Source organism: Cephaloticoccus capnophilus, from assembly GCF_001580045.1.
Lineage (GTDB): Bacteria > Verrucomicrobiota > Verrucomicrobiia > Opitutales > Opitutaceae > Cephaloticoccus > Cephaloticoccus capnophilus.
In genome coordinates this window covers 1-57,671 of the sequence record NZ_LSZP01000009.1, presented here as the reverse complement: position 1 = coordinate 57,671, position 57,671 = coordinate 1, and the positions used below count along the sequence as shown (strand labels likewise).

Sequence of the window (57,671 nt, the reverse complement as noted above, 5' to 3'; positions counted from 1 at the left end):
TTGCCGAGGTAAGGATGATTTTTAGCTCGGGCCGCCGCGCGCGGAGGTTGCGCAAGTGGCCGATTAGGAAGTCGATGTTGAGGGAGCGTTCGTGCGCCTCGTCGATGATGACCGTGTCGTACTCGCCTAAAAACGGGTCGCCTTGGACTTCAGCGAGGAGCATCCCGTCGGTCAGGAATTTGATGAGTGTCGCCGCGCTCGTTTGGTCGTTGAAACGGATTTTACAGCCGACCTCTCGGCCCCACGGCACGCGAAGCTCCTCGGCCACGCGGCGCGACACCGAAAGCGCGGCCACACGCCGCGGCTGCGTGCACGCGATGCGCCCGAGCGTCCCACGTCCGGCAGCGAGGCAGAGCTTGGGAAGCTGCGTGGTTTTTCCCGAGCCGGTCTCGCCCGCAAGGATCAGGACGGGGTGCCGCTGAATCGCCTCAACGATTTCTTCCGCGCGCGCGCTAATCGGAAGCTCCGGCGGAAAATCGAGCCGGAAGGCAGGCGCGTGAGGATGGGTTTTATCGGGATTGCGGGAAGGCACGGGATTGGCGGGAAGCGAGAGCGAAACAAATGCCCTCACTCTAGCGCAATCGTGGTCAAGCCCAGCACACGAGAAAACTCCCCGCCCTTAAACGTGACGACCGGGTCGCTGCGGGCGGGCCGCGCGCCCTGTAGTCGCTACAATGAATAAGCGGGCCGCGCGCGCCCTGTAGTCGCCCTCTCGCAGCGGCTGCGCGGGCAGGCTCAACTACAGCTAAAAACCCACTGAAGCACGACTGCGAGGCCCACGACATAGACGATGGTGCTGAGGAAGCTGCCGCCGCGTTCGCCGTTAACTGCGCGGTCGCCGGAATCGGCGGATGCATCACTCCCGAGTCGGCACACTTCGCGTGCGAGTGTGTCTTCGTAGGCATCGAGCGCAGCGACGGTGGCTTCGCGTCCATCGATTGTCACGGTCGCCCCGAGGTCGCGCAGTCTCCCCAGACTACGGCACATGGCGCGGACGTCATGTAAGACGCTGCCTGCGCACTCGCTCGATTCGCGCGTATTTTCGAGCACATCGGAAGGCTCGCGCCCCCAGTGTCGTCCGTCCGCGTCTTGCGTATCGAGCGAGGTTTCCACGCCCTCATGCGAACCGAGCCGACTCACGATTTGTCGATAAGTGCGCAGCTCGAGCGTTAGCCCGGCAGCATGCGCGTCATCCCACTCGATGTGAATTTTGGGTAGGTCGCAGCCCATAGCCAAAAGGGGAAATTGGGGTCTTGGTGGAGAGAGAAATCCGCATGAAAACGGCGAGCCTGTGCGGGCAACACGATCACTGCGGTAAGGGGTAGCAAAAGAGAAGCTACCGCCTGCCAACTTTGCGAGGTTTCTGGCCTCCCGTTTTTTACGTAAGGGGCGGTCAGTGACCGCGGCAGTTTACGCGCAGCGCGACCAAGCTTGAGCCTCACTGAAATGCCTCTGCGCGCGCTCACTTCGGGCATCCGCGCAAAGTACTGGTCAAAGCTAAGCACATTCGCGTGGAGCGTGCAGCCGTCGCCCACGCGGCCAATCAGCAAATCGGGAATCGCAATACGTTCGCCCGCCCGGATGAGCACCACGCCCGGCTCATGGTACACGTAACATGCCCAGTGCCGGAATCGTCAAAATCCGCCAGCGGGCACTCACGCTCACACCACTGTATTGGGTGGGACGATACCGCCGCGAGGGACGACAAGCACGCCGTCGCGCACGATGACTGCCCCGGCGGCGTAACGGCCATCGGCCTTGCCGGTCGCGTCGAGCGTGCAGCCATCGCCCACGCGTGCGTTCTTATCGATAATCGCGCCGCGAATCGTGCAGTTTTTCCCGACACCGATATTTGGCCGGCCCAGCCGTTTGTTTTCCGCCTGGTCGTCAGGCGTTTCGTAAAAATCCGCACCCATGAGAACGACATCCTCCAAGGCGCAACCATCGGCGACGAAGGAGCGCAGCCCGAAGACGCAGTGCGTCAGTACGCCATTACTCAAAATGGAGCCGTCGCCCACCACGATGTTATCGACCGTGCAGAGATTGATTTTCGACGGCGGCAGGTAGCGGTCGAGCGTGTAGACGGGCGCCCTCGGGTCGAAAAAGTTAAAGGGCGGTAAAGGCTGCGCGAGAGCGAGGTTTGCCTCGTAGAACGCCTTCACTGTGCCGATGTCTTCCCAATAGCCCTCAAAGATGTGCGCACAGAGTTTTTTGCGCCCGCGCAGGCTCGGGATCACCTCTTTGCCAAAGTCGGCCATCGTGTTGTCGAGTGCCTCGGTGAGCGCTTTGCGGTTAAAGAGGTAAATCCCCATCGAGGCGAGGCAGTGCTTCTCGCGACCGATAGTAGGCGCGTGCAGCCGCTTCTCTATCTTGGGGCTCAACGCGAGCCCTTCAATCACCGCAGGGTCGCTCGGCTTTTCGGCAAAGTCTTCGATCTCGAGCGCATCGTTTACCTTCATCAGCCCTAGCCCCTCGACCTTGGAAACCGGCACCGGAATTGCCGAGAGCGTCACATCGGCCCCGCTCGCGATGTGCGCGTCGATTAGCTCGCGAAAGTCCATTTTGTAAAGCTGATCGCCCGAAAGTATCAGCACGAGATCGTGATCGAAGACGCGGAAGTGGTTGAGGTTGCGCCGCACCGCATCGGCAGTGCCTTGATACCAATCCACGCTCTTCTCAGTCTGCTCGGCGGCGAGCACTTCGACAAAGCCCCCGCCAAACGCATCGAAATGGTAAGTCTCGCGGATGTGACGGTGCAGCGAGGCAGTGTTAAACTGCGTGAGCAAAAACATCCGGTTAATCTCGGAATTAATGCAGTTACTTATCGGAATATCGACCAAGCGATATTTACCGGCAAGAGGTACGGCCGGTTTGCAGCGCTCCGCAGTGAGGGGCTGCAGCCGCGTGCCGCGACCGCCGCCCATGATGACAGCCAAGACTCGTTTTCGTGTCGTCATGATGAGGAAGAGTTAGGGGTTTTTGGAGGCCGCGTAGGGGCGCGCAGAATGCGTTCTTTTTGGGGTCTATCCTAAAGCCTTGCAGGAGCTTATCGGCCACAGCTACGGTCGCGAGTAAAAATGTGCGGAATCGTCGGCTATACGGGAAAACAACACGCAACCCCCTTCATCATCGAGGGACTAAAACGACTCGAATACCGAGGTTACGACTCGGCGGGATTAGCAGTCACGACAGCTGCGACAGGCAGCGAGCCGGGTGAGCCGGACAGCGCCAAGGCGCGCGCACCTAGCGCCGCCAAGCTACATTACCTTAAACGCATAGGCCGGGTCGCCGAGTTGGAGCTTGCCGCCGCACAACAACACAGTGCCCTCCCCGCGCTTGCGCATTGTGGGATCGGCCACACGCGCTGGGCCACCCACGGCGGCGTCACCGAGGCCAACGCGCACCCGCACCTCAGCAACGACCACCGGATCGCCCTCGTCCACAACGGCGTCATCGAGAACTTCCACTCGATAAAGACATTCCTCCTCGGCCACGGCTACACCTTCGCCTCCGAGACCGACACTGAGGTGCTCTGCAACCTCATCGCTTACCACTACGCAAAGACGCCGCCGCAAAACGCGCACAACGCCAATGACGCTCAGGACGCCCGGCTCCTCGTCGCTGTGCGCGGCGCACTCCGCCATGTCGAAGGCACTTACGGGCTCGTCGCCCTCTGCGTCGATGCGCCAGACGAGCTCGTCGCCGCGCGCAAAGGCTCGCCGCTCATCCTCGGCATCGGCGAGGGCGAGCACCTCGTCGCCAGCGACGCCGCCGCACTCATCAGCCGCACGCAAAAAGTCGTCTACCTAAACGACGGCGAGCTCGCCCACCTGAGCCCCACCGACCTACGCCTCAGCAGCCTAAACGCCGCCCCGCTCGAACCCGTCGTTGACCAAATCACTTGGTCAATCGCCCAAGCCGAGCTCGGCGACTACGCGCACTTTATGCAGAAGGAGATTTTCGAGCAGCCTGACGCGCTCGAAAACACCATGCGTGGCCGCTTCTCCGAAGACGGCAGCACCGCCCAATTCGGCGGGCTAAACCTCAACGCAGATGAACTTCGCAACGTCGACCGGATCATCCTCTGCGCTTGCGGCACCGCTTGGCATGCCTGCCTCGTCACCAAGCACCTCATCGAGCGATTTGCGCGCCTACCCGTCGAGGTCGATTACGCCTCCGAATTTCGCTACCGCAACGCCCCCCTCTCGCCCACCAACACGCTCTGCCTCGTCATGAGCCAGTCCGGCGAAACCATCGACACACTCGCCGCCCTCCGCGAAGCCAAACGCAAGGGCCTGCGCGTGCTCGCCGTCACCAACGTCGTCGGCTCCACAATCGCCCGCGAAGCCGATGGCGGCATTTACCAGCACGCAGGGCCCGAAATCGGCGTCGCCTCCACCAAAGCCTTCACCTCGCAACTACTCATCGGCGCGATGCTCGCACTCTACCTCGCGCGGCTGCGCACGATGAGCTTCACCGACGGCGCCGCCGCTGTGGCCGCGCTTCGCGCCGTCCCCGCACTCATCCGCAAAACGCTCGAGCAAGCCCCACGTATCGCCGAAATCGCTACACGCTACGCGCAGGTCACCGACATGCTCTTCCTTGGCCGACTCGCGCTCTTTCCCATCGCACTCGAGGGCGCGCTCAAGCTCAAAGAAATCTCCTACATTCACGCCGAGGGCTACCCCGCCGCCGAACTCAAGCACGGCCCCATCGCCCTCATTAGCCCCGACTGCCCCAGCGTGTTCTTCGTCACGCGCGGCGAGCTGTTTTCCAAAGTCGTCTCCTCCATGCAGGAAGTAAAAGCGCGCGGCGGCCCTATCATCGCCATTTGCACCGAAGGGCTCGAACTCCCAGAAAAACTCGCCGATGCGCGCATTGACATCCCCGATTGCCACGAAGCCATCCTCCCGCTCGTCGCCACAATCCCCGTGCAGCTGCTCAGCTACGAAATCGCCAAACAACGCGGCTGCGATGTCGATAAACCGCGCAACCTCGCCAAATCCGTCACTGTAGAATAAGCCTTGCCTACAGTAAAACACGCCGCGCGAACGAGGGGCACAGCACAGCGGAAGCCGCCGAGCCCGCGTCCCTTAACTCGCCGCCCAATGCCTGCCTTATCTCGCTCTTTCCCGTCATGAACATCCATCCCTCGCGCGATGCCTTCGTCGAACTCGCCACGCACGGCAACGTCGTCCCCGTCTACACCGACCTCATGGCCGACTTTGAGACACCCGTCTCGGCCTACGCCAAGCTTCGCAACGCGGGCCCCGCCTACCTCCTCGAATCCATCGAAGGCGGCGAACGCCTCTCCCGCTACAGCTTCATCGGCTGCCGCCCGCGCAAAGTTTTCGCCTGCGGGCCAGAGACTACGCAAATCCGCGAGCCCGCCGCGGCCGAACCCGTCCGCCACGTCCCCACCCCCGCTGACCCGCTTAAATTAATCGAAGACGAGATGGCGCGCTACCGGCCCGTCCGCCTCCCCGAGCTCCCCAGCTTCACCGGCGGTGCAGTCGGCTTCCTCGGCTACGAATACGTGATGCGCATCGAGCCCACCGTCCCCGTAGCCCCGCGCGACGAACTCGGCCTGCCGCTTCTCTACTTCATGCTCTCGGATACGCTGCTCATCTTTGACCGCGCCAAACAGACGCTCCGCCTCTGCGTAAACGCGCACATCGGCGATGACGAAGACGCAGCCCAAGCCTACGACCGCGCCGTCAACGAGATTGACGCCCTCTACGAAATCCTCCGCCAACCCGCCCCGCTTGCGCCCGTACCGCTCCCCGAGTCCCCACCCATTAAAGTCCCCAGCGGTAATTTCACTCAGCCCGACTTTGAAGCCGCCGTCGAAACCGCCAAAGGCTACATCCGCGCGGGCGACATCATCCAAGTCGTCGGCGCGCAGCGTTTCTCCAAACCCTTTGCCCAAAGCCCGCTCGACCTCTACCGCGCGCTCCGCACCGTAAACCCCTCGCCCTACATGTTTATCCTAGAGACGGGCGACTTCTCGCTCGTCGGCGCCTCGCCCGAAGTCCACGTCAAACTCACCGACGGGCTCGTGGAGATCCGCCCCATCGCGGGCACACGCCGCCGCGGCGCGACCCCCGCCGAAGACGCCGCGCTCGAACGCGAACTCCTCGCCGATGAGAAGGAAAAAGCCGAGCACCTCATGCTCGTGGACCTCGCCCGAAATGACATCGGCCGCGTCTGTGAATACGGCACCGTCACCGTCCCCGACTTCATGACCGTCGAGCGCTACTCGCACGTCATGCACATCGTGTCCCAAGTCGAAGGCCGCATCGCCGCCGATAAAAACGCCTTCGACCTCATGCGTGCCACCTTCCCCGCCGGCACCGTCAGCGGCGCGCCCAAAGTCCGCGCCATGCAAATCATCACCGAGCTCGAGCAGCTCCAACGCGGGTTCTACGCCGGAGCCCTCGGCCATTTCGGTTACGACGGCAACACCGACACCTGCATCATGCTGCGTACCGCACTTATTAAAGACGGCCAAGTTTACATCCAATCCGGCGGCGGCTGGGTCGCCGACTCCACCGGCGAAGGCGAATACCAAGAATCAATCAACAAAGCCTCCGCCCTCTTCAAAGCCGTGGGCGTCGCCGGCGCTAGGTAAGTATTTCCGCGGTAAGTATTCACACCTACACCCGCACGGCAGCATGACGCACCCAAAGTGCGCTCCGTGCTAGGGCTGGGGCCCGGCGAAGCAGGCAAAATCTGCAGCGTGCCTAAAGTATCGCGCGGGCGTAGAGTCCTCTGTGGCACAGCCCGCAGGGCCAAATTGGCGCGCCAAACTACGCATATTTTGGCATTCTAGGCTTCGCTTCCCTCGAGTAACGCCCAAGCTCATTTGGGAACGGCCTAAGCTACTGGGAATCGAATTTTCCTAAGAAGAAACCCCACCATAACAGCATCACCGCCGGACGACTGACTGTGCGGCAGTGATCCTAAAAAAGAGAGGATATACCACTATGCTGCCAAAGACCTCCCTCGCCCGCCAGACGACCGACCGCCCCGCCGCCAGCGACGACGGCATTAGCGTTAGCCCCACTAAGCCCCCTGCGCGCCAAGCCGCCGCAGTCGCTTCGCCAATCACTGCCCCGCTCGACACCGCGCCAAAGTTTCCCTCCGCAGCCTCCACTGTTTTAGAAGCCCGCGCCGCGCCCGCGCCTGAACCGGCCAACCCGCCCAGCGAGCGCTCCAACCTGCAGATTTATCTACAGGAAATCTCCAAAACCCCGCTCCTCACCATTCAGGAAGAAATCGCCCTCGCCGAGCGTATCCAAAAAGGCGACATAGCGGCCCGCGAACACATGATTAAGGCCAATCTGCGCCTCGTCGTGAAAATCGCGATGGACTACAAAGACTTCGGCCTGCCCCTCCTTGACCTCATCTCCGAAGGCAACATCGGCCTCGTCAAAGCGGTCGAACGCTTCGACCCCGCCAAAGGCGGCAAACTCTCCACCTACGCCGCGTGGTGGATTAAACAGTCGATCAAGCGCGCACTCGCCAACCAGTCCAAGACCATCAGCCTGCCCGTCCATCTCGTCGATAAAATCGCAAAAATGCGGCGCACGGCGGCGGCCCTCAACGAAGAGCTAGGCCGCGAACCCACTGACGAAGAAATCGCGCGCGAACTGCAAATCCCCACCGCCAAAGTCGCCCACCTAAGAAGCGTCAGCGTGCGCCCCGCCTCGCTCGACGCGCCCCTAGGCGACGACTCCGACTCCTCTAGCCTCGGCGAGATCATCGGCGACGAAAACGCCATCAACCCCTTCGACAGCCTCCGCAACCGCCTCCAAAACTCCGACCTGCACGAAATGATCGCCTCGCTCGACCAGCGCGAAGCCGAGATCATCCGCCTGCGCTTCGGCTTGGAAGGCCGCGAACCGCTCACACTCGAAGAAGTGGGCCGCCATTTCCACGTCACCCGCGAGCGCATCCGCCAGCTCGAATACCTCGCGCTCAACAAAATACGGCGGGCCATGGCCAAACACGAGGCCATCCGCAGTGCGGACGAGGTGGAGGACGAGCGCCGTCGCGTCCAACGCCTCCAAACCCTTCGCAATTTCGCCGCCTCCAAAACTCACGATTAGGATCTGCTCCCGTTTGCAACGCGAGCCGCGCCGGAGGCAGATTTTCCACTACGCGTGGGGCGCAGCCGCAGGCTGTTTTATTTGGCGGCGGGCCTGACGGCGTGCACAGGACGACTTTAGTCGCCGAGCCGTCGTCAAGTGTTGGCGGCCCGCCGTCCATCGCTGCACCCATTTACCGAAGGCTTGGTTGCCGTGCATGCGCACGGCAACCAAGCCTTCGGTAGAAAGGAGCCCAAACTTGGCGGCGGGTGTTTATTAGTGATTTTCCCCACCTCGCCCAAACGGGTTATCACTCTACTTTCCTTTTGACTCCCCTCCCTGTCGCAACGCGACAGGGGGAGTGCTTTCAAATTTGGGATTTCGCTTTCGCGCGATAGCGCGATGCGAAATCCCAAATTGAATGGAAGCGGTCACTGACCGCCGCCCCACGCGCAGTGGGAAAGTATTAGCGTGGCCGCGCGAGACAGGAACAGACGCCGAGGCGGTCGGGCACCGCAGTCACTCAGCGCTGTTGTGGGATTTCCACTACGCCGCCAACTCGCCGCCACTCGACTCGTCCATGCCCGCGCTCCTTTACTATAAAATCTCCGGCCACGTCCTCGACTTCCAGATCCCCTGCTCCGAGTGAGCCCACCGTCACGCTGCCACGCACACGCTCGAGATCCACTTCGCCGTTACCGACGGCCTCAATCTTCACATCGCCATCGGCCCCTTCTAGGTCGAAAGCCCCGGAGCCGATGCTATTCACTCGCACGAGTCCGCGCACATTTTCGACATCCACTTCGCCCGAACCGATCGAGCCCACCGTGAGTGAACCAATGTCGCGCAACTCCACTTCTCCCGAGCCGACACTCAGGATCACTGCGCCCGGGATCCGCCGCGCCTCGAGCTCGCCCGAGCCGACTTTAGCCGTAAGCGAATGCGCGCCCGTCACCCAAGCATCGCCCGAAGTCACATTCACCTCGACCCCGATTTCTAAGGGCACCGCCACTCGCAAGTCCATGTAGCCATAGCTCCGCAAGGAGTCGCTCGGCGGCTGCTCCTTATCTTTCACCTCTGCCTCCTCTCGCAGCAGACTCACCAATAGCCGGTCGCCCTGCCGCTCTTGCTGCAGCGTCAGCTTGGCCAACTGCGCTTCGCTCGTCGCGCAGACATAGCCTGAGAGCACGGGCTGCGGATGCGGGGAGGCGTCTACGCGTAGTTTGTTTTCCCTAACATTAAAGACCACACAACGCACACCTGAGTAATCGAGCTTCAGCGATCGCGGCTCGGAAAACTCGTGCGAACCGTCGCCATCCGAATCGGCACGAACCTGTACGGCAAACTGCCCCAATAACAGTGAAAGCAAAGAACAGACAAAAAGGGAACGCATAGGCTGCGCAGTCGAGCCGCCGACAGTCCGCTCCGTCAATGGGCTGCGTAGTCGCCGAGCTACGTATCGAGGGGCAGACTACGTAGCTCAAAACGCGGAGCGGACGCTCTCGATTACAGCGGCAAGCGGCACTTCGCGTTCGCTGCGCTCGTTTAAGTCGCGCAGTTTTAGGACGCCGCGCGCCACTTCGTCGCCGCCAAAAATCAGCGCGATCCGCGCCCCCGCATCCGTCGCCGCCCGAAACTGTTTTCCGAAGGCCAGCGGCTTTAGCGAATACTCCACCCGCAACCCAGAGGCGCGCAGTGACTGAATCGCCCCGAGTGCGGCATGTCGCTCGGCCTCGCCGTCACCAATCACGCAATACACATCGGGCGCGCTAAGTAGCGGCGGCATTAGCCCGCGTTGCTCTAGGAGCAGCGCAAAGGTCATATCGCCAATCGCAAAACCCACCGCAGGCATGTCTGCATAGCCGAGTTTCCCCAACAAGTCGTTGTAACGGCCACCGCCCGCGATTGCGCGCAACTCGCCCTTTCGGTCAAAGGCCTCGAAGACAAAGCCCGTGTAGTAAGCGAGCCCGCGCACCACGCCTAAATCGACCTGCACAAATCGCGAGAGTCCCATCGCCTCGAGATTACCCAGGAGTTTTCGCCACTCGCCCAAACGGGCAACGATCCGTTCGTCGCCCAGCGCAGCGAGTATGGCTTCCAACCCGTCGAGCGACTTCACGCCAAGGAACTCCACGACTCGCGTTTTCAGCTCAGCAGGGATTTCCCCAAACACTTCCGCATACGCCTTAAACGCGGCTTCACCGTGTTTTTCGTAGCGATCGACCGCCGTAAGGACGGCCTTGATACGCGGCTCATCGAGCCCGAGTGCACTCAAGTAATACACCCACAAATCACGGTCGCTTAGCCGCACAAAAAAGTCCGCCTCTGTGAGCCCAAAGGCGCAGAGATTTTGCACCAAAAGTCCGATTAGCTCGCTCTCAGCCTCCACGCCCGGCTCGCCAAAAATGTCAGCGTTAAACTGAAAAAAGCAGCGACCGCGACCGCGCTGCATCCGCTCGTAGCGGTAAAACTCGCCGATGCTAAACCATTTGATGGGCCGCTTGAGCGCGTTGGCCTTTGCGCCGACTAGGCGGCACACGGTCGGCGTCATCTCGGGCCGCAACGTCACGGCACGCCCGCCCTTGTCGGTAAAGCTGAAAAGCTGTGCCTCAATTTCGTCGCCCGACTTGGCCTTGTAGAGCTCGAGCGCTTCGAGCACCGGCGCATCGTATTCGCTGAAGCCGAAGTTCACAGCAGTCTGCCGCCAAAGCCGGAACAGGTAGTTGCGCCGAAGAAGCTCCTCGGGGTAAAACTCGCGAAATCCGGGCAGGGTCTGAAAAGCCGACATAAGGGCGACGACCTTGCAAAGCGGCCTGCTCGCTCGTCACTCCTTTTTTGGCAAAGAGGAAGAGTAGACGCGTTTGATACTCGCTTAAACGCAGGGCGACACTCGGGCCGCTCCCCCGAGCGCGCATAGGGCGCCTGCCCTCCCGATTCATATGAAAAGCGCTGCTTCCTTTGGCACTTCGGATAGCAAAGTCGGGATCGGCCCATTGATCCGGCCCGCAAATAGATGCATGCGGCATGACCGACAGCATCGCCTGAATCCCATAAACGTAGTTTATTTATGGGCCCGATCTATAGACGACGAAGCCGCGGGCGCGCCGCCGTCTTGGTTACGGTCACAGCCCCTCCTTTTCAGGGGCTCAATCGTCGTCCGACTCGCTGTCCGCCGACTTTAGTTTGCTCAGGTCGATTTTCTTGAGCTGCTGTTTCAGCATTTTGCCGGACTTAAACTTCACGACGGCGCGGCGCGGGATGACGACTTCGCGCTCGGGCTTGTTGGGGTTACGCCCGACACGCGACTTGCGCACCTGTACCTCTAGCACCCCGAAGTTTCGCAACTCCACGTTGCGCCCTTTGGCGAGGGCCTTCTGGATGATGTCGAGAGTGAGCTGCACGGTGTCGACGATCTGCTTTTGGGGGAACGCAGTCTTCTTGTAGATTTCGAGCACGATCTCTCGTTTCGTGAGGTTGTTAGACATGACTATTCCTTTCGCTAGCGGTTGGGAGATTCGGGAGAACAGAGTAAAGCAATGGCTAAACCATTAACAGTTCCTCGATTGCGTCAATTTGAATATGACTCGCACTCGCTCCGAATTGCATCGCACAGTCTGCGCCTCTTTTTCTCTGCGACTCCTCTTGCAGCCTACCGCGCTTCTCCGCCCGACGACGCCATGCCCGACCCACAAGCCGTAAACTCAATGTTCGCCCGTATCGCGCTGCGCTACGACTTGGCCAATCGCTTGCTCAGCGGTGGCACTGACCTTTGGTGGCGGTGGCGACTCGTGCGGCGCGTCCGCCGCGCCGCGCCGCGCGATGTCCTCGACCTGGCAACCGGCAGCGGCGATGTCGCCTTTGCGCTGTGCCGCGCCATGCCCGGAGTCGAGGTTTCGGGCATGGACTTTTGCCAACCCATGCTCGACCAAGCAGAGGCCAAGAAAGCCGCAGCAGGCGGTAACGCGGCCTACCCGTCGCTCCGTTTTTTACAGGGCGACGGCCTAAACCTGCCGCTGCCCGACGCCTGCGTGGATGCGGTCACCATCTCCTTTGGGCTGCGTAACATGGCCGACCGTCACCGTGCACTTTGCGAAATGCGCCGCGTGCTGCGGCCCGGCGGACGACTCTACGTGTTGGAGTTTTCGCAAGCGTGGGGCTGGTTTCGCCCGCTCTACCTTTTCTACCTGCGGCACATCCTACCGCCGCTCGCCGGACTCGTCACACGTGACCGCGCCGCCTACCGCTATTTAAACGAAACAATTGAGGAATTCCCCGACCACCTCGCGCTCGCCGCCGAGATTCGTGAAGCCGGTTTCGCAGATGTGCGCGCCACACGGATGACCGGCGGCATCGTCGCGCTGCACCAATGCACCGTCACCCAGTAGGAAATCCGCTTCTGACGACGCGCCAACACGTGACGACGGCTCGGCAGCGCCAAGTGCGTCCGCCTTGGCGGCTAGGGCTGTCCTGTGCACGTCGTCAGTCGCGCCGCTGCACGAAAGAACCTGCGACCCGTTGACAGGAAAACGCCTCCGAACAATTTCCGCGCACGTATGATTACGCTAACGCCCCGTGCTGCCGCTCAGATCCGCCTCATGCAAGAAGCCAACACCGCAACGACTGCTGCGGATGATAAGCAGTTGCTGCGCGTCCTCGTCGAAAACGGCGGCTGCTCCGGCCACCAATACGGCATGTCTTTCGATGCGCCGAAGGACGGCGACACCGAAATCGAAAGCGAAGGCGTGCGCCTCCTCATCGACGCCGACAGCCTCGCACATATGAGCGGCAGCCGTATCGACTTCGACGATGGCCTACAGGGAAAAGGCTTCGAAATCCAAAACCCCAATGCCAAATCGACCTGCGGCTGCGGTAAGTCTTTCAGCTAAGATGAGGCATTCTCGATGCCGCCTGCTCACTCGACTCACTAATGCGCCGCGCGGCCAGAAGCCGCGCCTACGCCGCCGACTCGCCAAATAAATCGGCCCGCAACCCACTGTGGCAGCCCCAGAATTTTATCACTCCCAAGAGCAGCGGCAGACGCAGTCCCTCGTGCTCGCGCCGCAGATGCGCCAAGCACTCAAGCTCCTACAAGTCGCCGCCATCGACCTACACGCCGAGATACAGGAAGAGCTGCAAAAAAATCCCACGCTCGAAGAACTCCCAAGCGATTCGGACTCAATCAGCCTCGACGCCCCGCCCACACCACCGAGTGGCCACGCCGAAGCCGGAAGCCCATCTACCGAAAACGAGTCCACGCTGCCCTCGCCCGCTGAACTCGATTTTGCGAAAAGTGGCGAACCGCTCCTGCCCTCCGGCTCCGACACGCAGCAACCTTACTCGAATGCCGATGCCGAGCGCAGACAGCACTTCTTCGACTCGCTCGTGGCCGCGCCTTCACTCTACGAACAGCTCGCCGCACAAGCCGCACTCGCCGACCTCTCGCCCGCACAACAGCGCGCACTCGACTACTTAATCGGTGCGCTCGACGAACGCGGCTTCCTTAGCCAATCGCTCGAAGACGCCGCCGCCCAATCGGGCCTCGCGCTCAGCGACATCAGCACCGCTGCCGAAGCGCTCCGCAATTTCGACCCACCCGGCATCGGCGCACGCTCGCTCCCCGAATGCCTCTTACTCCAACTCCGCCACAAGACCGCTGACCAAGATTTGCCGGCGGAGCACAGCGAGGAAAGCGCAGCGAGCTTCGCGCTCGCAGAGCGAATCATTGCCGAGCAGTTCGAGCTGCTCACCCGCCGCCGAATCGGCGAACTCACCCGTGCACTTGGCGCGAGCCCTGAAGCGGTGCAGCGCGCCATCGAACTCATCGGACGACTCGACACCGCGCCCGGCCGCCGCTTCGCCGCCGACAGTAATCAAATCATCGAGCCCGACATCGAGGTGTGGCGCGACTCCGACCGCCAGTGGCAACTCATGCTCAACCGCCGCTACATCCCCCGCCTGCGCATCTCCGCCACCTATCGCGACCTCATCGCCAAAGGCACACTGGCCGAAAGCGAACGCGACTACCTGCGCGAACGCATGCGGGCCGGACGCACACTCATCGACTCGATTGAACAACGCCAACACACGCTCGAACGCCTCGCCCGTGAATTGCTCACACTCCAACACGCATTTTTTGAGCACGGCCCGACCCACCTAAAACCGCTCACAATGGGCGAACTCGCCGAGCGACTCGGCGTGCACGAAACGACTGTCAGCCGTGCCGCGGCCAACAAGTTTATCAAAACCCCACACGGCCTCTTCCCGCTGCGCTACTTTTTCACTACCGGCTACCAAGCCGACAGCGGAACCCCAGTCGCCAACACCAGCGTAAAAGAATGGATTGCCGACCTCATCGCGGCCGAAGATCGGGACGCTCCCCTAAGCGACCAAGCGATTGTGGAAAAACTGCGCGAACGCGGCCTACACCTCGCCCGCCGCACCGTAACCAAATACCGCGAGGCCTTAAACCTCCCGCCAAGCAACCTGCGTAAGGATCATTGAAGCCGAACTTGTTGAGTTCGACGTCTTCGCGAAACTCGCCGCCGCAAACGACTGATAAGCGACTTGAGCCCGACTCGGGCGCGTCCCAGACTCCGCACCCATGTCCAAAACTGCGGCCCGGCTCGTGTTTGCCCTGACATTGCTGTTCTTCACCGCGTTTTTTCTTTGGCCGATTTTGCAGATTCTAAAGGGCGGCTTTTTCGATGCAGATGGCCGCTTCACGACCGAGTATTTTGCAGTGCTGCTAAGCGATCCGCTCTACTTAGGCGGGCTGCGTAACTCCTTCCTCCTCGCCTGTGCGGCGACTTCGCTCTCGCTGCTAATCGCGCTGCCGCTCGCCTTTATTTCCGACCGCTTCTTGTTTCCGGCAAAGGGACTATTCTCCTCGCTCATCCTCGTGCCGATGATTCTCCCGCCCTTCGTCGGTGCGATTGGGATCAAGCAGATTTTCGGCCAATACGGCGCGGTCAATGCGCTCATCATCGCGCTCGGACTGCGCCCCGAAGGCTGGGCCTTCGACTGGTTCGCGCTCAACCGATTCTGGGGGATTGCGCTCATCGAAGCCCTCTCGCTCTACCCGATCGTGTACCTCAACGCGACTGCCGCGCTCGCCAACATCGATCCCGCGATGGAGGAGGCCGCCGAAAATCTCGGCTGCACGGGTTTACGACGCGTCTTTAAAATCACGCTGCCGCTCATCAGACCGGGGCTCTTTGCGGGCGGCACGATTGTGTTTATCTGGGCCTTTACCGAGCTAGGAACGCCGCTCGTTTTCGACTACGCACGGGTGACTCCTGTCCAGATCTACTACGGACTGCGCGACATCGGCGGGAATCCCTTTCCCTACGCGCTAGTCGCGGTGATGCTTGGCAGCTCGGTCGCGCTCTATGGCTTGGGCAAAGGGCTTTTTGGCCGCGCCGCGCACGCCGCAAGCCCGAAGGCGACGACGCTCAGCGCTCCACGCACGCTGCGGCCCCTGCCCCGCACGGCCTGCACGCTGCTTTTCGCCGCGGTGACCTTCGTCGCCATCCTGCCGCACCTCGGCGTCGTGCTCGTCGCGTTCTCGCCCGACTGGTATGCCACCGTGCTGCCGCAGCACTTTACGCTAGAGAACTTCGCGCTCGCGCTCGGCCACGAACTCACCGTCCCCGCAATCGCCAACAGCCTAAAATTTGCCAGCCTCTCGACCGCCATTGATATCGTGCTCGGAGTCGCCATCGCCTACGTGGTCGTGCGCAGCCGACTCGCGGGCCGCCAAATCCTCGATTTTTTGGCAATGATGCCGCTCGCAGTGCCCGGGCTCGTGCTCGCCTTTGGCTACCTCGCGATGTCGCAGGAGGGAAAGGCGTTTGCGTTTCTCAATCCCGTGGAAAACCCGACCGTGCTGCTCGTCATCGCCTACTCGGTGCGCCGCTTGCCCTATGTCGTGCGCTCGGCAGTCGCGGGCTTTCAGCAAACCAGCGAAACGCTCGAAGAGGCTGCGCAAAGCCTCGGCAGTCCACCGCTCAAAGCCACGGTCAAAATCACGCTTCCGCTCATCATGGCCAACCTCATCGCCGGTGGGCTACTCGCCTTTTCCTTCGCGATGCTCGAGGTCTCCGACTCACTCATTCTCGCCCAAAAACAGCTCTACTATCCGATCACCAAAGCGATTATGGAGCTCTTCCAACTCATTGGTGAGGGCAAGTTTATCGCCAGCGCACTCGGTGTGTGGGCGATGGCCTTCCTCGGCGTGACCCTTGTCGGGATGACGCGCTTACTTGGGAAAAACCTCGGCGCATTGTTTAGAGCATAACGGCGACCGACGCGGGCGCGTGGACGCTGAGGCAAATAGACGGGCCTCCAACGAGCGGCCCGCCAAAATGAAAAGAGGCACAGACTCCCCACACGTAGTGCAGGTGGAGAAAAGCTCGCGCTGCGTCTCCTCTTATCCGCAATGCAGGCGACACGCCCTATGCTTTACCTCCTGCTCGCCTCTCTCGCTTGGGCCTTCTCGTTCGGCCTCATCAAAGACCAACTCACTGCGCTCGACCCGACCGCCGTCGTCGTTCTGCGGCTACTCTGTGCCTCGCTCGTTTTCCTGCCCTTTTTAAAACTGCGCCAAATCTCGCTCGCGCAAGCCGGCCGACTCGCGGCCATCGGCGCACTGCAATTCGGCCTCATGTATGTCATCTACCTGCGCGCCTTCGCATTTTTGGCGGCGCACGAGGTCGTGCTCTTTACGATATTTACCCCCGTTTTTGTCGCGCTGCTCGACGCAGTAATTGAGCGACGCTGGGCGTGGCGGCACTTCGGCGCGGCGCTGCTCGCGTTCATTGGTGCCTCCCTGATGCTCTGGAACTCGCTCGCGCTTTCAGGAATCGCGCTCGGCTTTGGGCTCATGCAAGTCTCCAACCTGTGTTTTGCGCTCGGCCAACTCGCTTGGCGGCGCGAACGCGCCCGCGCGCCACAGCTAAGCGAAGCCGCGCTCGTCGGCCTCCTCTACCTCGGCGCGCTCGGGGCGGCCCTCGCCGCTTCGCTCGTGACCACAGACTGGCTCGCCTTTCGCCCAAGCGCGGCGCAACTGGGGATAATTGCCTACCTAGGCACCATCGCCTCCGGAGTCGGATTCTTTTGGTGGAACCTCGGAGCCTGTCGCGTCAACGCAGGCACACTCGCCGTGATGAATAACGCCAAAGTCCCCATTGGCGTCTTCGTCTCGCTCGTCTTCTTCGGCGAAGACGCTGACCTCACACGGCTACTCCTAAGCGGTGCAGTGATGCTCGCGGCCGTGGCTCTCGCCGAAGGCTGGTTTGAGAAAACCCAGAAAGCGTAGCCGCCGCGCAACGACTACTGCGCCTTGAGCTTTGCGCGAAAATCGCCCGCTTCCTCCCAGTTTCCTTTGCCGAGCGTTTGGGCGATAGACGCCTTACGCATGAGCGCCTGCGCTGCGCTATCCACCGGATTTTCGGCAAGGAGGGTGTCAGCAATTTTGAGCGCATCGGCGGCGCGTTGGGCGCTGAGCAAAGCTTCGCCTAGCGCAAGCAAGTTTGCCTGGCGAGTGGGCTCCAAGTCCCAAATCGCCTCGTAGGCGAAGACCGCCGTCTCCACCCAGCCGAGCTCACTCGCCGCCTCCCCCAAAAGCCGGAGGGCTGCCGTGTCGTAAGGATTTTTCCCTAAGCGCATTTCCGCGTGGGCGATTTGTTCCGAAGCACTCCTTTTCGCCCGGGTTCTGCCAAAACAAAGTAAACGCCGCGTAAGCGCAGCGGAGAGCTTCCCTAGCAAGCCAGCGCGCCTAGGAAACTTTTTCAAAAGCACCGCCCGTTGAAGCCGCCGCACCGGCAAACACTCGGGATGCGCGGTAAGCAGCACCCCACACGCACTCAACGCATATGCCCAGTCTCCCTGCTCAAAGGCACAGCGTGCCTTTTCAAAACGCCTCCGCTCGACCGCACTCAACACATCCAGCGAACTAGGCAAGTGGGGCGCAGCGTCCGACATGGCACCGCCCACTTAGCCCAGCTCTGAAAAACTCCGCAAGCCTTAGTCCTCCCCCAACGCAGAGTCCGAGTGCAGTTCCGAAATTTGCTCGAACCTCACGCGCTAAAATCCGCTAAAGTCGGCCGCTTAAACATTCGTCTAGGAGCCTCATAGCTCGCTCACAAAAGCCCATCCGCTGAGGCGGCCGCCTCGAGTGCGCTGAGCGCTTCGCTGGCGGTCGCTTCGTCCGCGGCTTCGACCAAGAAACGCAGTTTTAGCTCGGTGCCCGAATAGCGCACCATCACGCGGCCCACTGCCAGGCCACAGTCGCGAGAGCCGTCCGCTGCGGTTTTATTTGGCGCGTTGTCGCGATCGCAGACCGGGCCAGCCGCCGCGTCGCCGTTGCGGCCAAACCGTGATTCCCACTTTTGAATCGCAGCTTGGAGTTGCGGGCATCCGGCCAAGTCGCGCCGTTCACGAACCGAAAGCGCAGAGGTCTTTTGGGGGAATTTTTTGAGGGCTTTGCGCAGGGAGGAGAGCGGCTCCCCCGTTCGACGCATGACATCGATTACGCGCAGCGCGGTCACAAGTCCATCGCCCGTCGGCGAGACATCCGCACAGATGATGTGGCCGCTGGATTCGCCGCCGAGCATCGCCGCTTCGGCTCGCATACATTCGCTGACGTAGCGGTCGCCGACATTGGTGCGGAGCACGCGCCCGCCCGCCGCGCCGAGCGCCACATCGACGCCCAGATTACTCTGCACGGTGATAACGAGCGTGCGCTGCGCGAGTGCGCTGCGCCGCAGCGCGTCGAGCGCAAGAAGCGTCAAAATCTCATCTCCATCGAGCACCGCGCCAAACTCATCGACCAAAATGCAGCGATCGCCATCGCCATCGTGAACGACGCCCAGCCTCGCCCCGGACTCGCACACCAGCGCGGCGAGTTGCTCGGGGTGCTCACTGCCGAGCCCCGCGTTAATGTTGTGTCCGTCCGGTGCGTCACCGAGCCCCACGACCTCTGCGCCGAGCGCACGCAAGACAGCGGGCGTCGCGCCGACCGTCGCGCCGTTGGCCGTATCGACCGCGATTCGCCAGCCCGCCAAGGACTGCGGCGGCAGAAGTGCGGTATGCCCTGTGACGTAGCCCTCGAGCGCGCTCGTATCGGTCGCCACTTCGGCCACTTCGACCGGCTCGGGCATCGGAACCGATTCAGGCAGTAGGGCTTCAATCTCCGCCTCGTCGGCGTCGGTGAGCTTCGTCCCTAAAGCCGTGAAAAACTTTATGCCGTTGTCGCTCGCAGGATTGTGCGAGGCGGTAATGACAACGCCGAGGGCCGCGCCGCTCGTCTTGACCGCACGCGCAACAGCAGGCGTGGGCAGCACGCCCAACAAAACCGGATCGCCGCCTGCGGCCAGAATACCCGCGACCACGCCCTGCTCTAGCTCCAGCCCACTCGCCCGAGTGTCCCGGCCAATCAGCACACGCAGCGGGAAACGGCTTTCCTCGGCGGCGCTCGCATCGTGGCGCGGGCTCGCCGGCTCTCGCTGCGCGGCGCACTTCGTCCGCTTCGCCCACTCGCACGCTGCTACGCTCAATCGAGCAAAAAAAGAAGGATTTACGAGTGCGCCGCCCACCGGCCCGCGCACGCCGTCAGTGCCAAAATAGAGGCGGCTCATGCGTTGCGGTAAAATTGACGGGTGTCCTCAATTTTGCGGCGCACAGCGCCGCCGACGAGCAGCTCGCGCGCCGGGGCTAGGCCGTCCTCGATTTTGTCGACTTTGCCAACGAGCCAGAGCGCGATCGCCGTATTGAGCACGATCGTATCTTCGAGCCCTCGCGGGCCTTTACCTGCCAAGAGCGCGTCCACGAGGGCGAGGTTTTGCGGAAGGTCGCCGCCCTGAAGTTCGGAAAACGAAGCGGCTTGGAGCCCATAGTGCTCGGCCTCCCAAGTCCCATCGACCTGAGCGGCGCGGCCCACACCAAGGACGCGGTTCCGCGTCGCGGTAGTGATTTCGTCGATACCCTTACCTGCCGCAATTTCGCCGTGAACGACGAGCCCGGCTTGCGGCTCCAGAGCGGCCAACGCGGCGGCGAGGCGCGGCACCCAATCGGGGGAAAAGCTGCCGAGCAACACATGCGCGGGACGGCCCGGATTGATGAGCGGCCCGAGGATATTGAAGATCGTGCGCTTGCCCTGTGTTGCGAGCACCTTGCGCACCGGCGCGATATGCTTGAAGGACGGGTGAAAGTTGGGCGCAAAAAAGAACACAAAGCCGAGTTGCTCCATCGCCTTTCGCAGCACAGCGGGCGGCGCGAACAAATCGACGCCCAGCGCAGCGAGAATATCCGCGCTACCGCACTTCGAGGTGATGCCGCGGTTGCCATGCTTCATCGCCGGAACACCCGCCGCGGCGAGCGTCAGGACGACCAAGCTCGATACATTAAACCCGCCCGAATGGTCGCCGCCTGTCCCGACGATATCGATCGCCCGCTCCGACCAGTCGGACATATTGGGATCAATCGCGCGGCGGCGAAAGGCCTGCGCAAACGCCGCAATCTCCTCGGCACTCTCGCCTTTATCGGCCAAGGCACGCAAAAAATCCGCCTTCATCGAGCCCGACACTTCGGGCGCTTCGAGCGCCGCTGCCGCTGCCTCGACCTGCTCTGACGACAGCTCCCGCCCCCCCAAGAGCTGCGTAGTCAATTCATGTAAAATCGGCATATCGGCATCTAGGCAGCCAAGCCTGTCGCAGTGCCGCAAATCAATTTGCGCTCTACCTCAAAACCCCGCAGCAAACGCCACTCTGTGCGTCGAAACCTCCCTATCCTGTCTTTCCCTACGCTCGCGCTTGCGTGCCTGTTTACTCTTACAACGCGTGCTCACGCCCGCGCGGAAACGCCTGAGCACAGCGAGGTAGCCGCGCCGCTTGCCCCGCTCACGCCCGGTCAAGCCATCGTCCTCGGGCTCGTCGAGGGCGTGACTGAGTTTCTGCCCGTTTCCTCGACCGGCCACCTCATCCTCACAAACCAGTTTCTCGCCCTAGACTCCGAGGAAGCGCTGCGCGACGCGGCGGGCAGCCCACTCTGGCACAAGCCCCCCAACCCCGATGCACCCGAAGGCGAACCGCTCACCATCAAAGTCGCTGCCGACACTTACACGGTGGTCATCCAAGTCGGCGCGATTTTGGCCGTGCTCTCGCTGTATTGGCCGAGCTGCCTAAAACTGCTGCGCGGGCTCCTCGGCCGCGACCGCGAGGGACTGCTGCTCTTGCGAAACCTCGTGCTCGCCTTCGTGCCAGTCGCGCTCGTCGGGCTGCTCGCCAGCGACTTTATCGAAGCCTACCTCTTCTCCGTCGCTGCCGTGATCGGCGGGCTCGTCGGCGGAGCCGTGCTCATGCTCGCGGTTGAAGCGTGGAGGCGAAAAAAGACTCCGTCCGCAGCGCACCCGACCGACGCCGATAAACAGCCCGCCCAACTCACGCCGACTGAATCCCTAAAAGTCGGCCTCATCCAGTGCCTTGCGCTTTGGCCCGGGGCGAGCCGCTCGATGCTCACAATTGTCGGCGGTTACTGGGCAGGGCTCAGCCCCGCACGCGCCGCCGAGTTTAGCTTCCTCGTCGGGCTGCCCGTGTTGGCAGGCGCAGCCATCCTCAAAGGCTGGCGCAGCGGGCCCGAGATGATCGCTGTTTTTGGCGCACCGAGCGTGTTGCTCGGGATGGCTGTCGCAGCAATCTCGGCTGCACTGGCAGTTAAGTTCTTAATAAAAATCCTCACACGCAGTGGGCTTGCCCCCTTCGCACTCTACCGGCTCGTGCTGGCTGCGGCAGTCGCCGTTGTGGTTTACCTATAAGTGCGCTTGACGCAGCCTCTGCCCGCCCTCTTAACTCCGCCCCTTTTTACGCCCGAAACGGGCCGTCTTAACCGGCGCAATACTCTCCTTCAACATCACGCAATCATGGCTCAACCCAAACGTAAGCAATCCAAGCGCCGCAGTGCTAACCGCCGCGCAGCCAACGCCTTCCAAGCGCCTGAATTTGCCAAAGATCCGACCGATGGAAGCCTCTTTCGCCCGCACCATGTGAACCCGAAGACGGGCATGTATCGCGGACGCCAAGTGCTCAACGTGGAGGTCTAATCGCGCGTCGCACGCGCGCCGATTTGCCCTTCCCCTCTAAAAACGCCAGCATCGCGACACAGATGCCCCAGCCTCGCGACACCCAGCGCATCGCCGTCGATGCCATGGGCGGTGATCTCGGCCCAGCCGAGGTCGTCGAGGCCGTGAAGCTCGCGCTCGCCCAGCAGCCTGCGCTCAACCCGATCACGCTAGTCGGCGACGAAGCCCAGCTCGTGCCACTGCTCGACCGTGCCGGACTCCGCGTCGGCGACAGCGAGCGCCTCGCCCTCCTGCACGCGCCCGAAGTCATCACGATGGATGACAAGCCCGTGCTCGCGCTGCGCCGCAAAAAAAACTCCTCAATGCTCCGGGCGATTGAGCTCGTGAAAGACGGCTCCGCGAGCGTCGTCGTCAGTTGCGGTAACACGGGCGCACTGATGGCCGGAGGCACGCTGCGACTGCGCACCATGCAGGGGGTCGCCCGTCCGGCACTCGCTGCCGTCGTCCCACGTGCAGGCGGCCACTTCGTGCTAATCGACGCTGGGGCCAACCCCGACGCCCGCCCCGAGCACCTTTTGCACAACGCCATACTCGGCAGCCATTATTGCCGGGTGCGATTACACACGAAAGCCACGACTGCGCCTCGCGTCGGGCTCATGAGTATCGGCACCGAAGAAGGTAAGGGCAACGCACTCACCGCCGAGGCGCATGCCCTGCTCCGCAGTGCGCACGATGCGGGCATCCTCAACTACTCGGGCCAAATCGAGGGCTTCCAAGTCTTCGCTGAGGCTGGAGGCGGAGGCGTGGACGTCGTCGTTTGTGACGGCTTCGTGGGCAACATCATGCTCAAAAGCTGGGAGTCGCTCGTTAAGTTTTTCTCCTCCATCATCAAAACCGAGCTTCGCGCCAACCCGCTGCGCATGGCCGGTGCGTTGATGGCCAAGGGCGCCTTCAGCGCGCTCAAGTCTCGCATCGATCCCGATAGCCACAGCGGCGCCCCCCTCCTCGGGTTGCGCGGCAATATCCTAAAAGCGCACGGCTCCAGTAAGCGCACCGCCATCTGCGCGGCGATTTGCGCGGCAGGCGAAATCATCACTGCGGAGATGAACCAACACATCGAAGCCGATGTGCGCCGTGCCGCCCCGCTGCTCTCCTCATCCGCCCAAGCCCGCGCGGAGATCGCCTCCTCGCCCCCACCTTCACCACAAAACTAACTCTCGGCGCGGCGGCGCACACGAGCCCACACACAGAAGCGCAGCGACACCGCCCAAGTACCCTCCTCTTTCTATGGCTAAGCCCCCCACTATCCGCATCTTCGGCACCGGCGCACATGCGCCCAGCCGCGTGCTTACCAACGCCGAACTCTCCGCCAAAATCGAAACCAGCGATGAGTGGATAGTTACCCGCAGCGGCATTCGCGAGCGACGCGTCGCAGGCCCCGAGGAAGGCACCTCCGACATGGCCGCAGCCGCGGCGCGCGCGGCACTCGCCGACGCGGGAGTCGCCCCCAGCGAGATTGATCTGCTTATCCTCGCGACCATCACCCCCGACCTCAGCATGCCCGCCTCCGCGTGCAGCGTGCAGCACAAGCTCGGGCTCTCGCCCACCACCGCGTGCTTTGACATCAGCGCGGCCTGCTCGGGCTTTGTCTACGGGCTCGATACGGCGGCCGCCATGCTCCAGTCCGGCCGCTATAAACGCGCACTGCTCATCGGCTCCGAAAAACTCTCCACCATCATTGATTGGAGCGACCGCACGACCTGCGTGCTCTTTGGCGACGGCGCCGCCGCCTTCGTCCTTGGTGCGAGCGACGAACCCGACGACACCGCCGGACTGATCGACATCAAACTCGGTGCCTACGGCGACAGCCTCGACCTCCTCTACATCCCCAAAGGCGGCAGCACCCACCCGCCCACCGCCGAGTCAATCGCCGCAGGAGATCACTTCATCAAGATGAAGGGCAAAGAGCTCTTTAAGCTCGCCGTCCGCGCAATGGCCGAAAGTGCCCGCGACATTTTGGCGAAAAACGGCCTCACGCCTGACGACATTTCCTTAATCATCCCGCACCAGGCCAATCTCCGCATCATCGAAGCCGTCGCCAAACTCCTCCAAATCCCGCTCGAGCGCTTCTTCGTAAACGTCGACCGCTACGGAAACACCTCCGCCGCCTCCATCCCTATCGCCATCGACGAGGCGCGACGCAGCGGGCGCATCCGCTCCGGCGACGTTACGCTGCTCGTCGCTTTTGGGGCGGGCTTGACCTACGGTTCGGCCCTGCTTCGGTGGTAGTCCTGTTTCCGGCGCCCTTCGGCAAAGTCCCTAGTGCGCCCGAATCCCGAGTCCGCCGCTCCGCTCCCTGTGCACGATCGGCCTCCCACCTTCCCACTTTTCCCTCTACGTCTGTTTTCCCAATCATGGCCTTCCTAAAAAATCGCGCCGTCGCACTCCGTGGCCTGCTCTCCACCGCCGCCCTGATCGCTCTCTCGCTCCTCGCGCCCGCCGCCCGCGCTGTCGACGTAACTTGGGATCCTGCTAGCGGCTGGAGCAGTGAGAGCGGTACGCCCGTGGGCCTCTCATCACTCGACGACCGCAAAAGCGCACTCGCGCTCATGAACCGCGCCCGCGCCGCCGAGGAACGCGGCAACAACGGTGCCGCCGTCAAACGCTACCGCAGAGTCGTCAAACGCTACCCGACCTCCATTTACACCCCCGAAGCCCTCTACCGCAGTGCCGACCTTTACCTCAAGCGGCACCAATACAACAAGGCCTTCGACGCCTACTCGCAGCTCATCGCCCGCTACCCCAACACCGACCGCTTTAACGAAATCGTCGGTCGCCAATACCAGATCGCCAGCTCGATGCTTGAAGGCGCGCGCAACCGCTGGTGGGGCCTCATCCCCGGCTTCAAAGACCGCACCAAAGGCGTCCAACAATTTGAAGTTGTCGTTTGGGAAGCCCCCTACAGCGACTACGCGCCGCTCTCCATGATGGCCATCGGTCGCGGCCACCAACACCTCGGTAACGAGCTAGAGGCCATCGACGCCTACGACCGGATGATTAACAATTATCCCGACAGCCCGCTCGGCCCCGATGCCTACCTCCGGCTCGCCGAAGCCCACGCCAGCCTCGTCGACGGCCCCGAGTACGACCAAGCCTCTACTCAAGAAGCCGCCACCTACTTTGAGGACTTCCTAATCCTCTTCCCCGGCGACCCGGGCGTAGCCCGCGCCGAAGAAGGCTTGGACGAAATGCGCACCGTCCTTGCCGAAAGCAAAGTCAAGATGGGCGATTTCTATTTCAAGAAACGCGACAACTACACCGCTGCCCGCGTATTCTATAACGAAGCCATTACGACTTACCCCGACTCCGAAATCGCCGAGCGCGCCCGCGCCCAACTGGTCAAAGTCGAAGCCGCCGCCGCCAAACACCAACCCGCTGACGACGCCGCACCCGCTCGGGCGAAACGGAAAAAACGCTTCCTGTTTTTCTAAAAAAACGCGCCCTCACGCGCCCGCCGCGTCACAAGTCACACGCGCCGCTCCCCATCCCTCGTTTTCCTAAACCCATGCCGCGCTCCTCTTCGTCCCGCCTTTTTCCGCTCACTCTATTAAGCGCGGTTTTTGCATTCGGCGGGCTCTTTCTCACTGGCTGCGGCTACCAACTCGGGACTCCGCAAAGCGCCCCACTCGCCTTCTCCACGCTCTACGTCGCGCCTGTAAAAATGCGCGCCCTCATCCCGCAAGCCGATGCCGTCCTGACCGGCGCAGTGCGAGAACGCTTCTCACGCGATGGCCGCGTCACGCTCGCGGCCACGCCCACCGCCGCTGGTGCAGTGCTGGAGATCACCATTCGCAACTACCGCCGCGACACCGCCACTGCCGACCCGGACGATACCGGCCTCGCGCGAAAATTCACCGTCGTCCTGATCGCCGAAATGACGCTGCGCGAAGGCGCAGAGCCCGGCACGGGCAAGCCCTATTTCAGCGCACGCCCGATTGAGATTCGCCGAGATATCTTTGCCGACGGCGGTCAGCAGCAAGCCGAGTATCAGATCCTGCCGCTCCTTGCCCAAGACCTCGCCGACAAAGCCATCCACGCTGTTCTCGACACTTGGTGACGAAGCGGAAACCGTCCACGGCTGCACTCGCAAAACCCGCGAACGCCACGATGGACATGCCCGCTCTACTTTCTCCTCACGGCACCGGGGCGAAACCGCCCCCACTGCCCTCAATTCTCGCGCCCTCGCTCCTCGCGGGCGACCACGCCGGGCTCGCCGCAAGTGCGGCTCAAGTCGCCGCAGTCGGCCTACACTGGCTGCACCTCGACATCATGGACGGCCACTTCGTCCCCAACTTGAGCTTCGGCCCCGAAACTCTCGCCGCGCTCCGCCGCGCCGAAAAAGAAAACGCGCGCTCCCACACCTCGCCAACGAGCGAGCTGCAAGTGAATGAGTCGAAGACTTTCTTCGACACGCACCTGATGCTCTCCGAGCCGCAGCGTTACCTAAAAGCCTTCGCCGCAGCCGGAGCCGATCTGATTTCCATTCACATCGAGCCCGACTACGACCACGCCAGCGCACTGGCCGAAATCCGCTCCCTCGGCTGCCAATGTGGCATCGTCCTCAACCCCGACACGCCCGCCGAAGCTGTCCGCCACCTGCTGGCCGACGTTGACCTCGTCCTCGTGATGACTGTGCAACCCGGGTTTGGCGGCCAATCCTTTCGCCCCGCGATGCTCGAAAAGCTAAAAACCCTCGACGGCTGGCGACGCGAAAACGGCTGGCAGTGGCGGCTCGAAGTCGATGGAGGGATTGGGCTGAGCGAGGCTAGCGCCTGCCGCGCCGCTGGGGCCGACACCTTTGTGGCCGGCACCGCCTTCTTCAAAGCGCCCGACCTCGCCGCCTTCGCCCGAAGCGTCGAGAGCCTGTGAGCGTTTGGAAAACGCCCGCAGGGAGCTGGCAGGGTGTGCGCGTTTAGAAAGCCAATTCAGCTTGCCCGTCGGGAGAGTTCCCTGCTCCGGCGGGCCCTATTTGTTCGACTTTTTCTAACTCTGCCGAGTCGAGGAAGGCGGCATAGCGGTCTTGCCAGTCGCTGAGTTTGTCGAGGTAAAACTTCGCGTCGTAGGGATCCGTTTGCGGGTCGAACTCGGCCAGTGCACGGGCGCGCGCCCAAGTGCTCGTTTGCCCTTTTTGCTTGGGGCTAATGTAGTAACTAACGCGCTCGCCCATCCGTGGGCGCGGGGCCATGCGCAACGAGACTTCGGCCGAAGCGCGGCGAGGTTTCCCGCCTTCGGCGATGAACTTTTCGTAAGCTTCGGGATTTTGCCGGAGCGTTTCTCCTTTCGCCAGCTCGGTTACAGGAAGCGTGCCCGCAGCGATTTTCGCACGATACTCGGCAAGTAAGTCCTCGGTGCGGCGCGTCTCCGCGCCCAGTAGGTAACGAATGAGATGGTCGGAGAGTTTCTTAAGAAAAGGCTCAATCCCGCGCGAACGCAGCGCACTGCCGCGCAGGGTGACTTTTTGGCCATCGTAGAGCGCGTAGTTCTTGGCCTTGTAGCAAAACATGGCGGCGTAGCGGCCGTCGTACTCGAGCTCGATTCCTGCCGGGAGCCCTCCCGCGACTTTGGCAAGTAAGGTTTCGGGTTGGGCAAAGTCGGCTTCGCTGGGCGCAACGAGGTAAATGCCATCCGTATCGGCTTCGAGCAAGGTGCAGCCCAGTGACTCGAAACTATCCAGCAGGTGCTGGAGGAGTTCACGGCCTTGGCGCGTAACTTCAGCCGCGAGGGCACCATCGCCAAAACGCGCGCCGCCAAAACCGAGGTAGCCGTAAAAAGAATTGATGAGGATTTTGAAGGCACTCTGCCGCGCAGTGTATTCGGCGCGGAGCGCTTCCGTCTCCGCAGTGCGGGCGAGGGCTTTATATTTTAGGCGATACTCGCGGAGGCGAGTGAGCAGCGGGATGAAGACGCCGAGTGTGTCGCGGTGCGGTGCCCGCCCGAGATTGAGGAGCAGGCTCGGGTAGAGGGAGGCGACGTCGAAATGGAGGACGTTTTTAAATACGCCCTCGCGGAAGCTGCGTGTGTAGCCGCCCTCGAATTGCTCGACCTCGCTGGGCAGCGAGCAGCTTTGCCGGGCGTGGTAATACTCTTCGAGAAAGAGGAGATCGACCTTGGTCGAGTTACCGCGCAGTGCGGCATCTTGGAGCGTAATCGGGAAGACGCGTGCTTGCTCGAAGTAGGTAGGTAACAACACGTTCGCCAAGCCTTCGGTTTCGCGCAGATCATCCGCGAGGTAAGCGCAAAAGCGGTCGCGATCTTCGCGGTAGCAGGCGGCGATTTTGCTGCCTTCGATATACGTGCGCTCGGCGCCACCCTCCGAAGTAATGCCGAAATAAACTGCGGCTGCCTTTAACCCGTAAGAACTGAGTTCGCGCGTTGTGATGTCGTAGAGTTGGACGAGCAAGTAGGTGTCGATGATAGCGCGGCCAGGCAGGTCGCAGCGCGGGAAATCGACCCAGCGCTCGGCGACTTTTAGGCGGCTAGAGCGAAACCGTGCCTCTTGGCCAAAGCGGCCCCATGCACAGGGCACTTTGTGCCGTTGGCTGCGCAGTTTCAGGAAGTCTAGGTCGAACTTAAAGAGGTTGTGCCCTTCGATGATGTCAGGATCGAGCACGGCGAGCACCGCGTTAAACTCTTCCAAAAGCGCTTTTTCCGCCGCGTCGTTTTCCTCGGCGAGGATCAGGAGCCGGGTTTCGCCACCACAGCGTAGGCCAATCGCCAATACGCGATCCTTGGGCTTGCGCGCATCGCTAAACGAGCCGTCCGCCGAGCTAGTTTCGATGTCGAGTTGGCAGCGGCGGACTTCGCTAAAGCGCATCTCGGAAAACAGTCGCTCGCGGTTTTGGAGGAGGAATTGGTTCTCCCAAGGTTTTAGGACATCGAGACTGCTCGCGAAGCCGCCCGACGCCTCGCGCACGGTTTTGAGGAAGTCTTGGAAAGTGGCGAGAGTACCCGCGCCCCCGTGCGCGAGAAATTGAAAGACGCCCCCGCCTTTTAGCGCCTCAATCTCGACTTCAGAAGGACACTCCTTAAGCGGCGCAGACTGCAGCCACGCAAAAGGGAGGAAGTCCTCAACTGCTGTTATCCGAGCCCCACCCTCGCCTACGCGGGCTGTATGCGCCCTTCCCTGTTCGTCTATCCAAAGTCCGCAGAGTGGGCCTTTACTCATGGTGGGGAGGATTGCGCGGGATTTTGGTTTAGCGGGCTCAGAACGGTTTTAGGTAAACCATCACGAGAGCGATCGCGGCAAACACGAGCGTAAGTCTGAGCCAGAGTTTCGCTTTTTCGCGCCGCCGGTAGGCCACGCCGCCAAAGGCCGAAAGCCCCAGCCAGCAGACTAGCTTCACCACGGCCCACATACCGGCCATTCCGTAAAGCCCTTGCCAAAGCCGAAAGCCGGTGAGCAAGACGACCAAGCTCGCGATACCGCTCCACATCAGCACCCGTTTGCGCGTCTCGGCAGGCCCAGCACAGGCGAAAAACGTTGTTCCGATGAGGACGAATACGGCGAAAACGTGGAGGATGTGCAGGCTATGGAGTTCGGCAGCGCTCATTCAGTGGAAAAATAATGTAACGGGATAGTGGTTAGGCGAAAGAAGTGACACCCCGCCGGTGCCGTGTGCCCAAAGGCTCTCGTCCTTTTAAGTTTAGGTGGGCACCTCCCCCGCAGCGTTTGCTTTCCGGTTTACGGCCTAGCAGCTTCCGCGGCGGTCTTGGCTCCCGTTGGTTCTTAAGGCAAAGAGCTGTTTAATGAAAGCACCTCGCACACCACAGGGTGTCGATCTCGGAGGCTAGGAGGCGCCCTCACTGCGTCAAGGTTGGCGGCGCTTTATTCTCCGCGTCTGCCGGCTTCGGTGAACTCGTCGCCTGCCTACCCGTGCCACTCTTTTTCAACTCACTCCCACAAAATGGGCATGCCGTCCCCTCCTACTCGCCGATCGGATTCAGGTGACTCAAAATCAACTCCTGTAGCGTCGCCAAAAACAGATACGCCACGAATGCGCGGCGAAGGGGCTCGGTGAGGTTGGCGACTTCAATCTCGCCGGATTCTAGCTCGTCCTCGCTGAGCCCGTGAAGCTGCCGTCGGTGCAGTTGGAGTCGCACGGCTGCGCAAGCGCGCAGCACAGGCTCTGCATTCTGCTCATCCAGATACACGAGCCCTTCTTCAAAAAACTTTTCGCCAAATAGCCCGAGGAGTTGGTGGATGTCGCTCTTCTGCGAGCCGACCAAATCCGCGCGCCAAACCTCGCGCAAATCATCAGGCAAGCTCGCTAAGTGCACTGCCGACGAAGGCTCCTCGCACAGCAGCTCTGCCGCTTCGGTCACGACCTCAAGCAGCGGAACGACGACCTCCAGGCTCAAGCGCACTTCAATCACTCGCATAGCCATCGTCGCCCTCCTCGCTCTCGAGCACTGCCGTGAGTTGCCATTGTTGCAGCGTGTAAGCGTAAGCCTCCGCCTGCTCGCGCGGGCCGCTCCACAGCACCGAGCGGCCCTGTTCGTGGACTTCGAGCATGTGTTTACGCGCGGCCGTTTCGTCGAAGCCGAACACCTTGCGAAACACCATCACGACATAGGACATGAGGTTGACTGGGTCGTTTAGGACGACGACCAGCCAGCGGCGTGCAGGCGCCCTCTCCGTGAGCGTATCGCTCTCGGGATGAGTCACGGGGGAAGTCTCCACGATGACAGTCATCACATACAACTTGGCTTCAGTCTGCTGCCACTGCGGCTGCCGCCGAAACCTCGGCAGCGATTACCGCTTCGGCCTCAGCAAGCGGGATTTTGCGCGCTTCGGTCGAGCCCTGATTCGCGACGGCGCTGCGCCACTTCAACTCCACAACGCCTTCCTTCAAGCCGCGCCCGCCAACCGTCAGCCGCAGCGGAATCCCAATTAAGTCCGCATCTTTAAACTTCACGCCTGGTCGCTCGTCGCGGTCGTCTACGAGCACATCGGCTCCGGCACGCTCGGCGGCCTCGGCCAGCGTTTTAGCCACTGCCGCCGCCGCCTCGTCCTTCGGGTCAAGCAAGGTGACAAGCACTTGGAACGGCGCGACTGCCCAAGGCCAGCGAATGCCGTCGCCGTCGTGGTCTTGCTCGATGAGCGCCTGCATCACTCGACCGATGCCGATGCCGTAAGAGCCCATGACCATCGGGTGTGTCTGCTTTTCGGCATCGGTGTAAACGGCACCAAATCGTTCCGAGTATTTTGTCCCGAGGACGAATATGTGGCCGACCTCAATCCCGCGGCGGCTCTTGAGCGGCTGTCCGGATCGCGGACACGGCTCGCCCTCGTGCACGCGGCGGAAGTCGCCAAAGCGCGTCACTGCGAGGTCGCGCCCGACATTCACATTGCGCAAGTGGTAGCCGTCTTCATTCGCCCCCGTCGTGCCGTTGCCAATTAAGCGAATGGCGTGGTCGGCAAAGATCCCCGCCAGCGCATCCGGTTTCTGGATACGGCCCTTAACTGCGCCGAGGCTCCCAGGTTTCGCGCCCATGATCGGCTCGATCTCCTCCGGCGTGGCGGGCCGCACCAGCGTGAAGCCGAGCGCGCCGAGTTTGGCCTCTTCCAACTCATCGCAGCCGCGCAGAATAACGACGAAGGGCTGCCCGTCGCCGACATAGACGAGCGTCTTAAATTGCGCCGAAGCAGGCACGCCGTAGGGCGCAGCCTCTAGCGCGGCGATCGTCGTAGCTCCCGGCGTCGCGAACTTCTCGACTTCGCCTACTGGCGCAGCGTCCGCCAAATCGGCGGGCACCAGCGCACTCGTCGCCTTCTCGCGATTGGCCGCGTAGCCGCTCGCCTCGCAGTAAATGATGTCATCGTCGCCGATTTCCGCCGGAGCCATGAACTCGTGCGAAAAGCTCCCGCCCATCACCCCCGTATCGGCCTCGACCGCAATCGCGTGCATCCCGATGCGCTTAAAAAACGCCTCATACCCACGCTTCATCGCCTCGTAGCTTTGAGCCGCGCCTGCCTCGTCCGCGTCGAAGGAGTAAGCGTCCATCATCACAAACTCGCGGCCACGCATCAGGCCATAGCGTGGCCGTATTTCGTTCCGAAACTTGGTGGCGATTTGATAAAAATTTTTCGGCAAATCGCGGTAGCTCGTAATCTCGTTTTTGACGAGCGGGGTGATGATCTCCTCGTGCGTCGGCCCGAGGACGAGTTCCGGCTCACGCGGCAATTTCGCAGCGGCCCCCTCACCCGCGCTATCGACACGAAACATGATTTCGCGGCCCGCCGCCCAGCGCGGCCCAGCCTCCCAACTCTCTGCGGGATGCAAGTGCGGCATCCACAACTCGATCGCCCCTGCCCGATCCATCTCCTCGCGGCAAATCTCAGTGAGCTTACGCATCACGCGCTGTCCGAGCGGCATATACGTGTAAAGCCCGGCACCGAGCTTGCGCACGAGCCCCGCGCGGACGAGCAGCTTGTGCGACGCGATTTCGGCATCCGCCGGGCTTTCCTTGAGAGTGGGAATGAAAAACTGGGACCAAAACTTCATGGGGAAGCCGCGCAGGCAAGCGGCCCGCCCTAGCGCAAGCAAATGTATTTGCCGGCGGAAGACCGCATCCCGTTACTCGCCGCTTTTATGAAGACGCCCCCCAACAACACGCCGCCTGCCGCTCCCGAGCCTTGGCCCATGAAGTGGATCGTCCTCGCACTCCTGCCCTGCCTCGCCGCCTACACCTTTGTGACGCTCCAATACCGCAAACCCGGCCACGCCTTTGAACCCTACAACGACTTGAAAGCACGCGCCCAAATCCACCAACTCCTCGAAGCCGGTTTTCAACGCATCCCGCTCGAAATCCGCGATGCAACAGATTCGCGCCCGCTCAACAAGGAGCCCGACTTCCCCGACTACGCGGAAAACCCCGCCAACAAACGCACGCTCTACGCGCTAATCACGCGAACCGCAGAAGGCGGACTCCCCGAAAATTTGGCCGCCGCACTGATTGAGCCGCCGCACTTAATCAGAGAGACGAGCACTTCGCTCGGCCCCGCCGACCTCCACGAAGGCGGCGATTTCGTCCTTAAAGCCCGCTTTTACGCGAGCGCCGAACCAGTGGCCGCGCAACTCTACGTGCACGGAAACCAGATCTTCCTGGTCGTCGAACTCGCCGGACCCGATGCCCCTGAAGACGACTTCGACGCCGAACACGTCGAATACCGGAAGTGGCTGATCGCCCCCAAGGTGCCGCTCAAGCCCGGCCGCTACACGGGGCTACTCATCGGTGCAGAGGAGTCGATGCTCTGGGGCCTGAAGGTCTACGAAGCTGAGCCGCGCTAACTTTGCATTTTGCCGAAGCCGCCCACTCCCGTTTCCCTTCACGCAGCTCCGCAGCCTCCTCCCCCAACCCACAGACGCCCTTCGCCATGTCCGCCACGCCCGCACTCGCGACCGCCAAGGCTGCCGCACTGGCCGCCACGATTAAGCCCACCGACCTGCGCGGCATTCTCCAATACGTCCCGCGCTTCCAAGGCCAGATCTTCGTCATCGCCTTCGACGGCTCCATCGTCGCCGACGATAACTTCGGCAACCTCCTCGTCGATGTCGCCGTGCTGCGCAGCCTCGGCATCAAAGTCGTGATCGCCCACGGCATCGGCCAGCAGCTGCGCGAACTCGCCCAACTGCGCAGCGTCCCCCTCTCCGACGTCGAAGGCACCGGCATCACCGACGCCCCGACTCTCGACCTCGCCATCCGCGCCAGCGCACGCGTCTCGCACCTCATCCTCGAAGGCTTGGCGCAAAACAATCTCAAAGGCGCGAGCACCAACGCCGTGCGCGCGCTCCCTGTCGGCATCATTCGCGGCATCGACCAGCAGTTCACCGCCAAGGTCGATCGCGTGGACAAGGACTTCCTGCACTCGCTGATAAACAGCCAAGTCATCCCCGTGGTCTCGCCGCTCGCCTTCGGCCCCGATGGTCGCTCGCTGCGCGTCAACTCCGACCTACTCGCCGCCGAGCTCGCCAAAGCCCTCCACGCGACAAAGATCATCTACCTCACCCCACACCCCGGCCTCGAAATCGGCGGCACCGTGCAACCTCAAATCGCCATCGAAGCCCTGCGTGCCCAGCTCGACCGCGCGCCCGATCAACTCGCCGAGCAGTGCCGCTCAAAGGCCCGCCACGCGGTCTACGCCATCGATAACGGCACCCCGCGCGTGCACATCGTCGACGGGCGACTCCTCGATGGCCTGTTAAACGAAATCTTCTCCGGCGAAGGCGTAGGCACCCTCATCTACGGCAACGACTACCAACAAATCCGCAAAGCCAACCGCCGCGACGTCCGCTTCATCTACAGCCTCACGCGCAGCGCGGTGAAGCGCGAAGAGCTCGTCCAGCGCACCCAGCAGGCGATTGATAAGACGATCGACCAATTCTACGTCTTCGAAATCGACGAGAACATCATCGCCTGCGTGACCCTCATCCTCTACCCGCCCGACACAGCCGGCGCGCCCAAACTCGCCGAACTCGGCGCACTCTACGTCCTGCCATTTTACCAAAATCGCGGCATTGGCCGCAAACTGGTCGAGTACGCCTGCCTCATGGCAAAGAAACAAGGGGCCTCGAAAATCCTCGCGCTCTCGACCCAGAGCTACGGCTTTTTCACCAACAACCTCGGCTTTAGCGAAGTGGACAAGTCTATCCTGCCCGAGGCCCGCCTCCGCCAACACGAAGAAAGCGGCCGCAACGCAAAAGTCCTAGCGCGCACGCTGTAAGCGCACCGGCGGCGCACGCCGCATCTGCGGAAACACAGCCCCTCAATAGGCAGAGATTCCGGTCGGGCGAGTGGCGAAAACCACAGGGCGCGTAAGGCGTAAGGCAAAACCCTTACGCGCTCTTGTGGGCGCGGAGCCGGTCGAGGAACACCGCCACGATAATCACCACACCGATCATGATTTCCTGAAAATAGGTCGGCCAGCCCATCTGCTGTGAGCCGTTGCGCAGCACTGACATAATCAGCGCGCCAATCATCGTCCCAAGGATGCTGCCCGCGCCGCCGCTCAAACTCGCACCGCCGATGATGACTGCCGCGATGATGTCGAGCTCGACACCGATTGCCACGGTGGGGTCGCCTTGACGCAGCCGCGCCAATTGCATCAGCCCAGCCAGCCCGAAGAAGCCACCCGCAATCGTGTAAATCAGCGCCTTGGTCACGACAGTGTTCACACCGCAAAGCCGTGCCGTGGCTTCGTTTGAACCAATGGCAAAAATCTGCCGGCCAAAGACGGTGCGGCGCATAAAAATCGCCGTCGCGATCGCCAGTGCGACCGCCACCCACGCTCCCGGCGGCATGCTCAGGTCGTAGGGATCCGCCGTAGTCATCCAGCCGTTAATTGCCGGATTGGTGTAGTTTACCGTCTCGTTACTCGCCATCCATTTACCCGCACCGCGCGCGATTCCCATCATGCCGAGCGTGATGATGAAGGGTGTCATGCGCAGCCCCGCGATTGCCGATCCATTGAGCAGCCCGAGGAAGGCACCACTGGCAACGACGGTGGGCACGACCGCCCAAGCCGACCAACCGTGTTTTAGCCCCAAGGCGCCGATGACGCTCGTAAACGCAATCACTGAGCCCGCGCTGAGGTCGATACCGCCGCTGACGATAATCATCGTCATCCCGAGCGCGGCGAGTGCCACAATGACGGTCTGGGTGAGGATGATTTTAAAGTTGGAAACGGAAAGGAAGTACTCGCGCACTTCGCCCGGGATGGAGAACAGGGCGATGACGAGGAGCAGTCCAAGAAAGGGGCCAAATTTGCTTAAAATTTTGTTCACGGCTAAAGCAGGGTTTTAGGGAAATAGGTGTATCGTGGAAAATGGGATGCAGCGTGCGCCATGAGTCGCGTTTTTATGCAGAAACACCCACGGCGGCACTCATCAGCTCGGGCTCCGTCCATTCGGGAGTTGGCTTGCAGGCGACGACCGCGCCACCGCGCATGACGGCGATTCGGTCACAGAGTCCAAAGAGTTCCGGCAGGTAAGAACTGACGACGACGATCGCCTTACCCTGCTCGGCGAGGCGGGCGATGACTTGGTACAGTTGCGCCTTGCTGCCGACATCTATCCCGCGCGTAGGCTCGTCGAGCAGGAGCACTTCGGCGGGATGCTCCATGAGCCGAGCAAGCGCGACTTTTTGCTGATTCCCGCCGGAGAGGTCGCCCACCGCTTGCTCCGAGGCGCGCGCCTTTATCCCAAGTGTGCCGAGCCAGGGCGTGGCCATCCCGAGCAAGCGGCGCGGCGCGAGGTAGCCGCCCGCCCGGGCGAGTTCGGGGTATTTCGTCAGTCCGATGTTTTCCGCAAGCGAGAGGACAAGCATCAGCCCTTCCTCTTTGCGGTTTTCACTCAAGAAGCCGACTCGCTCGCGCCAGCGTTTACGCGGGTTTGGGCGACCTTTGACGTGCGCGCTCGGGTCGAGCCCGAAGTTTGCGCGGAGCAGCTCCGTGCGCCCTGCGCCGATGAGGCCCGCAATGCCGAGGATCTCGCCTTCGTGGACGGTGAGCGGGCCGCCTGCGCCTTCGAGGGTGAAGCGCGGCGGGCCGAGTTTTGCGCTGCGCTGCGGGTAAAGCTCGGAGACATCGCGGTCGACCATCATCCGTAAAATCTCGCTCTGCGGAGTGTCGGCCATCACTCCGCTCCCAACTGTCCGCCCATCTTTGAGGACGGTGTAGCGCTGGGCGACTTCGCGGACTTCTTCCAAAAAGTGGCTGATGTAGATGATGCTCACGCCACTGGCACGGAGCTGTGCGATGACCTCAAAGAGCTTTCGTGTATCCGCCTGCGTGAGACTGCTTGTCGGCTCGTCCATGATGAGGACGCGCGGGTTGGAAAGCAGCGCACGGGCGATTTCGATAATTTGCTGTTCGGCGATCGAGAAGTCGGCGACCGCGCGTTCGAGGTCGAGGTGTTCGTGTGCGAGTCGGGCCAGTGCCTCGCGCGCGCGCTGGCGGGCGGCGGGGCGGTCAATCCAGCCACCGCGATTGGGGAGCGCCCCGAGGCCTATATTTTCCCAAACATTGAGATGCGGCGCGAGGCTCAGCTCTTGATAAATCATCGCCACCCCGTGACGGCGCGCGTCGAGTGTATCCGCAGGCGCGTACGCGTGGCCTTCGAGCTGCATCGTCCCCGCATCCGGCTGGATGACGCCGCTGAGCACTTTCATTAGTGTGCTTTTTCCTGCGCCGTTTTCGCCAATCAACGCGTGGACTTCGGCTTCGCCGATTTCGAGCGAGACGCCATCGAGCGCACGCGTCGCACCAAAGGCTTTTTTGATGCCCGTGAGTTTGAGTCGTAGGGACATAGGAGCAGTCGCAGGCTGTTGCATTAGCGGGCCGGTGCAGGGGCACGACCCTTTGCTGGCGGCCCGCCATTGAGGGGGATTTCAGAGATACTTATCGAGCGGAGGGTGCAGCAGGTCGTTGATCTCCGGGTCGTCCATGTTTTCCGCAGTGATGAGCGTGCAACCGGTGTCGATGAGCTTGGGGATTTCCTCTCCACGCAGTTTAGCGATGGCCGTTTTAACCGCGACGTAGCCCATGTTGAGCGGGTCTTGAACGATCAGGCCCTGTAAATCGCCCGCGCGCAGCGCCGCGACCGATTGCTTATCGGTGTCGAAGCCTACGTGCTTCACCTTTCCGCCGCCGCGGCCTACATCGGCGAGCGCGAGCAGCGTCCCCGAAGTGCTGCTGTTGTTGGGCGTAAAGATGCCGTCGATTTGGTGACCGTAACGGTTGATGAGGTTTTGTGCAGTGCGGTAGGCCGTGTCTCGCGAGGGCCCCGCATACTGGTCGCTGGAAATCACCTCGATCTCCGGAAACTCCTTAATCGTATCGAGAAAGCCATTTACGCGGCCCTCGACACTCGTCGAGCCAGGGACCACGCGCACGACGATGACCTTGCCTTTGCCATCGAGTAGCTCGGCGAGGCGGCGCGCCGCAATGACGCCACCTTGGTAATTATCGGTCGAGGCCTCGCTCACATACACGTCCTTATCGAGCGTGGAGTCGATCAGCACGACGGGGATTTTTGCACGAGTCGCCAGCTCGACCGAGGGCACGAGCGCGGTGCCGTCGAGCGGGGCCAGCACGATCGCGCTGACGCGGCGCGCGACGAAGTTTTCCATCACCTGGATTTGCTGCTCGCGATCGTCTTCGCGAATCGGGCCTTTCCACATGATGTCCACCGTGACGCCCTGCTCGGCAAACTCGCGCTGCGCCTTCACCATGCCCGCGTTGGCACTTTTCCAATACTCATCGGTGGTGCCTTTGGGCACTCCAGCGATTCGGTAACGCTCGGGAGCGGCTTGGGTCGTAATTGGCAACATAGCGCAAAGCGCGAGGAGTGTTGCCGCGGCGAGGGGTAGTTTTTTCATCACTGGTTTGCTTGAGGGTTGGAAGCCGCCGCTGAAAGCAAGGACAGGGCGGCGTATGATTGTTATGACTATCGGTGATAGAACAGATTAACGGCGACTCGTTCCCGAAGCGCGGCACTTCTAGTAATATCGCCTATAAATACTCCGAGAGCGGCGGGTGAACCAGCGCATCGACCTGCGGCTCGTTGATATTCTCCGGGGTGACTATCGTGCAACCGGTGTCAATGACCTGGGGCACGGCCTCGCCACGCAGCACGGCCACCGCACTCTTCACGCCGAGGTAGCCCATTTTGAGCGGGTCTTGGACAACGAGCCCTTGGATGTCGCCGGCGTGTAAGGCTTCGATGAGGGGCGTCGCGGCATCGAAGCCCACAAACTGCACGCGCCCACCCGCTAGCCCCGAGTCGCGCAGCGCGAGCAACATGCCGACCACAGTAGGCTCGTTTACCGAGAACACGCCGTCTACCTCGCGTCCGTAGCGATTGAGCAAGTTTTGCGCCATCCGGTAAGCCGTATCGCGGGTTGGCCCGCCGTATTGATCACCCGAAAGGAGGACGATCTCGGGAAACTCCTTTGCGATGGTATCGGCAAAGCCATCTCCGCGCAGCCCCGTGCTCATGGAGCCCGCCACGTCGCGCAGCATGATCACCTTGCCCTTACCGCCAAGCAGCTTGGCCAAGTGTCGGGCCGCGATCACGCCGCCGTTATAGTTATCGGTCGAGGCCGAGCTGATAGGGATGTCCGAGTCGAGCCCTGAGTCGATTAGCACAACAGGGATCTTTGCTTGAGCAGCAAGCTCGACGGGACGCACCAACGCGCGGCTATCGAGCGGGGCGAGCACGAGTGCATCGACACGGCGCGCGACGAAGTTTTCCACGACTTGGATTTGCTGCTCGCGGTCATCTTCACGGATCGGGCCTTTCCACAGGATGTCCACCGTGACGCCTTGCTCGGCAAACTCGCGCTGCGCCTTGACGAGTCCGGCTTGCACTGACTTCCAAAACTCGTGCGAAGTGCCTTTAGGCACGACAGCGATCCGATAACTTTCTGGAGAGGCTGCCTTCACAGCCAATGGGGCGATACAAAGAACAATCAGGGCAACTATCCTAGTTATAGCTTTCATAGGGGTTTTAGCTTTCATAGGTTTTTTTTGGGGGTAAGAAATCAGAGATCAAAGCGACTGGGGATAATCACCATGTCGCGAATCGTCATACAACGCGGGCGAGTTAACATATAGAGAATCGCGTCGGCCACCAAGTCCGCCTCGATAATACTCCCATTAGCCTTGGCTTGTTTTAGCGTCCCCTCTGGCCCGTCAGAAACCAGAGGCGTATCTACTGGCCCGGGAGAGACTGCGCCAACGCGTATCCCATAAGGCAAGAGCTGCCGCCGCATCACTTGGACAAAAGAATTGATTGCCCATTTCGAGGCCGAATAAACTGGCTCCCACGCGACCGCACAGTGCGCGGCAAGAGAACTCGTTATGATAATATCGCCCGTCTTTCGCTCCATCATGTGAGGCATTATTGAGCGAACGTTTTTTATTACTGCATTAACGTTTACCTGAAGGAGCTGATCGATCTGCTCTAGGCTAGCATTAATCAAATCCCCGCCGACATAAACGCCTGCGTTGGCATGAAATATATCGATATGCGGGACTAACGTTAATAGCCGATCCGCTAGCTGCTCACAGTGTTCGGGCTGACTTAAGTCGGCCACTAGAGGAAGCGCGCTTCGCCCATCGCAGACTTCATTGAGAACCTGCTCGTTGCGCCCAATAAAAACTACGGTCGCCCCTGCTTTGATTAAAGTCCGCGCAGTTGCCAACCCGATACCCGAAGTGGCTCCTGTAATTGCGGCGAATTTTCCAGAGAGAGACTGCTTCACGGTATTATAGGTTAAAGGCGGGAGGCGATGCGGGCCGATGTCGCGCGCTCGGGTTGGGCTTTCACACAGCGGTATAGCCACCATCTGCCGATAGGATAGAACCAGTGAGGAGGCTAGAGGCACGAGAGGCCAAGAAGAGCACCACGGAAGCGATTTCCTCGGGTTCACCCAAGCGCTTAATCGGTGTGCCATCCACCCACTGGCCGAGCATTGCGGGGTCTTGGCTTGCGACCATATCCACTATCGCAGTGCGAATATAACCGGGCGCGACCGCATTTACGCGCACTCCATACGCGGCCCACTCCACCGCCAGTGACTTAGTAAATTGGTGCACCGCCGCTTTCGACGCGTTGTAGTGAGATTGAAATTGAGGACGATTGACAATTAGTCCCGACATGGAGCCGAGGTTAATAATCGATCCGCGTCCTGCCTCGATCATACGACGACCAAATGCCCGACACGTTTTAAATACTCCGGTTAAGTTAATATCAATGACCTGTTGCCAATCCTCATCACTCAAGTCTTGGGCAGGCGCATTGTGCGCAATACCGGCATTACACACCAAAATATCAAGTGCTGGGACTGTGTCCGCCAAGCGGTCGAGCGCATCGGTCTCCCGCACATCGAGCGCATGCGCACTCGCCCGATAGCCTGCAGCATGCAGCTGCTCGACGAGTGACGCCACCCTCTCCGCATTGCGATCAACACAGTGTACATGGGCCCCCGCTTCGGCGAGCGCTTGCGCACAAGCCGCTCCAATTCCTCTCCCTGCACCAGTGACCAGCGCACTTTGTCCTGAGAGATTATAGTGTTCGAGATACGATTGGGACATAAGAACAGTCAGTTTTAGGGGATTTTACTGAGTTGCTTGGAGCTAGCCTTCCACTTGTGCGAAGCGGCCTCAAAATCCAAAAAAGGGAAGCAGCGCTTACTGCGGTATAAACACGAGATGCCGCCGAGGCGCAGGATACGTAGGGGTCGGGTTAGGGGTTAGCGGGGGTATCGCTCGCACGCTGAAGAAGCGCTCACCCGAAACGCATCCCGATTTCATAACCGAGTAAATAACAATCTGTTAGGTAAAAATACTAAGCGCCAGTTAGCGCTCTCCGAGCCGCGCTGATACGCTTTTTCCCACTGCGCGTGGGGCGGCAGCGTGTCGCTGCACCCATTTACCGAACGCTTGGCTGCCGTGCATACGCACGGCAGCCAAGCGTTCGGTAGAAAGGCCCCCAAACTCGGAAGCGGGAGTTTACTGGTGATTTTTCCCAATTCGCCCAAACGGGTTATCACTCTACTTTCCCCTCCCTGTCGCAACGCGACAGGGGAGAGTACTTTCAAATTTGGGATTTCGCTTTCGCGCGATAGCGCGAGGAGAAATCCCAAATTGAATGGATGCAGCGACACGCTGCCGCCCCACGCGTAGTGGAACCTAGTCCTTAAGTTCCACCACGACTTGGATTTCGACTGTCGAGGCTTTGGGCAGGCCGTTTACCGCCACTGCGGCGCGGGCGTGTTTTCCTGCTTCGCCAAACACGTTTACGAAGAGGTCGCTCGCGCCATTGATGACTGCCGGACTGTCCTCGAAGCCATCGACTGCATTGACGAAACCGCTCACGAAGACGATCCGCGCCACTTGGTCGAGCGAGCCGACAGCGGCCTTAATGTTGGCGAGGGTATTAAGTGCACAGACTCGTGCGGCCTCGGCCCCGCTGGCGAGCGTCTGAGTTTTGCCGACTTGGCCGGTGTGCGTCATCTGGCCGTCAACCATGCAAATCGTGCCCGCACAGTAGAGCAGGTTTCCGGTGCGCACGGTGGGCACGTAGCTGGCGACAGGCGCAGGCGCGTTGGGCAGAGAGAGGCCAAGTGAAGCGAGTTTTTGTTCGGGATTCATAGAAATTGCTGAGGCCTATTCGTTGAGGTTATTTAGCCGCTGGCAGAAACTCTAAAGTGGCGATGTCCTCTGCGGACAGTGCTTTGGCGAGCGCGTCGAATTCGCGCAGTCGGTCAATCTCGTGCTGGAGGCGCCCCATATCTATGGCCCCGATGCGCTCCCCTTTTTCGGGGAAACCTGCGACCATCGAGTGCTCGATCAAGGCCGCTCGCGAGTAGTCGAGCTGCCCCTGTGACATCTGCGGGTTGCGCTCCAAAATCAGCGTGTCGGCGGGGCTGGGGTCGCCGTTTAGATAGTCCTCCCAACCGCGCAGCGTCGCCGCGACAAAGGCGCGGACCAGCTCCGGCGAGCTTCGCACCAGCTCGCGCCGCACGACCACGCCCGCATAGGCGTCGTATTCTGCATCGATGAGCGGGAGCGCGCGCACAGGCACGCCGCGCTCTTGCGCCAAGAAAGGCTCACTCGTCAGGTAGCAGCTTCGCACGAGCGCGGGATCTGCGAAGAACGACGCCAGCCCGTAAGTTGTCGGCACGAGCTTAAACACCACGTCGTATTTTTTTTGGATATACGAAACCCACACCATGCTCAGCGGCGCCATGACGGTCTGCCCGTCGAGATCGCTAAAATCCTGCACGGGGCTATCGGCGTGGACGAGTAATGCTTCGCCGTCGTGCTGCAGCGACGCAGCGACCATCACCAGCGGCAGCCCTTGCGAAATCGCCATCGCCGTATCGTCGCTACGCAGCAGCCCAAAGTCGGCATCACCGCGCGCGACACGCAGTCGCACATGCGAGCTCGGCCCGCCGGGGCGCACATCCACATCGAGCCCGGCTTCGCGATAAAACCCGCGCGCCAATGCCTGGTAAAACCCGCCGTGCTCGGCCTGTGGAAACCAGTCCGTCTGCATGATAACCGGCGTAAGCCCGGCGGCTGCTTCGTCCGCATTTTTAGAGGGGGCGCTTTGATCGGTCGGCCCGCAGCCAACCAGCAACGCGCAACTGGAAACGAACGAAAGAAGTCGCAAGGGAAAGGTCATAAAACGAAAGCCGCAGACGCTCAACGCAGCCCCAATAGCTTTCGAGCATTATCGCCGCCGATGACGCGGATTTCGTCAGGTGTGAGCCCCCACTGCTCGCGAAACTCGTCTGCAAACCGGCGCATTTCCGGTCGGGCGTTTAGCGCGGGATACAGGTTGAGCGGATAGTCCGAGCCAAAGAGGACACGATCCGCGCCCACAGTGTCTACGAATTTTCGCCACGGCCCTTCGAGCGACTCATTTGGCGAGCTGACCGGGTCCCCCCGCCCTGCTGCTCCGCTGGCTTTCCCACGCCCGTAAATTAAGGGCGAAGCCGCCGTATCGAAGTAGAGATTGCTCGGCAGTTTTCCGGTCACGACGAGGGGCAAATTCGCCCCCCAGTGGGCGAGGATGAATCGGGTGCGCGGATGCCTTTCGGCGAGTGTCAGGAAGTCGCTCAGAGGCGTTTCAACTTTCCCCGGGTAAGGCCGCGAATCGGCCTCAGTGACGTGCAGGTTAACAGGCCAACCCCAGTCCCCTGCCCGCTCAAAAACGGCCGCGAGCAGCGGGTCATCGACCGCCCAGCCGACCGAGTGCGGCGAAAGCTCGCCTACGCCGCAAAGCCCGTGTTCGCGCGCCCAGTCGAGCTCCGCCAGCGCGGCGCTTTCCCCCGCCCCGCCCGGGCCGGGGTGGACACTCGCAAACGCATAAAACCGGTCGGGATAGGCGTGGATGCACGACGCGTAAAACCGGTTTTGCAGACGGCAGCTCTCCAAGTGCTCCCAATACCAACTGAGCAAAATCGCGCGCTCGACGCCCGCCTCGTCCATCGTACGCAGCAACTCATCCACGCTCGGGAAACCTTGGACAGCTTGACCGCCTTTGCGGCGGCGCGTGCACAAGGTCGCCCAATGCCGCTCGCCCGCGCGCTCCGCCCAGCCGCTCGGGTCGCCGTTAATCCCGTCGGGATACAGATGAACATGGGCATCGATGAACATGGCAAGTGGCGTGGCAGTGACCACTGCCACTTACGCTCGCGCGCTGAGCCAGCGCCAGCCTTTACCTCGCGGACACGTTTGAAACAGGAACAGACCCTAGCACGCTCCCCCTCCGACCTTTCTTAACCCTTCGTCGCTTTAAAACAACTACCCCAAGCCCAAGTCCCAATAAAACCGCGCCATACGTGCTCGGCTCAGGAACCATCGGCGGAGTCCACTCTCTAACTTTATCTACATAAATCCGATACCAGCCAGCATGCCAATGTTCGGACCTAGCCCCACGCCTTCCCAATTCGCTATCAAGAAAACCAATCCGATGCATAATAGAACTATAATCATAACGGGTCATAACAAAGGCTCCTCCTGAATATCCCATTTCTCTAATATCGAACTCCAAAAAAGAATCAGGACTTACCCAAAGATTATCAATATAGAACCACTGTTCACCACTCTGGCCTCTACCAAAAGATACAGTCGCCAATACGTCTCTCCCTGTATAAACTTCTAGGGAAGGAGTCCTAGATGTGTGATGATTACCCAGATAAAACGTATTCATTCTCTTATTAAGAGTCACATTGCCGAAATTAGGAATATTACCCCAGTCTTCACGGTATTTACTCCTATGAGAATCTGGCGGATCTTGTTCTTCATCCTCCTCCTCGTCAGAAGTGTGTAAAGAAACACTACTCTTCGGGCTCTTCTTTTCTACGCTATCTCCGCCAGGGGGGGGGGGGATTTGCGTATGACAGGCTGGCAGTAATAAACTGCGTAATAAAAAACAGCAGAAAGCCTCTGATAGTATGAGCCGTTAACATGCGCCCAAGAAGCGACCAGGCCGCCCGATATAAAATAGAAACAGGCTACCTAGTTCAGCTCACTCAATTCTAAAAGCCCGCATCGGCGCTACTATTCCCCGCCTAGCTCTCGTGCAATAATGCCATCACTTCGACCAACGGAAATCGCTTCCGTGTCCTTCACTAAAGGCAATCGCTCCTCGCCCGGATAAACCACGACGCCTGCGCTCGCGCGCTGAGCCAGCGCCAGCAAAATAAAACAGCCTGCGGCTGCCTCGCGGCTCGCGTTTGACGCGGGCAAGTAAAGCTACCGCGCCTCGAGGCACGAGCCGGCTAAGGGAATCAAGCCTCAGCTTGTTTTACTGACCGGCGCGCCCTTTGGCGCACCGGTCTACGTTTTGCCCACACGACCATGCCGATCCCAACTGCGGCTAGGATTGCGCCATAGGTTTGAGGCTCGGGGACTCCTGAGACATGGTTGAAGGGGGTGATTGCGTAGTATTGGGAGTCGTAGTCGAGTGCTACGAGCCGGAAGTCTTGGTAGCCGTCAAAGACGATTTGATTGAGGAATTCGGCGAGTTGTGTGGGCTGGTAGGTATTAATCCAACCCCGGCTAATGAGTAAGTAGTCTTCGTATTGATACCAGTTGCGGATGAAGAGCCGGGCGCTAGGATCATAAGAATTGCCGGCGGCATTGAGAAAATTCAGTTGATCTATCCATAGGATGTTAGCGAGCCCGACCTCGCCACCGGCGAAGTCGATTGTCCCGCGTTCCATGACATTTAGTACGGCTAAATGCTGTTTGGTGTTTCCGCTGAGCCGGAGGATGGCTTGGTCGCTTTGTTCGCCGCCGTATACGTTACTCGGGTCGAGTCCGTGGGGTGTGCCGCGTAAAAATACGTTGGGGAAGGTTCTGCCCGTAGCCCTTCTGAGCGCGTCGGTGCTATTGGCAGGGAGGACCAAGATGTCTCGGCCTGCGCCGTCGCCGATATATATATTGTTTACGTGGAGGGTGCCTTGGCTGAGGTTTACCGTGCCTTCGTGGATGTAGAGATTGGGGACGTTATGGGTTGCAGCGGAACCAAGGTTAAGCGCCCCAGGCCCGGTTTTGACTAAGTTTGGAACGTCGAATCTTGAGCTTCCGGTGAGTCCTAAGCTACTCCCGTAAATATGAGCGTAGAGCGGGCGGTTGTTCGCCGTCCTAATAGTGAGCCTCCCGCCAGTATTCGCTTCTCCAGAGTACGCGAGGAGTCCTCCGGAGTTAATCGTTAGCGTATAGTTTGCATTTGACGTTAGTGAAGCTCCGTCGCCGATCTTTAGTGAGTTGATGGCGCGGTTACCGACGAGCGTGCTGGTGCTGTATTCGTCTAGAAAAAGGTTTATACTGGGGTTCCAATTGTTTGAGTTGGTGTTCGTATAGTAGTTGGTAACAGGCCTCAACTCCGTGACGCCGTTAGCTGCGACGGGCGTCATAAAATCTAGCCCGTTTACTACTCCCCACGGGGTAATCTTCGTGCCAGTAGCGACGTGGTTTATTGCATCGCTTGGACTCCAGAAGGTGAATGACAAGCGAGCTTTGCTGAAGTCCTCGAGGATAGCGTTAAAACGATCGTAAGTCCTGTAGTTGAGCGTGAAAAAGTCCTCTTTGTACAAGAAGGCGAATCTTAGTTCGGTGAAGTCACTGATGCCTGTGGAGTTGTGTTTTAACTCGATGGTGTTGCTCGCGGCAAGCGTTCCTGGGCTGCTTTGAAAAATGCTCTGTAGAAGGAGTGGGTCTGCTAGCTCTTGGGACGTGCCATTGGGCTGGCCCCAGAGACGCAGCGTGCCGCCGCTGAGAAAGACACTAACTTTGGAGCTGTCGTTGAGTCGATCAGGGTGATTACTTCCGGTGAGATTGTCTAAGGTCACTACACCGCCGTTGAGGATGTTTAAAAATACGTTATTGCCGGAGATCATACCTCCATCGTGAAGCCGAAGCTCTACGCCTGAGACATGGGTCGTCCTAGCAATATGGGATGTGATATCTGCCCGTCCGTCGCCTACAAACCTAATCTCACTGCCGGAGAACCACTCTGGCAAGATTGCTTGGGTAAACCTGACATCCGCGACATTGGGATTTCTTCCGCGTTCAACGCGAATGCGTTCGATGCTCAACTCTTTATCCCATATTACTGTTCCGTCAGCGGTGTAGTGGCCGAAGCGGAGTTCTTGGTCTGGTTGCACGAAGCCGGGGTGGCCCGCAATATCAGCCCAGAAGGGGGTGTTGTTGAGTCTTACAATACGATCGCCGCCGTAAGCGGCGAAGCCGCCGGAGGCAGGGAGGCCGAAATCGCTGCCCCATATGACTTGGCCTGGGCCTGTGCCAAGGGAGCCTGTGAAGTCCGAGTCTAGGCCAAAAACTCCCCCGCTGAGGCGGAGATTGCTGTTTCCGAACCCGCCTCCGAGGGTTCCGCGTAGGACGCCTTCATTAACTTGGACTTGGTAGTCTATCGGTTCGGTGAGCCAGAGCATTCCTGGGCCAGTTTTGACGAGGCGTCCGAAGCCTGAGGCGGTGATTGCCCCTGAGAGCCGCGCATGAGCGTCGGTGTGGCCGCGTTCGACGCGGATTTCGCGGCTTCCGTTGCCGAGGTTAATTGGGTTTTTAAAATCGATTTGTGCGTTGGCGTAGCGGGAGCTGAGGAGCAAGGCGCGGTTGTTACCGACGAAACCGCCGGCTCCCCAAGTCAGCCAGGCGAGGCCGCCTGCCCAGTTTTGGATTTCGACTGAGCGGTTTCCTCCGAAAGCGGAGAATCCGCCGGAGGCGTCGTTGCCGAAATCGTCACCCCATTGAATTTTTGAGCCGAGGACTCCGTTAAAGTTAGTGTCCCCCAGTTCGAGAATTCCGCCTTTTAGGTATATCGTGCTGAAGGTAGGGATAGCGCTACCGGGGGGAGCGCCGAAAGTAGTGTCGATGGCAGTGCGCAGCACGCCGTCCCAGATTATGGTCGAGCCTGTCCAGTCGTTATTGGGGTTGCTCAGCGTAATGAGTCCTAAGCCGACTTTGCTGAACGAATCATTACTCGGGTAAGTAGAGCTGTAGACCTCCCCGCTGAGGAGAAGCCCCCCCGCGTCGCCGCGTGCGCCGAAAGTAGTGTCACCGGTCATAATGATGGTGCCGGCGAATTGGTTTAGGTCGGTAGGCGAGCCTCCCCCGTCGTGGTAAATCGCACCGACAGCGGGACGCCCCAAAGCGCGGACAGCTCCCGGCCCGCTGACATTGAGCGTGGCCTGCTCGCTGTAATTGAGCGACTCTCCCACGTGAGAGCGGATTCCGAGCGTGCCGCCGTAATCGATGGTTAAGTAGCTATTCACGCTGCCGAGTGCCTTATTGCGCTTAACAAAAACAAGCGTCTCTGCCCCCACTCGGAGATTGAGGTAGTAGAGGGCTTCGCCGCTTAGGATCAAGTGCGTCCCAGAACCGGGCACCGTCTCAATGCCACCGCCAATATCGAGGTTACCGGCAAAGTGCGTCGCCCCACTGCCGGACACGCGCAGGTAGCGGCTACCCTGAATCAGGCCCCCAAACCGCAGCCCACCTTGGGAATGGTTGATAATAAACCCATCCCATCCCGTGTTAGCGGAAAAATAGACTGTACCGTTGATATTGGTCTCCACGACCTTTGTACCGCTGGAGTTTACCGTAACCAGATTCCCGTCGCTCGGAACCCCGTACCCTATATCGAGCGTACTGCCGTTAATCGTATAGTTAATCCCCGAATCCGCATCGAACCACAACGACCGTGTTCTCGGCCAGTCCCAGGGCTCCATGCTCACCGTAATCGCCGAAAGGTCTCCTTGGTTCGGCACACTGCTAAACAACACGTCCGCCGGGTTCTGGAAATCCGAAGGGCTTATACCCGGATTCCAATTGGAGTCAGTCTCCCAATCCCCATCCCCATTATGCCACCACTGTGTCGCCCCAGGCGGAACCAACTGAGCACTGGCTACAGAACCTAATAAGGCAAAGCTAAGTAGAACTACTCCAACGCACCGCACCAGGTGCCTGCGTGCCTGCGTTTTATTTAACATAAAATTGCATGAATGACGATGTTTAACCAGTGGGTAAAGCCACTTAGCTACTAAGTAGTTAATCTGAGGGGAAGCTTAAAAAAGTGAGTTAAATCACCCTAGTAGATTTACTTAGCTTGCGAGCTAATAGTGCGAACTAGGGGCGGTATAAGCTGCGGTAACGCTGCGATCTTGCTCCACTAACAAATCCTCTTAAAAAAATGGGCGATAGGGGGTCTTCACCTCAACAGCGTGGGGCGGCTCAAACACCAGTGAATTGATGGCGAGCGCTACCTGTGGCCAGCGAGCCCCTCGCCAGCATTCAGGCAGGCTTTCATTTCGCGTTTAGGATTTGGGCGAGAGCCGGAAAGCGCGTTTTTGGGGAAAGCCCGCGCTTTTTTCTAAGCCCCATTGCCGCGAAGAACACGAGCACTTGCACGAGGACGATGCAGGCCGCAGGGGACGCGTTGAGGAAAAAGCTCACGTAAATCCCTAAAAGCGTAGAGCCCACGGCACAGCCGACTGCGACACAGAGCATTTTCCCAAAGCGCGCAGTACTCAGAAACCCGACGCAGCCAGGCGTCACGAGCATCGCGACCACGAGCAGAATACCGACCGCCTTGAGCGCGACGACTATCGTCACCGCGAGCAGTGAAAGCAGTAAGTAGTAGAGCAGCCCTGTGCGCAGCCCGATGACGCGGGCTTGGGCCGGGTCGAAGCAAAAAAGCAGCAAGTCGCGCCGTAGTGCCACGACCACGACAAGCACCCCTGCGCTCGTAATCAGCGTCGCGTGCAGATCGCCCGGAAGCAGCCCGAGGATGTTGCCAAAGAGGACTTTATCGAGGTGGATATCGACTTGGAGCTTCGTGAAAAGCACCAGTCCGAACGCAAACAGGCCCGTGAAAACCACGCCCAAAACCGTGTCTTCCTTGATCCGGCTGTGGGCCTTGATAAAGCCCGCCGAGACCGCGCAAAAGAGCCCCGAGAGGAAGGCGCCCAACGCGAGCGGCAGCCCAAACACCGCCGCCAGCACGAGCCCCGGCAGCACGGCATGCGAAATCGCATCGCCCATTAGCGACCAGCCCTTGAGCACGAGGTAGCAGGAGAGCACGGCACAGACCGCCGCAATCGCGGCCCCCGCCAACATGGCCTCCACCATGAAGGGATAGCGAAACGGCTCTAGGAGGGCGTCAGCGAGTAGCATCGGGGGCGCCTCCGTTTGGTAAAAATCGCGGCGGGCGCTCCGCTTGGTGGGCGGGCCGCCCTGCCTGCGGCGCACGTTGGGCGCGCCAGCCGTGCTTCGGTGCGGCGTAAAATACCGCGAGGAAGAGCAGCGTCTGCAGCGTCACGATACAGCCGCCCGTTGCGCCGTTGAAAAAATAGCTCGCGTAAGCCCCGACGAGCGACGTGCCCGCACCGATCGTCATCGCCAGCGTTATCATTTTCCCAAAGCGGTCGGTCAGCAGGTAGGCGGTCGCGCCCGGCGTCACGAGCATCGCGACCACGAGCACCGCGCCCACGGCTTGCAGCGCGGCGACGACCGTCGCCGAGAGCAGTGCGAGCAACACGAAATGAAGCCCCGCGACATTGAGCCCGAGCGTGCGCGCTTGATGCGGGTCGAAGCTCACGAGCAGCAAGTCGCGCCACTTGAGCCCGAGCACTAGGAGCGCGCCCACCGCGACGCCGATGATCTGCACAATATCGAAATCGGAGATACCCAGAATATTCCCCAAGAGAATCGTCTGTAGCGCGACGCCGCTCGGTTTTAGCGAGATGAGCAAAAGCCCGAGTGCGAGGAAGGCGGTAAACACCACGCCAATCACCGCGTCTTCGCGCAACGGCGTCTTCGCCTTCACAAAGCCCATGCCCGCCGCCGCCAAAAGCCCCGTCGCAAACGCGCCCGCCGCAAAGGGCAGCCCGAGCAGATAGGCGATCGCCACGCCGGGCACGACCGCGTGCGAAAGGGCATCGCCCATCAACGACCAGCCCTTGAGCGTGATGAAGCAGGAGAGGAATCCACACACGCAGCCAATCAACCCGCTGACGAAAATCGCCCGCAGCATGTAATCGTAGTGAAATGGCGTGAGGAGGGAATCGAGCATGTGACGCAGTCGTCGTGTGTGGAGAGAAGGGCTTGGGCGGCGGCGGTCTTTTTTTGAGGCGGCGGTAAAAAAACAGTAAATGGAGCCAAACGCCCGCGCGGGTTAGCGGTCGCCCTCCTCCTCGGCGCGCTCGGCAATCACGTTTTCCTTACCCGCGCGGTGGCTGTATTCGAGGTGTCCGCCTTTGCCGAAAACGAGCGGTCGCTCATCGTCGGTGAGCAGCGTCACCGCTTTCTCGTCGTGTTTTTGCACGGTGGATTCGTCGAACTTGAAGTGGCGCAAGACACCGCCAAATGCGCGCACGAGGTTGTCTTGCGTAAACACCTCCGCAGTCGGCCCCGCCGCCAAAACCGTGCGATTCACGAGCACCACCGAGTCGCAAAACTCGGGCACCGCCCCGAGGTTGTGCGTGGAGACGAGGATCAAGTGGCCCGCCGCGCAAAGCTCGCGCAAGAGCCCGATAATCGCCGTCTCGGTCTGCACATCGACGCCGGTAAATGGCTCGTCGAGGAGGATGACTCGGCTGCGCTGCGCGAGCGCACGCGCAAGGAACACGCGCTTCTTTTGCCCGCCGGAGAGTTCGCCGATTTGGCGTTCGCGAAACTCCAGCATCCCCACGCGGCGCAGGCTCTCCTCGGCGATTTCGCGGTCGCGCGCACGCGGGATGCGCAGGAAGTTCATATAACCGTAGCGGCCCATGAGGACGACATCCCACACGCTCACGGGGAAGCTCCAGTCCACCTCTTCGGACTGCGGCACGTAGGCGATGAGGTTGGCCTTGAGGGCAGATTGGACGCTGCGGCCTGCGATGCGCACGCGCCCGCTCGCCGGGCGCACGAAGCCCATGATTGCGCGAAACAAGGTGGATTTGCCGCTGCCGTTTACGCCGACCAGTGCGCAAATCGTCCCGCCCTCCAGCCGGAAGCTGGTGTCGCGCAGCGCCTCATGCCCATTTGGGTAACACACCGTGATGTCCTCGACGCTCAGGTCGAGCAAGGTGCCCGCGCCCGCTGCCGAGGCGGTGGAGCCGTTAGCAGCGGCAGGCGGGAGAGGCTCGGCGGACGGGCGGGCGGCTTTAGTCATCAAGGTTAAAGCCGCGCAAAATGACCTCCGCGTTGTAACCGATCAAGCGTAGTAAAGTGGGCGCAGGCCCATCCGCTGCAGTGAGCGAATCCACGTAGAGCGTGCCGCCGTAGCGGATTCCGGTTTCGCGCGCGACCTGCCGCGCGGGTTTATCGCTAATCGTGCTCTCGCTGAAAATCACGGGGATCGCGTTCGCGCGGACGGCGTCGATTACCTTTTTTACCTGCTGGGGCGTGCCTTGTTGGTCGGCGTTTACCGCCCACAAGAACAGCTCCTTCATCCCAAAATCGTGCGCGAGATAGGAAAACGCGCCTTCGCTCGTGACGAGCCAGCGTTGCGCGGCGGGGATCCGCGACAGTCGCGCACGCAGGTCGGCCTCCACCGCGGCAAACTGTGCGCCGTACGCGGCCGCGTTGGCGTTGTAGGTGGCGGCATTGGCCGGATCGTGCGCGACTAAGGCCGCACGCACGTTCTCGATATACACGAGTGCCGCGCGGGGCGACATCCACGCGTGCGGATTGGGCCGCCCCGAGTAAGGGCCTTCCGCGATGGCGATCGGCGTGACGCCTGCGCTGAGGACGACGCTTGGCACGTCCTTTAGCCGGACAAAAAAGCGCTCGAACCAAAGCTCCAGCCCGAGCCCGTTCCACAACACGAGGTCGGCCTGCTGCGCCTTAATAATATCCTGCGGTGTCGGCTCGTAGCCGTGGATCTCCGCGCCTGGCTTCGTGATCGACTCCACCACTGCGCAGTCGCCCGCCACATTTTGCGCGAGGTCTTGGAGGATGGTGAAGGTCGTCACGACGCGGAGCTTTGCGCTCGGCGCTTTCGTGCTAGCGGCGCTGTTTGCAGCCGCGCTGGCCGCATCGTCTTGGTGAGGCGTGCAGGCGGCCACAAGTCCGAGGAAAAGGAGCATCGCCGCGCGCGCCGCGCACTTTAATACGGCGGCGACAGAGGGCTTCGGGCATTTCGTGGTCGTAGTCATAGCTTTTTTCAAAGGCGCATCCGGGCTCTGTTTTTTTCGGCCTGCGCAGCTTGCGGCGCGAGTTCGAAAAACAAATCGTCGGCTAGCCCGAGAACCCATTCGAGCTAGCCGACTGTTTACCTTCACAAGAGCGCGCGTGGGGCACCGGTCGCGGGACGACACATGGCAGAGCAGCCACCGCAACCGAGGCCCCCTACGCGATGACCCGAGCGCGCTCTAGAAGAGATACTTCGCGGTGATAAAGAACGAGCGAGCGAAGCGTGGGCCGTAGACGTAGTCGTTATCGCGGTCGGCGCCGCGCTCTAGGTCTTTTTGTCGCTCATCGAAGAGGTTCTTCACGCCGAGCGTGACATCGATGTGGTGCTTGCCCGTATCGAAGTGGCGGGTGAAGCCGAAATCGACCACCCAGAAATCGGGCGTGCGGCGCAGCTCGCCGAGGCGATTGTGGAGCGCGTCCATCGCGCCCACGTATTTGACGCCGAGGAAGACGTTGAACTCCGGCATGGGCGTCCAGATCGCTTGGGCGACGCCGCTCCACTCCGGGGTAATCAGGTAATCGCGAGTCGAGATGATGGTCGTGCCGCCAACGTCGGTGTCGTCGAAAATGTCTTCGGCTTCGTCATAGCGGGACTGGAAGTAGGCCGCGCCCAGCTCGAAGCGGAGTTGCGAGTTGGGTATGTAAACCCAGTTCGCCTCGACGCCTTCGACACGCGAGCCGGAGGCATTGCTGCGGACTTGGTAGAGGTCGCCCGTCACTGGATCCGTGAGGGTGGGCCCGAGCAGGAAGGTGTCGTCGATATCGGTCAGCGAGGCCGTGACATCGAAGCCCCAGGTCGCGTTAGCCGGGTCGTTGCGCCACTCTAGGCCGACCATGCCGGTGATCGTCTGTTCCTCCTTGAGGGCGGCGTCGTTGCGAATGCGGATTTGGTCGGCTCCGAGCGTGTCCACGTGTAGGTCTTCGTCGAATACGCCGGGCGCACGAAAGCCGGTCGCGACGCTGGCGCGCAGCTTGAGCGTGGGCGTGGCCTCGTAGGCGAGCGCGACGCGCGGCGAGAAAATCGCGTCATCAAGCTCCGAGCTTTTATCGACGCGACCGCCGAGTACGACGCTCAACGTGGGCGTCGCCGTCCACTCATCTTGCAGGTAGAAACCCACGTTGGAGAAGCTGTCATCGACGAAGGTCGCGAGCGTTTTGCCGAGGAAGTCGCGATTATAGTCACGCACTTTTTCCCATTTGTACTGGATGCCTGCGGCGAACGCGTGCTTTTCGAGCCGGTAGTTAAACTGCGAGTCGATGTAGTGCAGCGGGTCTTCCGTGTAGCCGTATTGGCCGAAGGAGTCGGAGGCCGCGCTGCCGGCAATCGTCGGGTCGAGTTCGTCGGGGTCGTAGCCCGGGGCGTTCGGGTCGGTGACCACATCGCCTAGCCCACCGTAGAAGCTGTCGCGCTCAATGTAGGCAAAGGAGTAGCCGATCGAGAAATCGAAGTCCGCCGTGACGTCCTGCTCCCAGCTCACGCCGCCGCGATGGTATTTGGTCTGGAGCGACTCGGCGATGTTCGCCAGATACTCGGGCTGGTCGAAGCGATTACCCCCGCGCCGCTCTTCCCAAGTGTATTGATAGTTGGCGCGGAGCCGCGTTTTCGCAGTCGGCGCGAACCACACTTGCGCACCGACCACGCCCAGCTCCTTCTCCGTAATCTCGCTGTAGTCGTCGCCATCGTAGTCGATTGGGTCGTTTTGGCTGGACTGGAACACGAGCGAGAGCCCGCCCTTGCCGCCCGCAAAAACGCGGTCGAGGCGTCCATCGGCTAGCCAAATCGGCTCGCCCTTTTGCACGTCCACGCCGGCCTGCAGGAAGCCGCCATTGCGCAGCGGTTGGATGGGTACGAGGTTGATCACGCCACTCACCGCGCCCGCACCATAGAGGGCCGAACTGCCGCCTTTGACGATTTCGATGCGGTCGACGAAGGCCGTCGGGATTTGCTCCAAGCCGTAAACGCCCCCGAGGGCCGACATCAGCGGCGCACCGTCGAAGAGGATTTGGTTATACGCGCCGCCGAGCCCGAGCATCAGCACCTCCGAGGTGTTGCAGTTTTGGCAAGTGCTCTCGACCCGCACGCCGTTAAAAAGCTCCACCGCCTGCGAAAAGTTAAACGTGCCGCGCATGTGCATGTCCTCTTGCGTGACGACCTCCGTGCGAATCGGCACTTCCGAAAGCAGCCGCTCCGTGCGCGTCGCCGTGCTGACGACCTGCAGCCGCTCTAGCGCAGTGACCGAGGACTGGTCGGCCACTTCAAGCCCCTTTGCCGTCGCAGCAGACTGCGCAGAGAGCGACGCAGCGGCTCCCAAACCGCCGAGCGCAGCGCCCCAGACGAGCGTCCTGGCCGCTCGCCCTAGCCGAAATGAGTGTATGGTTAACTTGGTAGTCATAGATGTTAAAAGGTATCTCATGAAATTAAATGTAGCCTCAGCTACTTTTATTTACTTCGACAGCAAGGAGAATCTACGGCTACGTTTTGAGCAGATTTCCCCGCCCTTCCCTTCCGTTCCTATGGCCACCGAAAAACGCGCTATTTCTCCCGCCACTAATCTCAAAAAAAGCCCCGAAAAACGGCGCGGAACTTCCGGCGGCGCCCGCGCTACTGCGTTAAAGAAAGCGGCGAGTGAACGCGAGCCCGTGCGCGCCGCCGCGCTGCGCTGTACTCGCGAAGCGCATTCGCGAGAGACGGTCGAGGACTACGTCGAAGCGATCGCCGACCTCGTCGCCAGGACCGGCGAAGCCCGCGTAACCGACCTCGCCCGAGAGCTCGGCGTTAGCCACGTCACCGTTAACCGCACGATTGCCCGCATGCAGCGCGACGGCTTTGTAAGCTCACTGCCCTACCGCGCGATTTTCCTGACCGAAACCGGTAAGCAACTCGCCGCCGAATCCAAGGCGCGCCACCAAACCGTCGAGGCCTTCCTGCGCGCCATAGGCGTGCCCGCTGCCGTCGCGCAAAAAGACGCCGAAGGCATCGAGCACCACGTCAGCCGCGAAACCCTCGCCGCCTTCGCCAAACTGGCGGCGGCAAAGTGACAGTAGGGCCTGTTCGCGTTTGAAACGTGAGCCGCGCTGATACGCCTTTTTCCCACTGCGCGTGGAGCGGTGGCATGCTGCCACTCCCATTTAATTAGGGAATTGGCCGCGTCGCTTCGCGGCGAAACCAATTCCCTAATTTTTGAAAGTATTCTCCCTGTCGCAACGCGGCAGGGAGCAGAAAGTAGAGTGATAACCCGTTTGGACGAGGAGGGAAAAATCACTAATACGCTCCCGCCGCCAGCCGCGCCGAGCGCTGTTTTTGCCGCCGCCGATAGCAGACAAGCCCGAGTGCGGCTAACATTAAGCCTGCCCCGTAAGTTGCAGGCTCCGGCGTTCCCGAAATCATCCAGTAATCTTCGTTATAGTGCTCAAGGTGAGTTCTCCCGGGGATATATCCCTCAAAGGCAATCCGCTTCAGAGCATCCTCAAGACCGCTACTCGTCTTCCGAACAAGGAAAAAGTGAGTGCCTTCTACCCAGCCGCTGACGACTAGCTCAGCACCGCTATCAATTGATAAATCGTCCAAATAAAGAAAACGCTTACCCAGTGGGCCTATCCAGTTAAACTGGAGAAAAGACTTCCCCTCGGCCACAAGCTTGTGAAAGCACTCCTCCTTTATAAAACTTGCATCGGAATGATCGGCAAATTGGAAAAAGGCGTCTCGCAATCGCACGGTTGAATTACGCTCAATCTGTCTAGTACCCCACGTATTCAGCTTCGCATGATTATTAATAAAAATATCTCCCCTAGTCGCAATCGCCCCATTCGTCTTAGCTAGCGAAAGCACATTATACTGCCCCGACACTTCGACAGGCCCAGTAAAGGTATTACTCTTATCTCCACCCAATACGGCAGCCACCCAATTTCTATGCTCAGTCCCACTTATTCGCAGACCTACCTTATTTGTCCCATTATCAGCAATGACGGAGTTAATCCGTAAAGGATCAATCATTCCACCAGTTACCCAAAGCCAGATATTCAAGAAACTTTCACTAGAAGTAAGAACTCCAGATCCTGAAATATACGCCGCAGGTGCCGATGCATAAACGCCTATCCCACCCTCACCAATAGTGAGCCTATAGGGGGCTTGTATACCCACATGATTACCGCTATACATATTCAGACTATGTAAATAACAATCGCCGCCAAGGTAGTGACATGAGTTTATATTAACATCAGAATCATCTAT

The 57,671-nt window shown here is 60.6% G+C and carries 49 protein-coding genes and 1 other RNA gene (1 of these 50 running past the window's edge); 18 read left to right on the top strand and 32 right to left on the bottom strand.

What is annotated here, in order from left to right:
• The 3 genes from hrpA to AXK12_RS01415 all read right to left on the bottom strand — a co-directional run.
• Positions 1-532, bottom strand: the beginning of a protein-coding gene (gene hrpA / locus AXK12_RS01425; RefSeq protein WP_068710990.1) for an ATP-dependent RNA helicase HrpA. The gene continues 3,689 nt to the left of window position 1, outside the view; only the first 532 of its 4,221 coding nucleotides appear in the window; the start codon lies at positions 530-532; its stop codon lies off the left edge, out of view.
• 203 nt (positions 533-735) lie between these two features.
• A complete protein-coding gene (locus AXK12_RS01420; protein ID WP_156468768.1) occupies positions 736-1,236 on the bottom strand; it encodes a hypothetical protein in 501 nt (166 codons plus the stop codon).
• A gap of 425 nt (positions 1,237-1,661) precedes the next feature.
• Entirely contained in the window at positions 1,662-2,957 is a 1,296-nt protein-coding gene (locus tag AXK12_RS01415; protein ID WP_068710988.1) for a glucose-1-phosphate adenylyltransferase, read from the bottom strand.
• Positions 2,958-3,077: 120 nt separating this feature from the next.
• Between AXK12_RS01415 and glmS the strand changes: the two genes are divergently transcribed.
• The 3 genes from glmS to AXK12_RS01400 all read left to right on the top strand — a co-directional run bounded on the left by glmS (position 3,078) and on the right by AXK12_RS01400 (position 8,111).
• Positions 3,078-5,021, top strand: coding sequence for a glutamine--fructose-6-phosphate transaminase (isomerizing) (gene glmS, locus AXK12_RS01410; RefSeq protein WP_068710987.1), 1,944 nt, complete (start codon positions 3,078-3,080; stop codon positions 5,019-5,021).
• Between the two features lie 116 nt (positions 5,022-5,137).
• A complete protein-coding gene (gene trpE, locus AXK12_RS01405) occupies positions 5,138-6,631 on the top strand; it encodes an anthranilate synthase component I (protein WP_068710986.1) in 1,494 nt (497 codons plus the stop codon).
• 355 nt (positions 6,632-6,986) lie between these two features.
• A complete protein-coding gene (locus AXK12_RS01400; protein ID WP_082782553.1) occupies positions 6,987-8,111 on the top strand; it encodes a sigma-70 family RNA polymerase sigma factor in 1,125 nt (374 codons plus the stop codon).
• 502 nt (positions 8,112-8,613) lie between these two features.
• Here the strand turns inward: AXK12_RS01400 and AXK12_RS01395 are convergent.
• From AXK12_RS01395 to AXK12_RS01385, 3 genes are all read right to left on the bottom strand, one after another.
• The gene (locus AXK12_RS01395) at positions 8,614-9,459 is read right to left on the bottom strand and encodes a DUF4097 family beta strand repeat-containing protein (protein ID WP_156468766.1); all 846 of its coding nucleotides are present in this window, start codon (positions 9,457-9,459) and stop codon (positions 8,614-8,616) included.
• 111 nt (positions 9,460-9,570) lie between these two features.
• The gene (gene hisS, locus AXK12_RS01390) at positions 9,571-10,878 is read right to left on the bottom strand and encodes a histidine--tRNA ligase (RefSeq protein WP_068710984.1); all 1,308 of its coding nucleotides are present in this window, start codon (positions 10,876-10,878) and stop codon (positions 9,571-9,573) included.
• 358 nt (positions 10,879-11,236) lie between these two features.
• Positions 11,237-11,581, bottom strand: coding sequence for an HU family DNA-binding protein (locus AXK12_RS01385; RefSeq protein ID WP_484481978.1), 345 nt, complete (start codon positions 11,579-11,581; stop codon positions 11,237-11,239).
• Between the two features lie 186 nt (positions 11,582-11,767).
• Here AXK12_RS01385 and AXK12_RS01380 point away from each other — a divergent pair, with 186 nt between their 5' ends.
• The 5 genes from AXK12_RS01380 (at position 11,768) to AXK12_RS01360 (ending at position 17,406) form a co-directional block, all read left to right on the top strand.
• Positions 11,768-12,475: a ubiquinone/menaquinone biosynthesis methyltransferase gene (locus AXK12_RS01380; RefSeq protein ID WP_068711004.1), complete on the top strand. Its 708-nt coding sequence runs from the start codon at positions 11,768-11,770 to the stop codon at positions 12,473-12,475.
• Positions 12,476-12,643: 168 nt separating this feature from the next.
• Entirely contained in the window at positions 12,644-12,976 is a 333-nt protein-coding gene (locus AXK12_RS01375; protein ID WP_068710982.1) for a HesB/IscA family protein, read from the top strand.
• A gap of 109 nt (positions 12,977-13,085) precedes the next feature.
• Positions 13,086-14,591 carry an RNA polymerase factor sigma-54 gene (gene rpoN / locus AXK12_RS01370; protein ID WP_068710981.1) on the top strand — a complete coding sequence of 502 codons (1,506 nt, stop codon included), beginning with the start codon at positions 13,086-13,088 and terminating at the stop codon, positions 14,589-14,591.
• A gap of 100 nt (positions 14,592-14,691) precedes the next feature.
• The gene (locus AXK12_RS01365) at positions 14,692-16,386 is read left to right on the top strand and encodes an ABC transporter permease (protein ID WP_231863474.1); all 1,695 of its coding nucleotides are present in this window, start codon (positions 14,692-14,694) and stop codon (positions 16,384-16,386) included.
• A gap of 159 nt (positions 16,387-16,545) precedes the next feature.
• Positions 16,546-17,406, top strand: coding sequence for an EamA family transporter (locus AXK12_RS01360; protein ID WP_068710980.1), 861 nt, complete (start codon positions 16,546-16,548; stop codon positions 17,404-17,406).
• 14 nt (positions 17,407-17,420) lie between these two features.
• Here the strand turns inward: AXK12_RS01360 and AXK12_RS09220 are convergent, their stop codons facing one another.
• From AXK12_RS09220 to trpD, 3 genes are all read right to left on the bottom strand, one after another.
• Positions 17,421-17,756, bottom strand: coding sequence for a tetratricopeptide repeat protein (locus AXK12_RS09220; protein ID WP_068710979.1), 336 nt, complete (start codon positions 17,754-17,756; stop codon positions 17,421-17,423).
• A gap of 473 nt (positions 17,757-18,229) precedes the next feature.
• Complete coding sequence (locus AXK12_RS01350; RefSeq protein ID WP_068710978.1) at positions 18,230-19,726, bottom strand: phosphohexomutase domain-containing protein; 1,497 nt, start codon at positions 19,724-19,726, stop codon at positions 18,230-18,232.
• A complete protein-coding gene (gene trpD / locus AXK12_RS01345; RefSeq protein WP_068710977.1) occupies positions 19,723-20,772 on the bottom strand; it encodes an anthranilate phosphoribosyltransferase in 1,050 nt (349 codons plus the stop codon). The genes AXK12_RS01350 and trpD overlap by 4 nt, the downstream gene beginning before the upstream one ends.
• 84 nt (positions 20,773-20,856) lie before the next feature.
• On the opposite strand from trpD, the gene AXK12_RS01340 reads away from it, so the two are divergent.
• From AXK12_RS01340 to rpe, 7 genes are all read left to right on the top strand, one after another.
• On the top strand, positions 20,857-21,900 hold the full coding sequence (locus tag AXK12_RS01340; protein ID WP_197456946.1) for an undecaprenyl-diphosphate phosphatase: 1,044 nt from the start codon (positions 20,857-20,859) through the stop codon (positions 21,898-21,900).
• 105 nt (positions 21,901-22,005) lie between these two features.
• Positions 22,006-22,185 carry a 50S ribosomal protein L32 gene (gene rpmF / locus AXK12_RS01335; protein WP_068710976.1) on the top strand — a complete coding sequence of 60 codons (180 nt, stop codon included), beginning with the start codon at positions 22,006-22,008 and terminating at the stop codon, positions 22,183-22,185.
• A gap of 62 nt (positions 22,186-22,247) precedes the next feature.
• Positions 22,248-23,378: a phosphate acyltransferase PlsX gene (plsX, locus tag AXK12_RS01330; RefSeq protein WP_068710975.1), complete on the top strand. Its 1,131-nt coding sequence runs from the start codon at positions 22,248-22,250 to the stop codon at positions 23,376-23,378.
• 73 nt (positions 23,379-23,451) lie between these two features.
• Positions 23,452-24,453 carry a beta-ketoacyl-ACP synthase III gene (locus tag AXK12_RS01325; RefSeq protein ID WP_068710974.1) on the top strand — a complete coding sequence of 334 codons (1,002 nt, stop codon included), beginning with the start codon at positions 23,452-23,454 and terminating at the stop codon, positions 24,451-24,453.
• Between the two features lie 125 nt (positions 24,454-24,578).
• The gene (gene bamD, locus AXK12_RS01320; protein ID WP_068710973.1) at positions 24,579-25,655 is read left to right on the top strand and encodes an outer membrane protein assembly factor BamD; all 1,077 of its coding nucleotides are present in this window, start codon (positions 24,579-24,581) and stop codon (positions 25,653-25,655) included.
• A gap of 74 nt (positions 25,656-25,729) precedes the next feature.
• Complete coding sequence (lptE, locus tag AXK12_RS01315) at positions 25,730-26,281, top strand: LPS assembly lipoprotein LptE (RefSeq protein ID WP_068710972.1); 552 nt, start codon at positions 25,730-25,732, stop codon at positions 26,279-26,281.
• Positions 26,282-26,337: 56 nt separating this feature from the next.
• The gene (gene rpe, locus AXK12_RS01310) at positions 26,338-27,093 is read left to right on the top strand and encodes a ribulose-phosphate 3-epimerase (protein ID WP_082782556.1); all 756 of its coding nucleotides are present in this window, start codon (positions 26,338-26,340) and stop codon (positions 27,091-27,093) included.
• 43 nt (positions 27,094-27,136) lie between these two features.
• Here the strand turns inward: rpe and AXK12_RS01305 are convergent, their stop codons facing one another.
• The 6 genes from AXK12_RS01305 to AXK12_RS01280 all read right to left on the bottom strand — a co-directional run bounded on the left by AXK12_RS01305 (position 27,137) and on the right by AXK12_RS01280 (position 32,729).
• A complete protein-coding gene (locus tag AXK12_RS01305) occupies positions 27,137-29,389 on the bottom strand; it encodes a DNA polymerase domain-containing protein (protein WP_068710971.1) in 2,253 nt (750 codons plus the stop codon).
• A 37-nt stretch (positions 29,390-29,426) separates the two neighbouring features.
• Positions 29,427-29,774, bottom strand: a complete 348-nt coding sequence (locus AXK12_RS01300; RefSeq protein WP_068710970.1) for a hypothetical protein — start codon at positions 29,772-29,774, stop codon at positions 29,427-29,429.
• A gap of 45 nt (positions 29,775-29,819) precedes the next feature.
• Positions 29,820-30,000, bottom strand: a non-coding RNA gene (gene ssrS / locus AXK12_RS01295) — 6S RNA.
• Between the two features lie 147 nt (positions 30,001-30,147).
• Positions 30,148-30,603 (bottom strand): DUF2017 family protein, encoded by a 456-nt coding sequence (locus tag AXK12_RS01290; RefSeq protein WP_068710969.1) that lies wholly within the window; start codon positions 30,601-30,603, stop codon positions 30,148-30,150.
• Positions 30,590-30,916, bottom strand: a complete 327-nt coding sequence (locus AXK12_RS01285; RefSeq protein WP_068711000.1) for an ATP-dependent Clp protease adaptor ClpS — start codon at positions 30,914-30,916, stop codon at positions 30,590-30,592. The genes AXK12_RS01290 and AXK12_RS01285 overlap by 14 nt, the downstream gene beginning before the upstream one ends.
• Positions 30,917-30,932: 16 nt before the next feature.
• Positions 30,933-32,729: a proline--tRNA ligase gene (locus tag AXK12_RS01280; protein WP_068710999.1), complete on the bottom strand. Its 1,797-nt coding sequence runs from the start codon at positions 32,727-32,729 to the stop codon at positions 30,933-30,935.
• A gap of 87 nt (positions 32,730-32,816) precedes the next feature.
• Here AXK12_RS01280 and AXK12_RS01275 point away from each other — a divergent pair, with 87 nt between their 5' ends.
• Entirely contained in the window at positions 32,817-33,515 is a 699-nt protein-coding gene (locus AXK12_RS01275) for a hypothetical protein (protein WP_156468763.1), read from the top strand.
• 86 nt (positions 33,516-33,601) lie between these two features.
• The gene (argA, locus tag AXK12_RS01270; RefSeq protein WP_068710967.1) at positions 33,602-34,948 is read left to right on the top strand and encodes an amino-acid N-acetyltransferase; all 1,347 of its coding nucleotides are present in this window, start codon (positions 33,602-33,604) and stop codon (positions 34,946-34,948) included.
• Between the two features lie 112 nt (positions 34,949-35,060).
• Here argA and AXK12_RS01265 read toward each other — a convergent pair whose 3' ends face one another.
• The 16 genes from AXK12_RS01265 to AXK12_RS01195 form a co-directional block, all read right to left on the bottom strand.
• Positions 35,061-36,008, bottom strand: coding sequence for an ABC transporter permease (locus AXK12_RS01265; RefSeq protein ID WP_068710966.1), 948 nt, complete (start codon positions 36,006-36,008; stop codon positions 35,061-35,063).
• A 73-nt stretch (positions 36,009-36,081) separates the two neighbouring features.
• On the bottom strand, positions 36,082-37,530 hold the full coding sequence (locus AXK12_RS01260; protein WP_082782550.1) for a sugar ABC transporter ATP-binding protein: 1,449 nt from the start codon (positions 37,528-37,530) through the stop codon (positions 36,082-36,084).
• An 81-nt stretch (positions 37,531-37,611) separates the two neighbouring features.
• Positions 37,612-38,601 carry an ABC transporter substrate-binding protein gene (locus AXK12_RS01255; protein WP_068710964.1) on the bottom strand — a complete coding sequence of 330 codons (990 nt, stop codon included), beginning with the start codon at positions 38,599-38,601 and terminating at the stop codon, positions 37,612-37,614.
• A 133-nt stretch (positions 38,602-38,734) separates the two neighbouring features.
• Positions 38,735-39,628, bottom strand: a complete 894-nt coding sequence (locus tag AXK12_RS01250; RefSeq protein ID WP_231863473.1) for an ABC transporter substrate-binding protein — start codon at positions 39,626-39,628, stop codon at positions 38,735-38,737.
• 137 nt (positions 39,629-39,765) lie between these two features.
• A complete protein-coding gene (locus tag AXK12_RS01245; protein ID WP_068710962.1) occupies positions 39,766-40,488 on the bottom strand; it encodes an SDR family oxidoreductase in 723 nt (240 codons plus the stop codon).
• A 61-nt stretch (positions 40,489-40,549) separates the two neighbouring features.
• Positions 40,550-41,320 carry an SDR family NAD(P)-dependent oxidoreductase gene (locus tag AXK12_RS01240; RefSeq protein ID WP_068710961.1) on the bottom strand — a complete coding sequence of 257 codons (771 nt, stop codon included), beginning with the start codon at positions 41,318-41,320 and terminating at the stop codon, positions 40,550-40,552.
• 597 nt (positions 41,321-41,917) lie between these two features.
• Entirely contained in the window at positions 41,918-42,379 is a 462-nt protein-coding gene (locus AXK12_RS01235; protein WP_068710960.1) for a RidA family protein, read from the bottom strand.
• Positions 42,380-42,407: 28 nt separating this feature from the next.
• Positions 42,408-43,415 (bottom strand): ABC transporter substrate-binding protein, encoded by a 1,008-nt coding sequence (locus AXK12_RS01230; protein ID WP_068710998.1) that lies wholly within the window; start codon positions 43,413-43,415, stop codon positions 42,408-42,410.
• A gap of 20 nt (positions 43,416-43,435) precedes the next feature.
• Entirely contained in the window at positions 43,436-44,422 is a 987-nt protein-coding gene (locus AXK12_RS01225; protein ID WP_156468761.1) for an amidohydrolase family protein, read from the bottom strand.
• Positions 44,423-44,453: 31 nt separating this feature from the next.
• Positions 44,454-44,597 carry a PEP-CTERM sorting domain-containing protein gene (locus AXK12_RS09565; protein ID WP_425479037.1) on the bottom strand — a complete coding sequence of 48 codons (144 nt, stop codon included), beginning with the start codon at positions 44,595-44,597 and terminating at the stop codon, positions 44,454-44,456.
• Positions 44,598-45,528: 931 nt separating this feature from the next.
• Positions 45,529-49,032, bottom strand: a complete 3,504-nt coding sequence (locus AXK12_RS01220) for an autotransporter-associated beta strand repeat-containing protein (RefSeq protein ID WP_197456945.1) — start codon at positions 49,030-49,032, stop codon at positions 45,529-45,531.
• Positions 49,033-49,567: 535 nt separating this feature from the next.
• Positions 49,568-50,437, bottom strand: coding sequence for a metal ABC transporter permease (locus AXK12_RS01215; RefSeq protein WP_068710957.1), 870 nt, complete (start codon positions 50,435-50,437; stop codon positions 49,568-49,570).
• Positions 50,424-51,335 carry a metal ABC transporter permease gene (locus AXK12_RS01210; protein ID WP_068710956.1) on the bottom strand — a complete coding sequence of 304 codons (912 nt, stop codon included), beginning with the start codon at positions 51,333-51,335 and terminating at the stop codon, positions 50,424-50,426. Before AXK12_RS01210 ends, AXK12_RS01215 begins: the two co-directional genes overlap by 14 nt.
• A 102-nt stretch (positions 51,336-51,437) precedes the next feature.
• Positions 51,438-52,418, bottom strand: a complete 981-nt coding sequence (locus tag AXK12_RS01205) for a manganese/iron ABC transporter ATP-binding protein (protein ID WP_082782545.1) — start codon at positions 52,416-52,418, stop codon at positions 51,438-51,440.
• Positions 52,411-53,403 carry a metal ABC transporter substrate-binding protein gene (locus tag AXK12_RS01200; RefSeq protein WP_269446577.1) on the bottom strand — a complete coding sequence of 331 codons (993 nt, stop codon included), beginning with the start codon at positions 53,401-53,403 and terminating at the stop codon, positions 52,411-52,413. The genes AXK12_RS01205 and AXK12_RS01200 overlap by 8 nt, the downstream gene beginning before the upstream one ends.
• Before the next feature lie 216 nt (positions 53,404-53,619).
• On the bottom strand, positions 53,620-55,833 hold the full coding sequence (locus tag AXK12_RS01195; RefSeq protein ID WP_082782544.1) for a TonB-dependent receptor plug domain-containing protein: 2,214 nt from the start codon (positions 55,831-55,833) through the stop codon (positions 53,620-53,622).
• A 121-nt stretch (positions 55,834-55,954) separates the two neighbouring features.
• On the opposite strand from AXK12_RS01195, the gene mntR reads away from it, so the two are divergent.
• On the top strand, positions 55,955-56,479 hold the full coding sequence (mntR, locus tag AXK12_RS01190) for a manganese-binding transcriptional regulator MntR (RefSeq protein WP_082782543.1): 525 nt from the start codon (positions 55,955-55,957) through the stop codon (positions 56,477-56,479).
• Between the two features lie 223 nt (positions 56,480-56,702).
• Here mntR and AXK12_RS09215 read toward each other — a convergent pair.
• Positions 56,703-57,671: PEP-CTERM sorting domain-containing protein (locus tag AXK12_RS09215; protein ID WP_197456944.1), on the bottom strand; the 969-nt coding region annotated here is incomplete at its 5' end.

Excerpts from the sequence above, each read along its gene's own strand:
- AXK12_RS01415 (WP_068710988.1), bottom strand. The coding sequence starts at position 2,957 with ATGACGACACGAAAACGAGTCTTGGCTGTCATCATGGGCGGCGGTCGC.
- glmS (WP_068710987.1), top strand. The coding sequence starts at position 3,078 with ATGTGCGGAATCGTCGGCTATACGGGAAAACAACACGCAACCCCCTTC.
- trpE (WP_068710986.1), top strand. The coding sequence starts at position 5,138 with ATGAACATCCATCCCTCGCGCGATGCCTTCGTCGAACTCGCCACGCAC.
- AXK12_RS01400 (WP_082782553.1), top strand. The coding sequence starts at position 6,987 with ATGCTGCCAAAGACCTCCCTCGCCCGCCAGACGACCGACCGCCCCGCC.
- hisS (WP_068710984.1), bottom strand. The coding sequence starts at position 10,878 with ATGTCGGCTTTTCAGACCCTGCCCGGATTTCGCGAGTTTTACCCCGAG.
- AXK12_RS01380 (WP_068711004.1), top strand. The coding sequence starts at position 11,768 with ATGCCCGACCCACAAGCCGTAAACTCAATGTTCGCCCGTATCGCGCTG.
- AXK12_RS01375 (WP_068710982.1), top strand. The coding sequence starts at position 12,644 with ATGATTACGCTAACGCCCCGTGCTGCCGCTCAGATCCGCCTCATGCAA.
- AXK12_RS01365 (WP_231863474.1), top strand. The coding sequence starts at position 14,692 with ATGTCCAAAACTGCGGCCCGGCTCGTGTTTGCCCTGACATTGCTGTTC.
- AXK12_RS01360 (WP_068710980.1), top strand. The coding sequence starts at position 16,546 with ATGCTTTACCTCCTGCTCGCCTCTCTCGCTTGGGCCTTCTCGTTCGGC.
- AXK12_RS09220 (WP_068710979.1), bottom strand. The coding sequence starts at position 17,756 with ATGCGCTTAGGGAAAAATCCTTACGACACGGCAGCCCTCCGGCTTTTG.
- AXK12_RS01350 (WP_068710978.1), bottom strand. The coding sequence starts at position 19,726 with ATGAGCCGCCTCTATTTTGGCACTGACGGCGTGCGCGGGCCGGTGGGC.
- trpD (WP_068710977.1), bottom strand. The coding sequence starts at position 20,772 with ATGCCGATTTTACATGAATTGACTACGCAGCTCTTGGGGGGGCGGGAG.
- rpmF (WP_068710976.1), top strand. The coding sequence starts at position 22,006 with ATGGCTCAACCCAAACGTAAGCAATCCAAGCGCCGCAGTGCTAACCGC.
- plsX (WP_068710975.1), top strand. The coding sequence starts at position 22,248 with ATGCCCCAGCCTCGCGACACCCAGCGCATCGCCGTCGATGCCATGGGC.
- AXK12_RS01325 (WP_068710974.1), top strand. The coding sequence starts at position 23,452 with ATGGCTAAGCCCCCCACTATCCGCATCTTCGGCACCGGCGCACATGCG.
- bamD (WP_068710973.1), top strand. The coding sequence starts at position 24,579 with ATGGCCTTCCTAAAAAATCGCGCCGTCGCACTCCGTGGCCTGCTCTCC.
- lptE (WP_068710972.1), top strand. The coding sequence starts at position 25,730 with ATGCCGCGCTCCTCTTCGTCCCGCCTTTTTCCGCTCACTCTATTAAGC.
- rpe (WP_082782556.1), top strand. The coding sequence starts at position 26,338 with ATGCCCGCTCTACTTTCTCCTCACGGCACCGGGGCGAAACCGCCCCCA.
- AXK12_RS01305 (WP_068710971.1), bottom strand. The coding sequence starts at position 29,389 with ATGAGTAAAGGCCCACTCTGCGGACTTTGGATAGACGAACAGGGAAGG.
- AXK12_RS01300 (WP_068710970.1), bottom strand. The coding sequence starts at position 29,774 with ATGAGCGCTGCCGAACTCCATAGCCTGCACATCCTCCACGTTTTCGCC.
- AXK12_RS01290 (WP_068710969.1), bottom strand. The coding sequence starts at position 30,603 with ATGCGAGTGATTGAAGTGCGCTTGAGCCTGGAGGTCGTCGTTCCGCTG.
- AXK12_RS01285 (WP_068711000.1), bottom strand. The coding sequence starts at position 30,916 with ATGACTGTCATCGTGGAGACTTCCCCCGTGACTCATCCCGAGAGCGAT.
- AXK12_RS01280 (WP_068710999.1), bottom strand. The coding sequence starts at position 32,729 with ATGAAGTTTTGGTCCCAGTTTTTCATTCCCACTCTCAAGGAAAGCCCG.
- AXK12_RS01275 (WP_156468763.1), top strand. The coding sequence starts at position 32,817 with ATGAAGACGCCCCCCAACAACACGCCGCCTGCCGCTCCCGAGCCTTGG.
- argA (WP_068710967.1), top strand. The coding sequence starts at position 33,602 with ATGTCCGCCACGCCCGCACTCGCGACCGCCAAGGCTGCCGCACTGGCC.
- AXK12_RS01260 (WP_082782550.1), bottom strand. The coding sequence starts at position 37,530 with ATGTCCCTACGACTCAAACTCACGGGCATCAAAAAAGCCTTTGGTGCG.
- AXK12_RS01255 (WP_068710964.1), bottom strand. The coding sequence starts at position 38,601 with ATGAAAAAACTACCCCTCGCCGCGGCAACACTCCTCGCGCTTTGCGCT.
- AXK12_RS01240 (WP_068710961.1), bottom strand. The coding sequence starts at position 41,320 with ATGTCCCAATCGTATCTCGAACACTATAATCTCTCAGGACAAAGTGCG.
- AXK12_RS01235 (WP_068710960.1), bottom strand. The coding sequence starts at position 42,379 with ATGAATCCCGAACAAAAACTCGCTTCACTTGGCCTCTCTCTGCCCAAC.
- AXK12_RS01230 (WP_068710998.1), bottom strand. The coding sequence starts at position 43,415 with ATGACCTTTCCCTTGCGACTTCTTTCGTTCGTTTCCAGTTGCGCGTTG.
- AXK12_RS09565 (WP_425479037.1), bottom strand. The coding sequence starts at position 44,597 with ATGGTTCCTGAGCCGAGCACGTATGGCGCGGTTTTATTGGGACTTGGG.
- AXK12_RS01215 (WP_068710957.1), bottom strand. The coding sequence starts at position 50,437 with ATGCTACTCGCTGACGCCCTCCTAGAGCCGTTTCGCTATCCCTTCATG.
- AXK12_RS01210 (WP_068710956.1), bottom strand. The coding sequence starts at position 51,335 with ATGCTCGATTCCCTCCTCACGCCATTTCACTACGATTACATGCTGCGG.
- AXK12_RS01205 (WP_082782545.1), bottom strand. The coding sequence starts at position 52,418 with ATGACTAAAGCCGCCCGCCCGTCCGCCGAGCCTCTCCCGCCTGCCGCT.
- AXK12_RS01200 (WP_269446577.1), bottom strand. The coding sequence starts at position 53,403 with ATGACTACGACCACGAAATGCCCGAAGCCCTCTGTCGCCGCCGTATTA.
- AXK12_RS01195 (WP_082782544.1), bottom strand. The coding sequence starts at position 55,833 with ATGACTACCAAGTTAACCATACACTCATTTCGGCTAGGGCGAGCGGCC.
- mntR (WP_082782543.1), top strand. The coding sequence starts at position 55,955 with ATGGCCACCGAAAAACGCGCTATTTCTCCCGCCACTAATCTCAAAAAA.